The 56820-nt window shown below is 63.9% G+C and carries 51 protein-coding genes and 1 pseudogene (1 of these 52 running past the window's edge); 32 read left to right on the top strand and 20 right to left on the bottom strand.

Annotated elements, in window-relative coordinates; translation table 11 throughout:
* Nucleotide 1 precedes the first annotated feature (1 nt).
* Together RI103_RS23845 and RI103_RS23850 are read right to left on the bottom strand one after the other, a co-directional pair.
* Nucleotides 2-253, bottom strand: a complete 252-nt coding sequence (locus tag RI103_RS23845; RefSeq protein ID WP_310818043.1) for a DUF4148 domain-containing protein — start codon at nucleotides 251-253, stop codon at nucleotides 2-4.
* A gap of 213 nt (nucleotides 254-466) precedes the next feature.
* Entirely contained in the window at nucleotides 467-1027 is a 561-nt protein-coding gene (locus RI103_RS23850; protein ID WP_310818045.1) for a thioredoxin family protein, read from the bottom strand.
* A 210-nt stretch (nucleotides 1028-1237) separates the two neighbouring features.
* On the opposite strand from RI103_RS23850, the gene RI103_RS23855 reads away from it, so the two are divergent.
* The 4 genes from RI103_RS23855 to RI103_RS23870 are packed head-to-tail and all read left to right on the top strand — an operon-like array spanning nucleotide 1238 to nucleotide 3798.
* A complete protein-coding gene (locus RI103_RS23855; protein ID WP_310818046.1) occupies nucleotides 1238-1609 on the top strand; it encodes a GFA family protein in 372 nt (123 codons plus the stop codon).
* Nucleotides 1606-1728, top strand: coding sequence for a hypothetical protein (locus RI103_RS23860; RefSeq protein WP_310818047.1), 123 nt, complete (start codon nucleotides 1606-1608; stop codon nucleotides 1726-1728). Before RI103_RS23855 ends, RI103_RS23860 begins: the two co-directional genes overlap by 4 nt.
* A 7-nt stretch (nucleotides 1729-1735) precedes the next feature.
* Nucleotides 1736-2476: a response regulator gene (locus RI103_RS23865; RefSeq protein WP_310818048.1), complete on the top strand. Its 741-nt coding sequence runs from the start codon at nucleotides 1736-1738 to the stop codon at nucleotides 2474-2476.
* Nucleotides 2473-3798 (top strand): HAMP domain-containing sensor histidine kinase, encoded by a 1326-nt coding sequence (locus tag RI103_RS23870; RefSeq protein WP_310818050.1) that lies wholly within the window; start codon nucleotides 2473-2475, stop codon nucleotides 3796-3798. Before RI103_RS23865 ends, RI103_RS23870 begins: the two co-directional genes overlap by 4 nt.
* 42 nt (nucleotides 3799-3840) lie before the next feature.
* Here RI103_RS23870 and RI103_RS23875 read toward each other — a convergent pair whose 3' ends face one another.
* Complete coding sequence (locus RI103_RS23875) at nucleotides 3841-5514, bottom strand: FAD-dependent oxidoreductase (RefSeq protein ID WP_310818051.1); 1674 nt, start codon at nucleotides 5512-5514, stop codon at nucleotides 3841-3843.
* A 312-nt stretch (nucleotides 5515-5826) separates the two neighbouring features.
* Between RI103_RS23875 and RI103_RS23880 the strand changes: the two genes are divergently transcribed.
* From RI103_RS23880 to RI103_RS23955, 16 genes are all read left to right on the top strand, one after another.
* Complete coding sequence (locus tag RI103_RS23880; RefSeq protein ID WP_310818052.1) at nucleotides 5827-7743, top strand: SMP-30/gluconolactonase/LRE family protein; 1917 nt, start codon at nucleotides 5827-5829, stop codon at nucleotides 7741-7743.
* An 86-nt stretch (nucleotides 7744-7829) separates the two neighbouring features.
* Nucleotides 7830-8162, top strand: coding sequence for a DUF2322 family protein (locus RI103_RS23885; RefSeq protein ID WP_310818053.1), 333 nt, complete (start codon nucleotides 7830-7832; stop codon nucleotides 8160-8162).
* A 1209-nt stretch (nucleotides 8163-9371) separates the two neighbouring features.
* Nucleotides 9372-9554, top strand: coding sequence for a Flp family type IVb pilin (locus RI103_RS23890; RefSeq protein WP_310818054.1), 183 nt, complete (start codon nucleotides 9372-9374; stop codon nucleotides 9552-9554).
* A 132-nt stretch (nucleotides 9555-9686) separates the two neighbouring features.
* The gene (locus RI103_RS23895) at nucleotides 9687-10223 is read left to right on the top strand and encodes a prepilin peptidase (RefSeq protein ID WP_310818055.1); all 537 of its coding nucleotides are present in this window, start codon (nucleotides 9687-9689) and stop codon (nucleotides 10221-10223) included.
* A gap of 37 nt (nucleotides 10224-10260) precedes the next feature.
* Entirely contained in the window at nucleotides 10261-11094 is an 834-nt protein-coding gene (gene cpaB / locus RI103_RS23900) for a Flp pilus assembly protein CpaB (RefSeq protein WP_310818056.1), read from the top strand.
* Nucleotides 11095-11180: 86 nt separating this feature from the next.
* A complete protein-coding gene (locus RI103_RS23905; RefSeq protein ID WP_310818057.1) occupies nucleotides 11181-12971 on the top strand; it encodes a type II and III secretion system protein family protein in 1791 nt (596 codons plus the stop codon).
* A gap of 23 nt (nucleotides 12972-12994) precedes the next feature.
* Nucleotides 12995-13288 (top strand): hypothetical protein, encoded by a 294-nt coding sequence (locus RI103_RS23910; protein ID WP_310818060.1) that lies wholly within the window; start codon nucleotides 12995-12997, stop codon nucleotides 13286-13288.
* Between the two features lie 46 nt (nucleotides 13289-13334).
* The gene (locus RI103_RS23915; RefSeq protein ID WP_310818061.1) at nucleotides 13335-14537 is read left to right on the top strand and encodes an AAA family ATPase; all 1203 of its coding nucleotides are present in this window, start codon (nucleotides 13335-13337) and stop codon (nucleotides 14535-14537) included.
* A gap of 64 nt (nucleotides 14538-14601) precedes the next feature.
* Nucleotides 14602-15984 (top strand): CpaF family protein, encoded by a 1383-nt coding sequence (locus RI103_RS23920; protein ID WP_310818062.1) that lies wholly within the window; start codon nucleotides 14602-14604, stop codon nucleotides 15982-15984.
* A gap of 27 nt (nucleotides 15985-16011) precedes the next feature.
* On the top strand, nucleotides 16012-16989 hold the full coding sequence (locus tag RI103_RS23925) for a type II secretion system F family protein (RefSeq protein WP_310818064.1): 978 nt from the start codon (nucleotides 16012-16014) through the stop codon (nucleotides 16987-16989).
* A 44-nt stretch (nucleotides 16990-17033) separates the two neighbouring features.
* Nucleotides 17034-17990, top strand: coding sequence for a type II secretion system F family protein (locus RI103_RS23930; RefSeq protein WP_310818065.1), 957 nt, complete (start codon nucleotides 17034-17036; stop codon nucleotides 17988-17990).
* Between the two features lie 26 nt (nucleotides 17991-18016).
* Complete coding sequence (locus tag RI103_RS23935) at nucleotides 18017-18883, top strand: sterol desaturase family protein (protein ID WP_310818066.1); 867 nt, start codon at nucleotides 18017-18019, stop codon at nucleotides 18881-18883.
* Nucleotides 18880-19410 carry a TadE/TadG family type IV pilus assembly protein gene (locus RI103_RS23940; protein WP_310818067.1) on the top strand — a complete coding sequence of 177 codons (531 nt, stop codon included), beginning with the start codon at nucleotides 18880-18882 and terminating at the stop codon, nucleotides 19408-19410. The genes RI103_RS23935 and RI103_RS23940 overlap by 4 nt, the downstream gene beginning before the upstream one ends.
* Before the next feature lies 1 nt (nucleotide 19411).
* Nucleotides 19412-20041 (top strand): TadE/TadG family type IV pilus assembly protein, encoded by a 630-nt coding sequence (locus tag RI103_RS23945; RefSeq protein ID WP_310818068.1) that lies wholly within the window; start codon nucleotides 19412-19414, stop codon nucleotides 20039-20041.
* 48 nt (nucleotides 20042-20089) lie between these two features.
* Nucleotides 20090-21442: a VWA domain-containing protein gene (locus RI103_RS23950; protein WP_310818070.1), complete on the top strand. Its 1353-nt coding sequence runs from the start codon at nucleotides 20090-20092 to the stop codon at nucleotides 21440-21442.
* A 7-nt stretch (nucleotides 21443-21449) separates the two neighbouring features.
* On the top strand, nucleotides 21450-22148 hold the full coding sequence (locus RI103_RS23955) for a methyltransferase family protein (protein WP_409077026.1): 699 nt from the start codon (nucleotides 21450-21452) through the stop codon (nucleotides 22146-22148).
* A gap of 6 nt (nucleotides 22149-22154) precedes the next feature.
* On the opposite strand, the gene RI103_RS23960 is transcribed toward RI103_RS23955, so the two are convergent.
* From RI103_RS23960 to RI103_RS23980, 5 genes are all read right to left on the bottom strand, one after another.
* The gene (locus RI103_RS23960) at nucleotides 22155-23321 is read right to left on the bottom strand and encodes an MFS transporter (RefSeq protein WP_310818071.1); all 1167 of its coding nucleotides are present in this window, start codon (nucleotides 23319-23321) and stop codon (nucleotides 22155-22157) included.
* Nucleotides 23318-24112 (bottom strand): DeoR/GlpR family DNA-binding transcription regulator, encoded by a 795-nt coding sequence (locus tag RI103_RS23965; RefSeq protein WP_310818073.1) that lies wholly within the window; start codon nucleotides 24110-24112, stop codon nucleotides 23318-23320. The genes RI103_RS23960 and RI103_RS23965 overlap by 4 nt, the downstream gene beginning before the upstream one ends.
* A gap of 184 nt (nucleotides 24113-24296) precedes the next feature.
* Nucleotides 24297-25856 carry a PepSY domain-containing protein gene (locus tag RI103_RS23970; protein WP_310818075.1) on the bottom strand — a complete coding sequence of 520 codons (1560 nt, stop codon included), beginning with the start codon at nucleotides 25854-25856 and terminating at the stop codon, nucleotides 24297-24299.
* 73 nt (nucleotides 25857-25929) lie between these two features.
* Nucleotides 25930-28308, bottom strand: a complete 2379-nt coding sequence (locus RI103_RS23975; RefSeq protein WP_310818076.1) for a TonB-dependent receptor — start codon at nucleotides 28306-28308, stop codon at nucleotides 25930-25932.
* A gap of 82 nt (nucleotides 28309-28390) precedes the next feature.
* Nucleotides 28391-28801, bottom strand: coding sequence for a DUF2946 domain-containing protein (locus RI103_RS23980; protein ID WP_310818077.1), 411 nt, complete (start codon nucleotides 28799-28801; stop codon nucleotides 28391-28393).
* Nucleotides 28802-29079: 278 nt separating this feature from the next.
* Here RI103_RS23980 and RI103_RS23985 point away from each other — a divergent pair, with 278 nt between their 5' ends.
* Nucleotides 29080-31023: a tetratricopeptide repeat protein gene (locus RI103_RS23985; protein WP_310818079.1), complete on the top strand. Its 1944-nt coding sequence runs from the start codon at nucleotides 29080-29082 to the stop codon at nucleotides 31021-31023.
* 34 nt (nucleotides 31024-31057) lie between these two features.
* Here RI103_RS23985 and RI103_RS23990 read toward each other — a convergent pair whose 3' ends face one another.
* The 5 genes from RI103_RS23990 to catA form a co-directional block, all read right to left on the bottom strand.
* Nucleotides 31058-31846 carry a 1,6-dihydroxycyclohexa-2,4-diene-1-carboxylate dehydrogenase gene (locus tag RI103_RS23990; protein WP_310818081.1) on the bottom strand — a complete coding sequence of 263 codons (789 nt, stop codon included), beginning with the start codon at nucleotides 31844-31846 and terminating at the stop codon, nucleotides 31058-31060.
* A gap of 5 nt (nucleotides 31847-31851) precedes the next feature.
* Entirely contained in the window at nucleotides 31852-32871 is a 1020-nt protein-coding gene (benC, locus tag RI103_RS23995) for a benzoate 1,2-dioxygenase electron transfer component BenC (RefSeq protein WP_310818082.1), read from the bottom strand.
* Between the two features lie 24 nt (nucleotides 32872-32895).
* Nucleotides 32896-33387 carry a benzoate 1,2-dioxygenase small subunit gene (benB, locus tag RI103_RS24000; protein ID WP_310818084.1) on the bottom strand — a complete coding sequence of 164 codons (492 nt, stop codon included), beginning with the start codon at nucleotides 33385-33387 and terminating at the stop codon, nucleotides 32896-32898.
* Nucleotides 33384-34775 carry a benzoate 1,2-dioxygenase large subunit gene (benA, locus tag RI103_RS24005; protein WP_310818085.1) on the bottom strand — a complete coding sequence of 464 codons (1392 nt, stop codon included), beginning with the start codon at nucleotides 34773-34775 and terminating at the stop codon, nucleotides 33384-33386. Before benA ends, benB begins: the two co-directional genes overlap by 4 nt.
* Before the next feature lie 82 nt (nucleotides 34776-34857).
* A complete protein-coding gene (gene catA, locus RI103_RS24010) occupies nucleotides 34858-35778 on the bottom strand; it encodes a catechol 1,2-dioxygenase (RefSeq protein ID WP_310818087.1) in 921 nt (306 codons plus the stop codon).
* 175 nt (nucleotides 35779-35953) lie between these two features.
* Between catA and RI103_RS24015 the strand changes: the two genes are divergently transcribed.
* Complete coding sequence (locus tag RI103_RS24015) at nucleotides 35954-36871, top strand: LysR family transcriptional regulator (RefSeq protein ID WP_310818089.1); 918 nt, start codon at nucleotides 35954-35956, stop codon at nucleotides 36869-36871.
* Between the two features lie 12 nt (nucleotides 36872-36883).
* Here the strand turns inward: RI103_RS24015 and RI103_RS24020 are convergent, their stop codons facing one another.
* The 3 genes from RI103_RS24020 to RI103_RS24030 form a co-directional block, all read right to left on the bottom strand.
* Nucleotides 36884-37480 (bottom strand): molybdopterin-dependent oxidoreductase, encoded by a 597-nt coding sequence (locus tag RI103_RS24020; protein WP_310818091.1) that lies wholly within the window; start codon nucleotides 37478-37480, stop codon nucleotides 36884-36886.
* A gap of 212 nt (nucleotides 37481-37692) precedes the next feature.
* Nucleotides 37693-39000 (bottom strand): LysR family transcriptional regulator, encoded by a 1308-nt coding sequence (locus tag RI103_RS24025; RefSeq protein ID WP_310818093.1) that lies wholly within the window; start codon nucleotides 38998-39000, stop codon nucleotides 37693-37695.
* Entirely contained in the window at nucleotides 38997-39698 is a 702-nt protein-coding gene (locus RI103_RS24030) for a GntR family transcriptional regulator (RefSeq protein WP_310818095.1), read from the bottom strand. The genes RI103_RS24025 and RI103_RS24030 overlap by 4 nt, the downstream gene beginning before the upstream one ends.
* A 472-nt stretch (nucleotides 39699-40170) precedes the next feature.
* Here RI103_RS24030 and RI103_RS24035 point away from each other — a divergent pair, with 472 nt between their 5' ends.
* The 3 genes from RI103_RS24035 (at nucleotide 40171) to RI103_RS24045 (ending at nucleotide 43107) form a co-directional block, all read left to right on the top strand.
* Nucleotides 40171-41391, top strand: coding sequence for a porin (locus RI103_RS24035; RefSeq protein WP_310818096.1), 1221 nt, complete (start codon nucleotides 40171-40173; stop codon nucleotides 41389-41391).
* A gap of 188 nt (nucleotides 41392-41579) precedes the next feature.
* Nucleotides 41580-42128 carry a carboxymuconolactone decarboxylase family protein gene (locus tag RI103_RS24040; protein WP_310818097.1) on the top strand — a complete coding sequence of 183 codons (549 nt, stop codon included), beginning with the start codon at nucleotides 41580-41582 and terminating at the stop codon, nucleotides 42126-42128.
* Nucleotides 42129-42246: 118 nt separating this feature from the next.
* On the top strand, nucleotides 42247-43107 hold the full coding sequence (locus RI103_RS24045) for a helix-turn-helix transcriptional regulator (RefSeq protein WP_310818099.1): 861 nt from the start codon (nucleotides 42247-42249) through the stop codon (nucleotides 43105-43107).
* 99 nt (nucleotides 43108-43206) lie between these two features.
* On the opposite strand, the gene RI103_RS24050 is transcribed toward RI103_RS24045, so the two are convergent.
* Both RI103_RS24050 and RI103_RS24055 read right to left on the bottom strand, forming a co-directional pair.
* Entirely contained in the window at nucleotides 43207-44004 is a 798-nt protein-coding gene (locus tag RI103_RS24050; RefSeq protein WP_310818100.1) for a hypothetical protein, read from the bottom strand.
* Nucleotides 44005-44042: 38 nt separating this feature from the next.
* Nucleotides 44043-46316 carry an alpha/beta hydrolase domain-containing protein gene (locus RI103_RS24055; protein ID WP_310818102.1) on the bottom strand — a complete coding sequence of 758 codons (2274 nt, stop codon included), beginning with the start codon at nucleotides 46314-46316 and terminating at the stop codon, nucleotides 44043-44045.
* A gap of 240 nt (nucleotides 46317-46556) precedes the next feature.
* Here RI103_RS24055 and RI103_RS24060 point away from each other — a divergent pair, with 240 nt between their 5' ends.
* Together RI103_RS24060 and RI103_RS24065 are read left to right on the top strand one after the other, a co-directional pair.
* Nucleotides 46557-47222, top strand: coding sequence for a GntR family transcriptional regulator (locus RI103_RS24060; RefSeq protein ID WP_310818103.1), 666 nt, complete (start codon nucleotides 46557-46559; stop codon nucleotides 47220-47222).
* 115 nt (nucleotides 47223-47337) lie between these two features.
* The gene (locus tag RI103_RS24065; protein WP_310818105.1) at nucleotides 47338-47658 is read left to right on the top strand and encodes a DUF1330 domain-containing protein; all 321 of its coding nucleotides are present in this window, start codon (nucleotides 47338-47340) and stop codon (nucleotides 47656-47658) included.
* On the opposite strand, the pseudogene RI103_RS24070 reads toward RI103_RS24065, so the two are convergent.
* Nucleotides 47651-47872 (bottom strand): annotated as a pseudogene (locus RI103_RS24070) (hypothetical protein); the annotation flags it as partial. The gene RI103_RS24065 and the pseudogene RI103_RS24070 sit on opposite strands and share 8 nt — an antisense overlap.
* A 128-nt stretch (nucleotides 47873-48000) precedes the next feature.
* Between RI103_RS24070 and RI103_RS24075 the strand changes: the two are divergent.
* The 3 genes from RI103_RS24075 (at nucleotide 48001) to RI103_RS24085 (ending at nucleotide 52639) form a co-directional block, all read left to right on the top strand.
* Entirely contained in the window at nucleotides 48001-48903 is a 903-nt protein-coding gene (locus tag RI103_RS24075; RefSeq protein ID WP_310818107.1) for a LysR family transcriptional regulator, read from the top strand.
* 198 nt (nucleotides 48904-49101) lie between these two features.
* Nucleotides 49102-51051, top strand: coding sequence for an aconitase family protein (locus RI103_RS24080; protein WP_310818109.1), 1950 nt, complete (start codon nucleotides 49102-49104; stop codon nucleotides 51049-51051).
* 121 nt (nucleotides 51052-51172) lie between these two features.
* Nucleotides 51173-52639 carry an MFS transporter gene (locus RI103_RS24085; RefSeq protein WP_310818111.1) on the top strand — a complete coding sequence of 489 codons (1467 nt, stop codon included), beginning with the start codon at nucleotides 51173-51175 and terminating at the stop codon, nucleotides 52637-52639.
* 215 nt (nucleotides 52640-52854) lie between these two features.
* Here the strand turns inward: RI103_RS24085 and RI103_RS24090 are convergent, their stop codons facing one another.
* Nucleotides 52855-53538 carry an FCD domain-containing protein gene (locus tag RI103_RS24090; RefSeq protein WP_310818113.1) on the bottom strand — a complete coding sequence of 228 codons (684 nt, stop codon included), beginning with the start codon at nucleotides 53536-53538 and terminating at the stop codon, nucleotides 52855-52857.
* A 227-nt stretch (nucleotides 53539-53765) separates the two neighbouring features.
* Here RI103_RS24090 and RI103_RS24095 point away from each other — a divergent pair, with 227 nt between their 5' ends.
* The gene (locus RI103_RS24095) at nucleotides 53766-55550 is read left to right on the top strand and encodes a gamma-glutamyltransferase family protein (protein ID WP_310818114.1); all 1785 of its coding nucleotides are present in this window, start codon (nucleotides 53766-53768) and stop codon (nucleotides 55548-55550) included.
* 48 nt (nucleotides 55551-55598) lie between these two features.
* Nucleotides 55599-56820, top strand: partial view of an MFS transporter gene (locus RI103_RS24100; RefSeq protein WP_310818116.1) — the 5' portion only. The gene runs 191 nt beyond the window's last position; only the first 1222 of its 1413 coding nucleotides appear in the window; it begins with the start codon at nucleotides 55599-55601; the stop codon falls past the right edge of the window.

Consider the following 56820-nt stretch of genomic DNA (forward strand, 5'->3'; position numbering starts at 1 on the left):
CTCAGCTACCCATATAGAGCGAACGGTTCAAGTTGGCGAGCTGACCATCTTTCTCGGCTTGCACGAGTTCCCGGCGAACCTGTGCGCGCGTTTTCGAGGTGACGCTGGCCGCGCTCGCGGACCATTGCGGCTGCGCGGCCTGTGCGATCTGCGAAGCATCCACGGTGGAGGTCGAGGCCGGAGCAACCGCGGCGTGAGCAACACTTCCGACCACACAGGCAGCAAGAGTCAAAGCAATCATGGAAACTTTCATATCGTTCTCCTTGAACGGTTGGATAAGAGACGTCCGCGAATCGGAAAGCACGAGCAGAGGTCGACCTGGACTTGCTGCGATGCGATTGTTCCCGGAGAAGCGGCGTTGATGTATTGAACCGCGCGGGTGTATCGGGCATGTGTCGAGAAGGCGGCGAATTGCAATGTTGTGTATCGCCGGAAACCGCGGATACATTCCGATACGAAGCCGCGTTTATCCTTGCTGCGCGAGCAGGGCTTGAATCTTCGCTTCCGTCTTCGCATAGTCGCCTTCGCCGAAATGCGTGTAGACGATCCGGCCTTGCTTGTCGAGCAGGTAGAAAGCCGGCCAGTACTGATTGTTGTACGCGTTCCAGGTCGCATAGCGATTGTCCTGCGCGACCGGATAAGTGATGCCGAAGCGCTTGATGGCGGTCTTTACATTGTCGGTGTCGCGCTCGAACGGGTACTCGGGCGTATGCACGCCGATCACCGTCAGCCCCTGATCCTTGTATTTCTGATTCCAGCTTTTCACGTAAGGCAGCGTGTTGATGCAGTTGCCGCAGGTGTAGGTCCAGAAATCGACCAGCACCACCTTGCCGCGCAGTTGCTGCAAGGTCAGCGGATCGCTGTTGAGCCATTGCGAAATGCCGGTGAATTCGGGCGCGGGCGCGTTGGCTGCGAGAACGGGCGCGCCCGGTTCGGGCGACCCCGCGAAGGCGGCAAGGCCGCTCGCGGCTGCGGCGGCGATCACGGTTGCAACGGCGAGCGTTTTGATCTTGGAGGCGGAGAGCATGTCAGGGTCCTTTCAGGATGAGGCTAAAAAACGGCAGTTCGCGTGTCAGCCGCGAATGACCGTATTGAAGCGTCCGCAGGTATCTGGCATGTGTCGTCCAAACCGCGCGGGTGCAATGTTGTGTATCTGGACGAGGTGCAGATACACTGCGACACAATTCGCCGGGCGAGCCAGGCTATAAAGCAGGCATTGCCAATCACGGAGAGCACCATGAGCGCCGACTTGCTGCAGGGATCCTGCCACTGCGGGACCGTCAAATTCGAAGTGCGTACCCCGGTCACCCCGGCCGGGCGCTGCAACTGCAGCCTGTGCCGCCGCAAGGGCGCATTGATGACGCCGCTGTTTCCGGCAAGCGAGTTGAAGATCCTGAGCGGCGAAGATTCGCTGACGCTCTATCAGTTCAATACGCGAGTGGCCCGGCACTATTTTTGCAAACACTGCGGTATCTATCCGTTTCATCAGACGCGCAAGGACCCGCAGCAGTGGCGCGTCAACATCGGTTGCCTTGAGGGCGTCGATCCGTATAGTCTGGAAGCGGGGGTCGCCGATGGCGCGAGCCTCTCCGTGCTGGAGGACGCATGAGACGCCTGCTGGCTATCGTCGTCTTCGTGACGGGCGGCGTTGCCGCCGAACTGGCGCATCCGGTGCAGTGTTCATTGATGGTTGCGGGCCGGGTGCAGTTGAAACGCCAAAAGAGATGATGCGTTGATGGAAACCATCGATCACGTATTGATTGTCGACGACGACCGCGGCATCCGCGAATTGCTCGCAGGTTATCTCGAGAAGAACGGCATGCGCGTGTCGCTCGCGGCGAATGGCCGCCAGATGCGCGCGGCGCTGGAGCAGGGCGCGCCCGATCTGATCGTGCTGGACCTGATGATGCCGGGCGAAGACGGTCTGGTGCTGTGCCGCGAACTGCGCGCCGGCAAATTCCGTGCGGTGCCGGTATTGATGCTGACGGCCCGCAACGAGGAAGCCGATCGCATTGTCGGCCTGGAGATGGGCGCCGACGACTACCTGCCCAAACCCTTTGCCGTGCGTGAATTGCTCGCGCGCATTCGCGCCGTGCTGCGCCGCGCCCGCATGCTGCCGCCCGGCATGCAGGTGACGGAATCGGCGCCGATGCTGGCCTTCGGCGACTGGCGCCTCGACACCACCGCGCGCCATCTGCTCGATGCCGAAGGCACCATGGTGGCGCTAAGCGGCGCCGAGTACCGCCTGCTGCGCGTGTTTCTCGATCACCCGCAACGCGTACTGACGCGCGATCAACTCCTCAATCTCACGCAAGGACGCCAAGCCGATCAGTTCGACCGCTCGATCGATCTGATGGTGAGCCGTCTGCGTCAACGGTTGCGTGATGTCGCGCGCGAACCGCGTTACATCAAGACACTGCGCAGCGAGGGTTATGTGTTTTCCGCGGCGGTGACCGCTATCGAGGACACGCAATGAACCGCTGGTCCTGGCTGCACTGGCCGCGCACGCTGTTCGCGCGGCTCGCGCTGATTCTTTTCGTCGGCCTCGCGCTGGCGCAGACGCTGTCGTTCTGGCTCACGCTGACCGAGCGCGACCAGACCATGACCAACGTGATGATGGGTTATATCGAGCGCGAAGTGAGCAGTTCGGTGGCGCTGCTCGATCATTTGCCGCCTGGCGAACGCGCGCAGTGGCTGCCACGGCTTGCGCGGCGCAGCTACGAGTTCATTCTCGGTCCGGGCATGACCGGCAGCCCGATCGATGCGCATCTGTCCGAGCGCGTGGCGCAGTCCATCGCTGACGGCATCGGCACCCACTATCCGCTGACGGTAAATGCCGTCCCCGGCGACAAGGAGCGCCTGCAGGTTCATCTGCAACTGAGCGACGGCACGCCGCTGACGATCGATATGCGGCCCATGTCGGGCGCGCCGCTGTCGCGCTGGCTGCCGCTCGTACTCGCGTTGCAACTGGCGGTGCTGGTCGCGTGTTGCTGGCTGGCGGTGCGTCTCGCCACGCGTCCGTTGCATCAACTGGCGCTCGCCGCGGATACGCTCGGCCCCGACCTGAAGGCGGCGCGCTTGCCGGAGGACGGGCCATCAGAGGTATCGCGCGCTGCGCGCGCCTTCAACGCGATGCAGGACCGCATCGCCACCTACATGACCGAACGCATGCAGATTCTCGCGGCGATTTCGCACGATCTGCAAACGCCGATCACGCGGATGCGCCTGCGCGTCGACGTGATGGACGACGACGCGCAGGGCGCGAAGCTGCGCCAGGATCTGCAGGAAATGGAAAGCCTGGTGAAGGAAGGCGTGACGTACGCGCGCACGCTGCATGGCGCAACCGAGGTGCCTTGCCGCGTCGATCCCGACGCGCTGCTCGACAGCCTCGTCTGCGACTATGTGGACGCCGGTCAGGCGGTCAGCCTGGAAGGGCGGCTCGGCAATTCGCTGGTGACGCGTCCGCAGGCATTGCGCCGCATACTCGGCAACCTGGTGGACAACGCGCTGAAGTTCAGCGGCGCGGCCGAGATCGCAGCGACCGTGTTGCCCGGCGGAGAGACGCTGATCGCGGTGCTCGACCGCGGCCCCGGCATACCGGCCGAGTCGCTGGAAGCGGTGTTCGAGCCGTTCTACCGGCTCGAAGCCTCGCGCAATCGCGATACGGGTGGCACCGGGCTGGGCCTTGCCATCGCACGGCAACTTGCAATGGCGATGGACGCGACGCTGACACTGCACAGCCGTCCCGGCGGCGGTCTGGAAGCGCGGTTGATGTTGAGGAATCTGCGCAAGGCGTAGTTGCGCTCGTCGCCGGCCGCGAGGCGCTCGCGGCGCCCGGCCTTACCTGTTCAGCGCCAGATATTGATGCAGCGACTGGATCGCGGCCGCGCCCTCGCCGACGGCTGCCGCAACGCGCTTCACCGAGCCGCTGCGCACGTCGCCCACGGCGAAGATGCCGGGCCGGCTCGTCTCCAGATAGTGAGGAGGACGGTCCGACGACCACTGCGGAATCGCGTCGGGACCGGTGAGCACGAAACCGTGTTTGTCGAGCGCGACGCAATCGCCGAGCCAGCCGGTACTCGGCTGTGCGCCGAGAAACAGGAACACATGGCGAATCGGTTTCTCCTCGATGCGGCCTTGAGTGTCCCACTTGATCGATTCGAGTTGGGCCTCGCCATTCAATTCGACGATCTGCGTGCGCACATGAACGCTGATGTTCGCCGCCGCTTCGATGCGCCGGATCAGATAGTTCGACATGCTCGCGCTGAGTCCGTCGCCGCGAATCGCGATATGCACGTGGCGCGCGAATCCCGACAGGAACACCGCAGCCTGCCCGGCCGAATTTCCGCCACCGACGATGACCAGTTCCTGGTTGTTGCAGAACGCGGCTTCCATGTAGGTCGCGCTGTAATAGATGCCGCTTCCTTCGAACTCTTCGAGGCGCGGCAACAACGGTTTGCGATAGCGCGCGCCCGTCGCGATGACGACCGCGCTGGCATACACGTGCTCGTCGTAATTGAGGCGCAGGTGAAAGGGCGGCGCGTTTTCACACTCGATGCCGAGCACTTCGATGGGCACGCCGACTTCCGCGCCGAACTTGCGGCACTGGGACAGTCCGCGGCCGGCCAGCGCTTGCCCCGAGATGCCGGTTGGGAATCCAAAGTAATTTTCAATCTTCGAACTGGTGCCGGCCTGGCCACCGGGCGCCTTGGTGTCGAGAACCGCGACTCTGAGTCCTTCTGAGGCCGCGTACACCGCGGCCGCGAGACCGCCCGGTCCCGCGCCGACCACGACTACGTCGAACCGTTCGCCGTTCAGCCGGTCGGGGCTCAGACCGATCGCATCGGCCACCGCCCGGTTGGTCGGCTGTTTGAGTACGTTGCCTTGCAGGGTGACGATCAGCGGTATATCGGCTTCCGTTGCGTCATAACGTTCGAGCAGTCCCTTGGCTTCCTCGTGTTCGACGATATCGAAGTAGGCGAAAGGCTGCGCATTGCGGCTAAGGAAATGCCGCAGCACGAGCGTGCTCCAGGAAGCCGAACTGCCGATGACCAGAAGCCCGCCGTGCTGATCCTGAATGAACGCGACGCGCCGCAGGATAAAGGCGCGCATGATCGTTTCGCTCAACTCCGCTTCCGCGACGACGAGCGCCCGCAGCGATTCCTCGTCGATCACGATCACTTCGCAATCGGTAACGGCGTGTGCACTCGCTACCGCGCCGCGGCCGGCGAGCGTTCCTACCTCGCCGGTGAAGCAGCCGGGGCCGTGCGTGCCCAGAACGTGGTGCTTGTCGCCGGCGCCTCGCGTCGCCTCGATCATGCCGGAGACGACGGTAAACATGGGGATGTGCCGGTCGCCTTCGGAGAACAGGAGATCGCCCGCTTTCAGCCGGCGCCGCTCGCCGTATCGCTCGAGCACCGCAAACTGACGTTCATCGAGCGTTGGAAAAATCTGGTGGTGACGGCTCCCGCCTGCCACCAGGTCTTCACGTCTGCTTGACGACTTATTGCTCATGGGGCTTTCCGAATGGAGGCGCGCGTGGCGCGCCGTGGTGAGTTTGCCGCCGGATGCCGCGCCGGCGCGAACGGTCTGAATGACCGGAGAAGACGGCGGGCCGTCCTGTTCGCAGAGATTGTGCGCCTGAGATCCGTTCTCGGTAAAGTGCGAAAAAAGAGGGGTGTTCCGCTTGCTTGCGGACGGCCCATTTCCATTTATATGCACTCTGCATGCTTTACTGCCGTGCCACGACTATAACTTCATATCAATCACCGTCTTTTCATATCTGGCGAGTACATTGTCGGGAATTGGCTGTTCGGAGAGCATTACATGGTCAAACACCGCATCCGTGCCACGCTCCTGTGCGCGGCGATCGTCATGTTTTCGCAGGCCTGTTACGCGCAATACACCACCGACTGGCTGGGCAATACGTTCGGCACACTCGCCGCGCATGTGGGCAACACCGCGCGTTCGATGTGGGTCGCGCCGGAAGGCGTGATCTACACGGCTTCGTTGTGGGACGAGAACGAGGGTGGCGTCGCGATCTATCAGAACGGCCAGAGTGTCGGCTCGATCGGCACGCACGCCGACTTTCAGGGCAGCGCCATTACCGGCAACGCCACGTCGATCTTCGCAGCATTGCAATACAACAGGTCGTTCGGCAGTGGCTCGGTGGGACGCTACAACCGCGCCACCCAGACGCGCGACCTGATCATCCCCGTCAGTGTGTGGACGGCGATACCGCATGCCGATGTCATCACCGGCCTCGCGACCGCGGGATCACTGCTGTATGCGAGCGACTTCTACGGCAATCGCGTGCGGGTCTTCACGACCGACGGCGTCTGGCAGCAGGACATCAAGGTATCGGGCCCGGGCGCGCTGGCGCTGGATAGCGTGGGCAATCTGTGGGTCGCGCAGCAGAGCGCGGGCACCGTCGTCGAATTCAGTCCGGGCGGCGCGCTGCTGACCACCATCCAGATGGCGGCGACGTCGCGGCCGTCCGCGCTGTATTTCGATGCCGCGTCCGCGCAACTCATGGTGGGCGACCAGGGGCCGGACATGAACATCAAACGTTACTCGATCACGGGAACGCCGACCCTCGCTGGGACCTTCGGCATTCAGGGCGGTTATCTCGACACCACCAGCGGCATCAAGGGGCAGGTGGGCGACAAGCGCTTCACACGCGTGACCGGCATCGGCAAGGACGCCGCCGGCAACCTGTACGTGCTCAACAATCCGTGGGGCGGCGGCTGGGACCTGGGACGCAACGGCGCGACCGACCTTCACGCGTACGACAGCGCGGGCAACCTCGAGTGGCAGCTGCAGTCGCTCAACTTCGAGGCGGTCGCGGCTCCTGACCCATCGACGGACGGCGCCTACTTTTTCAGCGGCACGCACATTTACACCGGCACGGCTGGCGGCACCTTCGTCGCGAACACGGTCGACCCGTTCACGTATCCGTCCGACCCGCGTCTGAACATGAACGACACGCAGCGCGACGAACACTTCGGCCAGCTCGTCACGGTCGGCGGCAACCGGATACTGGTGGCGTCCGGGCAGAACCCGGGCATCTTCTACTTTTTTCATTTCAACCCAGCGAGCGGCTACATCGCGATTCCGGACGCGTCGATTCCTGGGCCGGCGTTCAATACGGATCGCCAGGTCACGGGCGGGTTTTGCATCGACAGCAGGGGCGACGTGTGGGCCGGTCTGGACCGGACGAATCACATCTACCACTATCCGCTGAGCGGCTTCGACGGCAACGGCAAACCGACCTGGGGCCCGGCCGTCACGATCTCCATTCCGCAGAGCATCCGGCCGCTCACGCGCATCGTCTACCTGCCCGAGAGCGACACCATGATCCTCGCGCAAGGCATTGCCGGAAGCTGGGACTGGACGGCCATGCAGTCGCGCATCGAGGTCTATCACCGCTGGAGCGCGGGCAACACGACGCGGCCCGATCCGGTGATCAATCTCACGAGCGCCAATCCCAAGTCGATCACGGCGGCGGGCAACTATCTGTTCGTCGGCTACGTGCACACGGTGCCCAATATCGACGCCTTCAATCTCACCACCGGCCAGCTCGTCACCACGCTGATCAACTCGAATCCGGGAGCCGTGGATGTCGGCAACGACGTCGATTCGATGTACGGCCTGCGTGCGTATCTCAGAGCCGCGGGCGAGTACGTGATCACGAAGGACAACTACAACGGCTCGAGCATCGTCGTGTATCGCTGGACGCCCTGAAGGCCGTGCGCCCGAATGTACTGCGTCACCCTATCGGATAAGATACGGCCCGCGTTTTAATTTTCCGAACAGAAGGAGTGGTTTCAATGATTCAACCGGGCAGCGTATTCAAGGACAACCTCGCGCAGATGCCGGGCATCGACGGTATCGCGCGTATCGATCTGGTGGACGGCAAGGGCGCCGTGGTGGCCAGCATCGAGAACAAGCCGGGCAAGCAGGGGTCGCTCGCGGTGTACAACTATCTGCGGCAGACGTTCGGCGCGCTCGACGCCAAGGCGGCCGAGCACGGCCTCGTCGTGTTCGCCGAGCACACGGCCGATGCACGCAACCGTCCGGGCGCGCACCCGAACGTCGACATCCTGCTCGCGATCGCGGCGGGTGGGGAAGCTTTGCGGATCGACGTCGTGGCTGCGGGCTGAACTCAGGCGTTTATGGTCGGCGTGGCGGCGGGCGAGTCGATCCGCTCAGTCGCGCAGGCCGGATGGGACGACGACCGCCGCGGGCCGGCGTCGTCCCTCTCACGTTCAGGTCAGCCCGCCCTTGATCGCCTCGCACATCGTGGCAGTCGAAATGCCGCGACGGTCGTGCAGTGTCGGCAGCGGCGAACGCGTCGAGCAGTGTCACTTTATGCGGCCGGCTCGCAGGGCTGAACGAACCCGGACGCGTTGGCCTTTTTCACTATGCAGGTCGATACGGCGCTCGCGTTCCAAGGAATTTTTGTCGTCCGCTCGCAAAACAAGCGATGCCGGGCATGCCCCCCGAATCGCCGTGACAAGCGCCACCAGCAAGGCGCAGCGCTTCGTCCGAGGGCAATCGATGCTTTCCTCGCGTCATCCAAAAAAATCTTCCGCCACGGCATCGATCCCTGGCGTTTCATCGCACGCGAGAGCGATGGGGCGATTCACCGTCAATCGCGCAATGCGCGCTACCCCACATAGCGAAGCGAGCGGATCTCGCTTTTCGCCGCCGTGCCGACGTGCCGCTCTCGGGCAGTCCGTCTCACGTTTGCAACATCGCGGACGCGCACAGTAAAACCTGCTTTTGTCGGCTCAATCGCAGCATATTTGACCGAAGCATTCGTCAAACCATTGCCAGCCAATGGTCCTAGGGGTTTTCCATCCTCCAGGAATTATGCGAGATGCATGGCCAGACGGCTTCGGCCCGGCACTTTCCGGCGTCTCAAATCCGAATCATCGCGTGTTGCGAACTCTCTCCGGCACCCTCCGCTAACTCGCCAATTATTGCCTGGCAAGGCTTTGAGGCCTGCTGGCATACCCGTTGCAAATAGAGAGTCACAAAGCGAAACACGTTGCAGCCGGGACGCAGCGAGCAGTTAGACAAGGCAGCAAAAAAGATCCCGGCAGCAACAACAGTCTTCGTGAATCGCGTTCGGGGAAGTCCACGCGTTTTACGGGGTGCGGCGAGGCCAACGAAAAACGGATGTCCATAAACAACGACACGGGTGATCGATACGGGGTATCGGCCACTCATGATCGTGACGAAGTAGCGCTGACCTCGCCACTTTTTTCCGTCCTCGTGACGGGCTTGAACGCCGCTTCGGCACACCTGTTTTCAGGCGGCTGCAAATGGCACGAACCGAAGTCAACTTTCACTCTACGGGGGTTAGCATGAAGAACACGATCCAACAATTTCTGCGCGAAGAAGACGGCGTTGCAGCGATCGAATACGGCCTGCTGGCCGGCCTGATCGCGGTGGCGATCATTGTGGCGGTTACCGCGCTTGGCGCACGGGTGAGCGCCATTTTCGGCATCATCACGGCCTCGCTGGCGGGCGTGGTCGCTCCGGCCTGACGCGACAACAGGCGCAAATCCGATCGTTTGCCCTGTTTCGACGGTCCTTCGGGACAGGGTAGCGACGGTCTCGCGCTGAACGAATCGACTCCAGTAAAGAAGGGCAATTCGATCCTTGGAACGGAGCAGGCAATGAACGGGGTTCCTTTTCCGGTTGGACCATGCGTGATGACGCTCGTACTCGTCGCCGCTCTGTGGGACATGCAAACGCGCCGGATTCCTAACTGGCTGGTGGCGGCGGGATTGATCGTGGCGATACCGGTGCAGTGGTTCACGCACGGCGGTGTCGACGGAATGACGATGTGGCTGGGCGGCATGCTCGCGGGTGGCGCGATCTTCCTGCCGGGCTACGCAATGCGGCTGCTGGGCGCGGGCGACGTGAAGCTGATGGCGGCGATCGGCGCTTTCTGCGGCGCTTACGGCGCACTCGAAATTGGTCTGGCGACCTGTGTGATCGGTGGAATCGGGTCGCTCGCAATATGGCTTCGGCGCCGCCAGATGCGCGCCGGACTGAGCGAGGTGGCGGCCCTGGTGATCAACTGCGCGACGCCGGGCAACGGCGCGCCGCGAAAGTCGGGCAGTGTGGCTGAAAGCAGTGCGACGGGGACCATGCCATACGGCGTCGCGATAGCAATAGGCAGCGCATGCGTGTTGTTCGCCAGCGTGTGACGCGTGCCGGAGCAGGGCCAAAAATCGGGGGTTGAAAATGAAAAACGCGCGCGCTGTAACGATGCTGCTGATCGCGACGCTGGCGGGCCTCACCGCGGTGGTGTTCGCCTCGCGCTGGATGGTCTCGCAGTCGTCGAATGCCACGACCAGGGTCGTGGTGGCGGCAGCCGACATCAATCTCGGTCAGCGGATCGGCCCGGATTTCCTCAAACTCACCGACTGGCCGTCCAATAGCGTGCCGCCCGGTTCCTTCACGGACATTCAGAAACTCGACGGCCGCGTGCTGAAGGAAAGCCTGCTGCACGGCGAGCCGATTCTCGAGGCGAAACTCACGCCGGTCGGCACGCTCGGCGGCCTCTCGGCGGTGATCGGCGAAGGCAAGCGCGCCATCACCGTGCGCGTGAACGACGTGATCGGCGTGGCGGGCTTCGCGCTGCCGGGCAATTACGTCGACATCATCGTCAACACGCAGAAGGATGGCCGCGATCCAGGCGCCCAGCGCGATCAGAACATCTCGAAGATCGTGCTCGAAAAGATTCTCGTGCTTGCCGTCGCGCAGGAAGTCGGCCGCGACGAGACCAAGCCGAAGGTGGTCGACGCGGTGACACTCGAAGTGTCGCCGGAACAGGCCGAGAAGATCGACCTTGCACGCAGCATCGGCACGCTGTCGCTGGTGCTGCGCAACCAGATCGATCCGAAGGCGATCGACACCGCCGGCGCCACCAAGGCCAGCCTGCTGCAAACGCCGGTCGCCGTGGTGCCCGCACCCGAACCGAAGCCGGCGCGCATCGTGCGCAAAGTCGCGGCGCACGCACCGGCCAACTGTGTGCGGGTACTCGACGGCGCCGACGCAAGACAAGAATGCTTTTGACAGGCTCGAGCCTGCAAGCCGTGACCGATGCGTGACTGACATTCACACCAGCACGTAAAAAATGCGGCACATAACGGGGGTAGGACATGAACGCCAGGACCACTCAGCGCGCTAGCGCGCCGCGGCACCCGCTCGGCCAGCGCGAAGCGAATTCGCGCTCGCCATGGGGCCGCACCCGGATCGCCGAAGCTTGCACCTGTGTGCTGCTGGGCATGTATCTGACGATGCTGCCAGTGGCGCAGGCGGCCGGCCAGAACGCCGCGGCGGCGGGTGCGCCAGGCCTGCCGGAGGTGCCGCTCACGTTGGCGTCGAATGGTTCGGTGCGCCTGACCATCGCGGCCAGCGGCATGGGCCCGGGCGCGTCGTCCGGCGGCGCGCAGCAAGCTGCCCGCGGGCCGAATTGCAGCGGCCCGGTCGCCGAACATAGCTCGGTGACGATCCCGGTCGGCAAATCCGCGATGGTCGATGTGCGCGAACCGGTGAAGAGCCGCACCGTCGGCAATCCGTCGATCGTGCAGGCCATGCTCGTGTCCCCGCAAACGCTTTATCTGCTCGGCTCAGACGTCGGCACCACCAACATGATCGTGCAAGGGCGCAGCGGCTCCTGCACGATCATCGACGTGAGCGTCGGCGCGGACCCGGGCGGGCTGCAACAAACCCTCGCCGCGCTGATGCCCGAGGAAACCGGCATTCAGGTGAAGGCCGCCGCCGATACGCTGGTGCTGACCGGCACGGTCTCCGACGCGGTCAAGGCCGAACGCGTGCTCGAACTGGCGCGCGCCTTCGTGGCCCGTCCGACCACCGCCTTGCAAGGCGCCGCGCCGATGGGCAGCGGCCCGTTGCCGGTCGGCGCCGCACCGCGCGCGATGGGCATGCCGGCGCCGTCGCTCGGTAGCGCGAGCGGCGAACGCGTCATCAACATGATGCATGTGGCCGCGCCGCAGCAGGTCATGCTCGAAGTGAAGGTCGCCGAAGTCTCGAAGACGCTGATCGACCAGCTCGGCGTAGCGGCCAACATCAACGGCGGCATCGGCAGCTGGAGCTTCGGCTTGCTGGCCGATTACCTGTCGGGCGGCCTCAGCGCGTTGACTGCATCCAAAGCGAACAACTCGCCGCTCAAGATGGCCATCGACGCGCAGAAAACCGATCAGCTCGTGAAGATTCTCGCCGAGCCGAACCTGATGGCGATCAGCGGCCAGGAAGCGAGTTTCCTCGCGGGCGGCAAAGTCTATATTCCGGTGCCGCAAAGCAACGGTTCGGGCGGCACGACCATCGTGCTGCAGGAAGAGCAATACGGTGTCGGCCTGACCTTCACGCCGACCGTGCTCGAAGGCGGCCGCATCAACCTGAAGGTGGCGCCGGAGGTGTCCGAACTGTCGTCCACCGGCGTGGTGGTCAGCGCCGGCAACTCGAACACGACCTCGATCCTGCCGCTGATCACGACGCGGCGCGCCTCCACCACGCTGCAGGTGTTCGACGGGCAGAGCTTCGCGATCGGCGGCCTGCTGAAGAGCAACGTGACCGGCACGATCAAGGGCTTGCCCGGCGCCGCGGAATTGCCCGTGCTCGGCGCGCTGTTTCGCAGCACCAGCTACGAACAGGACAAGACTGAACTGGTGTTCGTCGTGACGCCGCGTCTCGCCAAACCGCTGCCGCAGCACTATCCGCTGCCGACCGACCACTTCGGCGACGCCAGCGAAGCGAACGTGTACCTGACCGGCCACATGGAAGGCGAGAAGCGCGCCGCGCCGGCTACGGGGGCTTCGGCACCGGCACCGGCGCCCGTGCCGGTTCCCGCACCCGCTCCGAGCGCGGCTGCGTCCGTGGCCGTGATCCCGGCCGCGCCGGAAACCAGTGACTCACACGCCTCGCGGTAATGCGCGGCCTACCGGAGATCGACATGACAAGCACCAAGACACTGATCCGCGCGGCGCTGGGCGCCGGCTTGAGCGCCGCGCTCGCCGGCTGCCTGAGTTCGACGCCGCATTGGGACGCGACGTTCGGCGACTCGGTCAATCAGATCAAGGAAATGCAGACGCTCAACCCGAACGCCTCGGCCAATACCGATCCGGTCGCGGGTATCGACGGCACGGCGGCCGCCGCGGCGCAGAAGAGCTACGCCAAATCGTTCACGGCGCCGCCCGCGCCGACCAATGCCTTCACGATCGGCATCGGCTCATCGAATGGGTATTGAAGCGACACAACCAGGCGTCAAGATTTAACGCCAGCGGAGACTTACCATGATCGACACCCTTCTGATTTCGTCCAGCGCCGAGCGCGCGCCGCAGATCGCGGCGCGTCTCGAGGCAAGCGGCATCGCGTTTCGTCTGCGTACGCTGCACGGCACGGCGAAGCAGTTGCGCGTGCACGCCGCGGCGATCAAGAGCGCCGATCTGCTGATCGTCGACGACGCCGACCTGACGCCGCGCGATCTGAGCGGCGTCGAGGAGGTGCTGTCGCACGCGCCGAATTTGCACTGCATGCTGGTCACGCCGGCGCCGTCGACCACGCTGCTGATGACGGCGATGCGCGTCGGCGTGCGGCACGTGCTGTCCTGGCCGCTCGACGACAGCGAGATCGCCGACGCGCTCGCCCACGTCTCGGCAAAGAAGCACGCCGGCGTGCGACGCGACGGCCGCGTGGTGTCGTTCACTTCCTGCAAGGGCGGCAGCGGCACCACCCTGATCGCCGTGAATCTCGCTTACGCGCTGGCCGCCTTGCGCGACAAGCGCGCGCTGCTGATCGACCTGAACCAGCAATTCGCCGACGCGAGCCTGCTGGTCGCCGACAAGGCGCCGCCCGCCACGCTCGCGGACCTGTGCTCGCAGATCGAGCGGCTCGACGCCGCTTTCTTCGAATCTTGCGTGATGCACGTGCACGCGAATCTCGACGTGCTGGCCGGCGCGGGCGATCCGGTCAAATCAGGCGAATTGCGCGCCGCGCATCTCGAACGGATTCTCACGCTGGTGCGCGAACAATACGACGCGGTGCTGATCGACGTCGGCCAGAACATCAATCCGCTCGCGATCCACGCGCTCGATCACAGCGACTCGATCTGCATGGTGGTGCGGCAGAACATTCTGTACCTGCATGCGGGCCGCCGCATGCTCGACATCTTCAAGGAGCTGGGCTATCCGGCGAGCAAGGTGAAAGTGATCGTCAACCAGTACGACAAGAGCGCGCGCATCAACCTGGCGACGCTCGAAGAAACGTTCGGCGCGAAGGTCGCTCATCACTTGCCGCGCGACGAGAAGCAGGCCACCGAGGCGTTGAATCACGGCGTGCCGCTCGTCACCGGCGCGAAGGGCGGCGCGCTCGCCCAGGGCATCGCGCAGCTGGCCACGTTGCTGTGGCCGTTGCCGGTTGCGACGCGCAAGAGCGTGCTCGGGCGTCTCTTCCCCGGCCGGCCGAATTCGCCGCCGCAACTGAAGCCGGGACACTGAAGTCTGGACACGCGGCCTGAATCCGTTCAAGCCGGTTGCCATCGAAAAGAATGCGGAGAGCACCATGTCATTGCGCGAACAGTTGATGATCCAGAGCGGCACCCTGCCGTTCGACAGCGCCACTCCCGCGGCGGCGGCGGCCGGCGCAGCCGCCGACAGCCTCGCGGCGCGGCGCGCGTATCAGCAGCTCAAGATGAACATTCATCAGGCGATCATCGACCGGGTCGAGCTCGACAAGCTGCAACGCCTGTCGCCCGAGCAGATCAAGCGCGAACTGGCGCAACTGGTGGAGCGGATCGTCGACGAAGACAAGATTCCGATGAACGAACTGGAGCGCCGCCGTCTCGCTCAGGACGTGCACGACGAAATGGTCGGCCTCGGCCCGCTCGAACCCTTGCTCAACGATCCGACCATCTCCGACATTCTGGTGAACACGTCGCAGCATGTGTATGTGGAACGGCGCGGACGCCTCGAACACACCGACGTGACCTTCTACGACGACGCGCATCTGATGAAGATCATCGAGCGCATCGTCTCGCGCGTGGGCCGCCGGATCGACGAATCCACGCCGATGGTCGATGCGCGCCTGCCCGACGGCTCGCGTGTCAACGCGATCATTCCGCCGTCCGCGATCGACGGACCGCTGGTGTCGATTCGCCGCTTCGCGGTGAATCCGCTCACCGTCACCGACATGGTGAACAACCAGAGCTTCACGCCCTCGATGGCGCAACTGCTCGAAGCGCTGATCAAGTCGAAGCTGAACGTGCTGATTTCGGGCGGCACGGGCAGCGGCAAGACCACGCTGCTCAATCTGCTCTCCGGCTTCATTCCCGAGGACGAGCGAGTCGTGACGATCGAAGACGCGGCCGAATTGCAGATGCGCCAGCAGCACGTGCTGCGGCTCGAAACACGGCCGCCGAACATCGAAGGCAAGGGCGAAATCTCGCAGCGCTCGCTGGTGCGCAACGCGCTGCGGATGCGCCCCGACCGCATCGTGCTCGGCGAAGTGCGCGGCGCCGAAGCGCTCGACATGCTGCACGCCATGAACACCGGCCACGAAGGTTCGATGGCGACGCTGCACGCGAACACGCCACGCGACGCACTCACGCGTCTCGAGAACATGGTCGGCATGGCGGGTCTGACAATGCCGATCAAGGCGATCCGTCAGCAGATCGCTTCGGCGATCACCGTGGTGGTGCAGGCGTCGCGTCTGACCGACGGGCGCCGCAAGCTGATGAGCATTCAGGAAATCACCGGCATGGAAGGCGACATCATCAACATGCAGGAGATCTTCATGTTCAAGCGCACCGGCGTCGACGAAAACGGCATGATCAAAGGCTATTTCTGCGCGAGCGGCGTGCGGCCGAAGTTCTGCGAGCGGCTGGCGGGCTTCGGCATCGTGCTGCCGGACCAGATGTTCGATCCGGCACGGCGTTTCGAAGTATGAACGCGCACCCGGTTTGAGGAGAGGGACATGAACACGTCGTTTATCGGCTTCGCGGTGCTCGCGTTTCTCGCGGTGGTGCTGACCATCGAGGCGGTCTATCTGTTCTGGAGCAGCCACCACGGCAAGGACGTCAAACGCATGGACGAGCGCATTCGCGCGCTGTCCGCGGGCGGCAATGTGAGCAGCCAACAGCTCTCGATTCTCAAGCAGCGCATGCTGAGCGAGTCGCCGTTCGTCACGAACCTGCTGTTACGCATGCCGCGCGTGCATGCGCTCGACCGGCAGTTGCAGCAGTCCGGGCTCAAGTGGTCGGTGGCACGCTTCATCACTTACACGTTGCTGTGCGCGGTCGCCGGCGTTTTTGCCGGCTCAGTGCTGCACGCGCCCGCGCTGGTGTTGGGTGTGTTCGCCGCAGTGGCCAGCCTGCTGCCGACCATGGTTCTGCGCCGCAAGCGCACGAGGCGCGTGCGGCAACTCGAGCGCCAGTTGCCCGACGCAGCCGATCTGGTCGCCCGCGCACTGCGCGCCGGACACTCCTTTCCGGCAGCGCTCGGCATGGTCGGCGAGGAGCTGCCCGAACCGCTCGGCGGCGAATTCGCGCTGGTGTTCGACGAGATCAACTACGGCGTTTCCATGAACGACGCGCTGCTGAACATGGTGAGCCGCGTGCCGGTCGAGGACCTGCGCTACTTCGTGATCGCCGTGCTGATCCAGCGGGAGGCGGGCGGCAATCTGGCGGAGATTCTCGGTAGCATCAGCGGCATCATTCGCGAGCGGCTCAAGCTGCTCGGCAAGGTGCGCGTACTGTCCGCGGAAGGACGCTTGTCGGCGTGGGTGCTCGCCATATTGCCGTTCGCGCTGCTGGGACTGCTGACGTTGCTCAATCCGGGGTACATCAGCGTGTTCTGGAAGGACCCGGCCGGCGTGCAGCTCGCCGGCGTGGCGATCACGATGATGCTGTTCGGCATCTTATGGATGCGCAAAGTCGTGCGCATCCATATCTAGACGACTGCTTTCGACACGAGGAGCGCGGGCGCGGCCCGCAGACCATGAAAATAGAACAGATCGTGTTGCTGGGGGTGATGTTCCTGGTCGTGTTCGGCGCGGCGCTCAAGGCGATGACGCTGCTGCGTCCCGATCCCGTGCAGCGGCGCATCGAGGAACTCGGCCAGCCGGGCGCGCCTGGTGAAGCCGACGCCGGCGCGCAGAAGAGCTGGGTCGAGACCGTCACGAAGGTGTCCGAGCGGGTCGCCAAACTGTCGTTGCCGAAAGAGGACTGGGACAAGTCGGCGCTGCGTCTGCGCTTCGCGAACGCGGGCATCCGCACGCCGTCCGCGCCGGCCATCTTTTTCGCCACCAAGACGGTGCTGGCGCTCACGCTGCCGGCCCTTGCGCTGATCTTTTTCGGCAACGCCTTCGAAGCCGACCAACGCATGTATCTGCTGCTGACGGTGCTGAGCGCCTCGGCGCTCGGCTTCTATCTGCCGAACCTCGTGATGACGCGCCTCGTTGAAAGCCGTCAGCGCAAGCTGTTCGAAGATCTGCCCGACGCGCTCGATCTGATGACCGTGTGCGTGGAAGCGGGCCTCGGCCTCGACGCGGCGATGATGCGCGTGACCCAGGAAATCGGCGTGAAGAGCCACGCGCTCAAAGACGAATTCGACATGGTGCTGCTGGAACTGCGCGCCGGCTCAGGGCGCGACAAGGCCTTGCGCAACCTGTCGCTGCGCACCGGCGTGGAAGATCTCGACACGCTCGCCGCGATGCTGATCCAGGCGGACCGCTTCGGCACGAGCGTGGGCGATTCGCTCCGTGTTTATACCGACAACCTGCGCACCAAACGACGCTTGCGCGCTGAAGAACAGGCTGCCAAGATCGCCTTGAAGCTCCTGTTTCCGCTGATGTTTTTTATCTTTCCGGCGCTGCTGACAGTGCTGATCGGTCCGTCGGCGATCCAGATCGTGCGCCAGCTGTTTCCGGCCATCCACAGCATGACGGGCGGTTGAACGCCAGGCAATCACTGGGGAATCACATGTTCGCATCCGGCCCGTTTCCTGACCTCCTGCAACACGCCGGCCTGTGGCTGCGCATGTATGCGCTCGGACTGGTGATGATGGCCGCGGGCGCGGCGCTGGAACGGCGCTGGCCCGCCGCCATGCTGCAATCGCGCGCCGGGCAGCGTTTCAACGTGGCCTACGCGGGCGTGTATATGGCGATCGTGGAAGCGCTGAAGCCGTTGACGGCGGCGGCGAGTATCGCGATCGTGAATGCGCTCGGCGGCGGCCTGGTGGTTCTGAACTCGCACGGCTTGGGCGCGGTGGCTTCGTTCGTGATCGTGCTGTTGACCATCGACGTGCTCGAGTATGCGTTTCACCGCCTGCAGCACACATGGCCCGTGCTGTGGAAGCTGCATTCGCTGCACCATAGCGCGGTCGAATTCAATATCACGGTCACGTGGCGGCACCACTGGGTCGAATCGCTCATCAAGGGCTGTCTGCTTTATCCGCTCGTCGGCGTGCTGTTCAAGGTCGAACCGTGGATCGTCGCATCGACTTCGATCGTGTTCATGCTCGGCAATTACTTCGCACATATGAACCTGCGCGTGGACCTCGGCCGCTACATCACGTGGGTCAACAATCCGCAATATCACCGCCTGCATCATTCGAGCCGCACCGAGCACTTCGACCATAACTTCACGCAACTGCTGCCGTTGTGGGATCACCTGTTCGACACCCAGTGGGTGCCGGCCAGGGAGGAGTGGCCGCCCACCGGTCTGGACGACGGCGCACAACCTCGTTCGCTGCTGGATGCGTTCTGCTGGCCGCTGCGCGTGCACGCCGAACGCGGCGCGGAGCGCGGCGGCAAGCCCGTGCCGGTGCTGGACAAGGAGACGAAATGAAAGTCGCTCAGCGGAAGTCCACGTTCAGTGCACAGGCGCGCGCAGGCAAGCGCGGACCGACCCGCAAGGAGCGCGGCGTCGCGACGGTCGAGTTCGCGTTGGTCGCGCCGCTGCTGTTTCTGCTGCTGTGCATCGCCATGGATCTCGGCATCGCGCTGTGGGTCAACCTGACCATGCAATACGCGGTGCGGGAAGGCGCGCGTTATGCGGTAACCGGGCAGACCAACCTCGACCCGAACGCGACCAACCAGCAACGTTATCTGGCTGTCGTGCAGGAGATCAAGAACAGCTCGATGGGTCTCTATTCGCTCGTCTCGCCGACTTACGCCATCACCATCAACGGCGCGACGCAAACCTATAACACGCAGACGAATTACAGCACCGGCATGTTCGGCAATCCCGGCGACATCGTCGTGCTGCAGATCAACTGCATCTGGCCGCTTCTCACGCCGCTGGTCAAGCCGTTTTTCGCCAACGGCAACTTCGGCTTCAGCGTCGCGGCGACGATGCGCAACGAGGGCTTCTGACATGCGCACACGTTCCTTGCGAAGCCGCCGCGCGTCCAAAGGCGTCGTCAGTGTGGAAATGGCGCTGTTGCTGCCGATCCTCCTCGCGCTCGCGCTGCCGGCGTACGACATTGCGCGCAACATCCAGGCACAGATGATTCTGATCAACGTGAGCCGCGAAGGCGCGAGTCTGTCCTCGCGCGCGTCGCTCACCTATCCGATGCAGACCATCATGTCTTCGCTCACCGCGACCACGCCGCCGCTGAACATGAACGCGCACGGCATGATCTACATCACCGAGATCATGGGCAACAACAACTGCGACAGCAACGGCAACAACTGCACCGGCGTGGTGGTCGCGCAGTATCGCTGGAACGGCGGCAATTATTATCCCGCGAGCCAGCTGTGGAATTGCGGCAACAGCGGCACACGCTGGGCGACGGACGGCACCGGCAGTTGCGGCGGCATTCCGGCGGCGGGGAAGACGTCGCCCGTGGTGAACCTGCTGCAAGGCAAGCTCGCCGACGGCCAGATCGCCTACGTGGTCGAGGCGTTCTATCAGCAGACGCCGCTGATCGGTTCGGTGAATCTGGGCGGCGGCATCCAGACGCCCGCGCTTTCACCGAATCTCTATTCAATGACAGTGTTCTGACCCGGCGAAAAGCGGGTCAAATAAAAAAACGTAGCACCGGGGGTAGCCATGAAAACAACAGCGGCATTCAGAAGACGGCAGAGGGGATCGGTCAGCATCATCGTGGCGGTGTCGCTGATCGCGTTGCTGGGCATCCTCGGCCTTGCGGTGGATTCCGGTCTCGGCTACATGATCAAGGCGCGCCTGGACGCCGCCACCGACGGCGCGGTGATCGCGGCCGGTGAAGCGGTCACGCGCGGCAGCAACCAGACGGAGCAGACCAATAACGCGCAGCAGGCGGCAACGGCGTTTTTCGCGGCGAACTATCCGGCGGGTTTTCTCGGTTCGAGCGTGACGGCGGGAACGCCGTCGATTGTGTTCAACGCCGGCACCGTGACGATCGGCATGACCGCGCAGGCGAGCGTGCCGGTCAGCTTGATGAAAATACTCGGCTTCAACGTGCTGAACGTGAGCGCGACTTCGCAGGCGATTCGCAAGACGCTGGACATGGCGTTCGTGATCGACAACACGGGTTCGCTGAACGATCCCGGCGTGCCAGCGGCGGTGCGCTCGAACGCGGTGGCTTTCCTCAACAATTTCGATGTGACGAACGATCGTGTCGCGCTGATGCACTTCGCCTACGGGACCGTGATCGATGTGCCGTTCAAGGGTAATGCACGCGGTTTCGATCGCGCCACGATGACCGCCGACATCAACAAATACACGTTCGCCGGCAGCACCAATTCAGCCGAAGCACTGTGGAACGCGCGCAACCAGTTGAACACGGTGATCACACAGCCGTCCAGTCTGCGCGTGATCGTGTTCTTCTCGGACGGCGCGCCGAATAGCTTCTCCTCGTACATAACGACCAATAAGAGCGGCAGTTGCGATGCAAACGCTACAACGATCGCGAGCGACGACAATCTCACCGGCCACGTCTCGGGGCTGTACAGCCTGAGCGCCTTGAACCAGCAGCTGAAATCGCCGTGTTATACGGCTAACAACGATTCGACCAGGCTCATAACGGCCATGCCGCCGTGGTACAACGCGCACGATAAGAACGAACAGATTTTCCCGATCTGGCCCGTGAGCGCGCCACGCGTCGTGTCGACCGGTGACCCCACGTATGTCAACGTCAACCGCGTGTCGCGCAATCTGCTCGAGGCGATGGCCGCGGCGGCGCGTGCCGAAGGCACCTACGTGTTCACGCTTGGGTACGGCGACAAGTTGGTGCAGCCCGCCGGTCCCGACAACGAAATCGGCCAGGACGTGCTCAAGTGCATGGCGAACACGGCAGATTCCCTATCGCGTTGCTACAACCCGAAACAGCCGGTCGGCGTGTATTGCTACGCCGCGACGCCGGCCGATCTGAAGCCGTGCTTCTCGCAACTGGCTTCGCAAATCCTCCGTATTTCCAAGTGAGCGTGCCATGACACCGACGACACCTTTGCAAGACCTGCCACTCGCCGCCAGTACCGAAAATGGCACGACCGCCGTTGCAAGCCGCGGCGTCGGGCTAAGCCACGCACTCGTGGAAGTGGCCGCGCGCGCGGGCGCCGCGACCATGCTGAGCCTGTTCGCCTATGCCGCGATCACGCAATGGCGCGCGGCGCCGTCGCGGATCACGCTGTTGTTGCTGGTGGTAGCGGCGTGCGTCACGGTGGGCTTGTCGTTGTTCACGCGTGTGCCGATGAAACGCGACTGGCGGCCGTTCGCGTTCTTCTGCTCGATGGGCGGCACGTACTACTTCATTGCCGTGCGTCTCGCACCCGGCGCGCAACTCGTGCCGGAGGCCGTCGGCGCGGCGCTGCAACTGCTGGGGATTTTCTGGCAGCTATTCGCCAAGGCCTCGCTGCGCCGCTCGTTCGGCATCTTGCCGGCCAATCGCGGCGTCGTATCGCGTGGTGCCTATCGCTTCGTTCGGCATCCGATGTACCTCGGTTACTTCATCACCGACATCGGCTTTCTGCTGGTGAACTTCGGTCTGCAAAACCTGTTGGTGTACGGTTGCCAGTTCGCGTTGCAGGTGGGACGCATCGTGCGCGAGGAGCAGCTTCTCTCGGCGGACGAAGGCTATCGCACCTACAAGGGCCGGGTACGTTATCGCGTGATTCCGGGCCTGTTCTAGCGTGTTCTAGGCGAGGCGCGCGCCGCGCACCGCCTTGCCGCCGACCAGGCAGACGATCAGCGTCGCCACGACGAGCACGCACAAGGCGAGGCGCAGGCCGAGCAGGCCCGCGCCGAGGCCGATCAACGGCGGCCCGACCAGGAAGCCGGCATAACCGAAGGTCGCGGCCATCGACACGCCGGTCGCCGGCGTGAGCGTCGAGCGGCCCGCTGCACTGAAAATCACCGGAACGATATTCGCGAGGCCGACGCCGACCATCGCGAAGCCCACGCAAGCGGTGAGCACGGTCGGCCAGCTGAGCACGAGCGCAAGCCCGGCGACCGCGATCAGGCCGCCGAGCGCAACGACCTTGCTCGAGCCGAAACGGCGCACGGACACATCGCCGACGATGCGGCACGCCGCCATCGAGAAGGCAAATGCGGAGTAGCCGATCGCGGCGACGCTGGCTTCGCGGTTCAAGGCCGAGCGCAGATACACGGCGCTCCAGTCGGCGACCGCGCCTTCCACCAGCATGCAGAGGAACGCGAGCATCGCGAGCTTCATCACGGCGGAAGAGGGCCACGCCAGGCCGCTCGACGCGGCAGCCGCTCTCGGACCGAGGTCACGCAGCGCAAGCACGGCGGCGGCGCCGATCAGGACGGCGATGAACAGGTCCGGTATCAACAGGCCGCCCGTCACGCCGGCGCCGCCCTTTTGCAACATCGCACCCGTGGCGGCGCCGAGCAGGCCGCCCGCGCTCCAGGCCGCATGAAACGACGACATGATCGGTGCGTGCCATTGCGTTTCGATCGTGCTGGCGTGGCCGTTCATGGAGACGTCGAGCGCGCCGTTCGCGGCGCCGAGCAGAAACAGCACGATGCACAGCGAAGCCATGCCGGGCGCGAAGGCCGGCAGCGGCAGCGCGATCACGAATGCCGCGCCGAGCAGCGCCGTGGCGCGGCCACTGCCGAAGCGCGGCGCCAGTTGTCCCGCCAGCGGCATCGCGACGATCGCGCCGAGCGCGAAGGCGAACAGCGCGATGCCGAGCGAGGCGTCGCCCAGCGCCAGGCTCTCCTTGATGCGCGGAACTTCGACAGCCCACGCACCGATGCCGAAGCCGTTGGCGAGAAACACGCCGAGGGTGGCGGCGCGTTCCTTGACCGGTTTGTTTTGGGGAATGGCGGACGATGTCATGAGCGCGCCACCATCACGTTGTCGCAGACGGCTTCGAGGCTGGCGAGGCGCGCAGCGGACACGTCGGCTTCGACGAACAGGTGGTCGACAGCGGAAGCGGGCGCCACCGAGAACGGCGCCGCCGTCATCAGCTTTTCCGAGGTCATGGCAATGGCGATCTGGCCGCTTGCCTTGACCATCGCGCGTTTGAGTTCGGCATCTTCGGCGTCGAAGGCGGCGACGCCTTCGTCCGGATCGAGCGCGCACGCGCCGAGGAAACAGAGATCGGCACGCATCTGCTGGATCTGCAGCAAGGCGGTCGCGCCGAGCGAGCCCGCCGCGCCGCGCGCGATCCGTCCGCCGACGAGAATCACCTCGAATCCCGGCCGGTTCAGCAGGCGCACGGTGGCTTCGGGCGAGTTCGTCACGATGGTCAGGTCCGCGTTGTCGGGCAGCGCCCCGGCAATCGCGACGTTGGTCGACCCCGCGTCCAGCAGGATGATCTGCTTGGAGCGGACGATCGACACCGCGGCGGCGGCCAGACAGGCCTTGCGATCCACGGCTTCGCCCATGCGCACCGCCGCGGGTTTGTCGGACGGCGAGATCAGCAGGGCGCCGCCGTAGACGCGCTTGCAGTGGCCTTGATCGGCGAGATCGCGCAAATGGCGGCGCACGGTGTGTTCCGAGGTCTGGAGTTCCGCGGCGAGCGCCGACGCCAGCACGCGCCCGTGCGTTCGCAGCCGTTCGAGAATCAACTGTTCGCGCTGCTCGGGCAGCAGCCCGTCGATGGCTTCCTGTCGCGTTCGTTGCATGTGTTCACCTTGCTCGGTCTACGAAACGATCATAATCGAGCAAAATGTATCTTAAACGAGCGAGACTTGCAATCGGTTTCCGAGGACCGTGGTCCAGAGTCACCGCAAGGTTGGCGCCATCTTCGGGATGCCGCTTGGCACGAGGAAGCTGTGCATCCGGCGCGGATTCCCCGGCGGCGTCGGCTCACCGTTGCGCGGACTCCGTCTGGTCGACGCCGACGCCGACGCGCCGCGAAGCGCGCCCGAAAATCGCGCGATCCGCGAGCCACACCGCGAGCAACGTGGCGCCCATCAACGGAAACACGATGCCGAGCAGAAGGAGCCCGGTTTTCCAGCCGCGCATCGGCGGCGCGGCACGTTCGCGCGACGGCGCTCCGAGCGAGCGTTGCGGCCGCCGCTTCCACCACATCACGCAGCCGGTGACGGCCATCGCCGCGAGCCCCAGGGAAATGGCGGCGCACAGAATCTGGTTGGCGACGCCGAAATAACGGCCCATATGCAGTGACGTGCCGTACGACACGGCCTTCGACACCGCGCCGTAGTCGTCATAGCGGATGTCCTTCAGGATCGCGCCGCTGTATTGGTCGATGTATAGCGTGCGCTCATTTTTCGGATCGTCCGGGAAGTACGAGACGGTGTAGACGCCGGTCGCGGAAGCGGGCAACACGATGTTGTAGCCGTCCGTCACGCCGAGCGACGCGGCCAGCGCGACGACGCGTCCGAGCGGCAGCGGATGCGCGGCGCTTGCATCGTCGGAGGAGGAGCGGGAGTTGGAGCTGGGCACGCGTGTGTTGCCGACGGCCCAGGGCGTGAGTGGCAGCGGCAGGTCGTCCATCACCATGCCGGGCATCGAGTCCACGCCGGCTGCTTGAGGGCCGTGGCCGTTGTGCTCGGCGTGCTCATCGTGTGTCGCGTTTTCCGCACGCTTGTCCGCGATAGAGGGCTGTTTGCCGCTCTTTCCGGGCATGACAGATGTCAACGGCAAACCGCCCCACGAACCCGGCGGCGCGCCGAGATTCGCGGCGGTGGCGAGCGCTTTGAACTGCTTGCCCCACGAACCCGTCCACGGCAGTCCCGTCAACACGAATGCGAGCGCGCCGAGCGCCAGCCATATGCCCAACACGGCGTGGACGTTCTTCCACAGCGCGCGGCCCTTCAGCGCGAAGTACGGCAACAGCGCCGCACGCGCGGTGGTTTTCCCGCGCGGCCACCACAATGCGACGCCGGTGCCGATCATCACGAGCGTCCAGCATGCGGCCAGTTCCATCAGCAGCTCGCCGGGCTTGCCGAGCAGCAGCTTGCGATGAAGCATCCGGTCCACCTGCATGAAGCGGCGTTCGACGCTCAGCATCCCAAGCACCGCGCCGGTGTAGGGGTTCACATAGACGCTCTGCTTATCGCCGTCCGCGAGACGGAAGACGAACTCGGCACTGCGCTCGGGTGCGCTCGCCACGACCGCGGTCAGCGCGACCGCGGTCGGCGGCATGGCCGCGCGCGCTCTTGCCAGCAGCGCCTCTTCGGGCAGTCTTGGTACGGCTTGCGGCGCGACGATCAGGCGCTGCGGATACAGCAGCGGCTCGATTTGCGGCTGGAAGCAATACAGCGTGCCGGTGATCGCCAGCACGACCAGAAACGGCATCACGAAGAGGCCGGCATAAAAATGCCAGCGCCAGAGCGTCCGATAGCCTGGGTGGACCGTGGTGGTCGCCGGCGTGACGCGTCGAGCGGCGGTAGTGGTGGACATGAATCCTCCTGAAGCAAAAAATGAATCGCCCGGTTCGAGCAGTGGGGATGCGCATGCGGCTGCTTCTGCGTGCTCAGATCCGCAGCTTCGCTTCCACGTAAAACGTGCGGCCCGGATACGGGTGATAGACGAAGTAGCGGGCATCGAACAGGTTGTCGACGCCGATGCCGACTTCGCTCAGCCTGGTCGGCCTGAAGGTGAATTTCGCGTCGGCCACCGTGTACGAGCTGGTGCCGCCGAACACGTCCGGATTCGTGTCGGTGTTGGTCAGCGTGTTGTACTGACGGCCCGAAAAGCGCGCGGCAAGCGTGAGCGCCGCGCGTTCGTCGAAGTGATACGTCGCGGCAATATCCGCGCGCCACAGCGGAATCCGGTAGAAGTATTTGCCGACCGTGGCCGGGTTCTGCGCGTTGGCGATGATCTTCGACTGCGTGTACGCCACGCTCGCCAGCAGATCCAGGCCGCGTACTACGACATCCTCTCCCGAGTAGCTCGTCTCCACGCCGCGCGAGCGGACCTTGCCGATGTTCTGGAAGTTCGTCACGTTGGGAATCACCGTCGTATCGGTCTGGCTGAAGATCGTGTTCTTCACGTCGTCCTGAAACAGCGAGAAGCGGAACACGCCGTTCCAGTGCGCCCATTCGGCGGTCAATTCCTTCGAGAGATCGTCTTCAGGCTTCAGGTTCGGATTGTTGTTGACGATCGCGGAGCCGTTGATCTGCCCTTGAAACAACTCGCTGACCGTCGGAAAGCGATAGGCGCGGCCGATGGATGCGCGCAAGGTCAGATCGTCGGTGACGTCGAACGACAAAGCGGCTTTCGGCGAGACGTGCTGCTGGCTCGCGTCGCTGTACGGCAGGGTAGTGCCGGCCAGCGACTGCGAGCCGCCATAGGCCCGCCAGTCTTCATACCGTGCGCCGTAGACGAGCTTCCAGCGCGGTAGAAAGCGCCATGCGTCCTGCGCATAGAGCGCCTGCGTCTGCGTCTTGCCGGCAAACGCGTTGGCGAACGACGTGGCCGCGCCGTCGCGCCAGTTCAGCGTGTTGTAGCTCTCGTTGTCGGCGAAGTAGTTGTCGTAGTGATAGCCGAAGCTCAGCGCGTGGTTCGCGAGCCCTGGCTGGTTCGTCGCGGGCGTATAGGTGCCGCGCAGATCGAGCGTTTTCCAGCCGGCGCCGTCGCCGAAGGTCACGGTGCCTGGACCGTTGCCCGGCGCGCCGGAATTCGCGGTGCGCGCCACGCTATTGCCGACGTCGTAGTACGAAGCGATCGCCTCGCCATTCCAGCCGGTGGCATTGCGTGTTTTCAACGACAGGCCATAGAGCCAGTTCTCGCTATGGCCGAGACTCGGCGCGAGCGCGGCGGCGGGAATCGTGTATTCGTAGCCGTCGATCGCGACCTTGCCGCTGTAGACCGGATTGCCGTCCGCATCGCGCAGAAAGCTCGAGGTCTGGCTGTTGTACGTCTGATGCCAGTAGCCGAGCGTGAAGCCCGCCTGCAGCGTGGGCGTGAAGTCGTACTGCATCTTCAGCTTGAACTGGTCCTGCACCGTGTGCTCGATGCCTTCGCCGTTCACGCCGAGTACCGCCGTCGGCGTATTGGTCTGGTTGTTGTAGAAGTACGCGCCGGTGACCGGCGTGTCGCCGGCTTTGGCGGGTGTGCCGGATTTGGCGAGCGTGGCGAATTGCAGCGGCTGGCTGGTGTTTTCCAGATGATTCACGCCGAGCAGATAAGAGAACTTGCCGATGTGGTCGCCGAGCGTCGCGCTGGCTTCGCTGCCGTTGAAATTCTGATTCACGCCAAACAGGCTGAAGTGCTGGGTGAAGGCTTTGACGTCGGCGGTCGCTTCGAATTGTTTCGGCATGCGCGTGCTGATGAGCACGGTCGCGCCGAGCGAATTGCCCGGATAGAGCGCCGAGAACGGCCCGTAGATCACGTCGACTTGCTGGATCTCGTCGGGAAATATCATCGACCAGCGCGGCGGAAACGAGAAGTTGTTGCCGAGCAGATTGCTGAGCAGCAGGCCGTCCGCGTAGACGAGACCTCGCGCGCTTTGCGAGTTGCTGGTGCCGCGCACGGCGATGATCGAATTCAGGTCGCCGATAAAGCGCTTGCGCACGGCGAGGTTCGGCATGTACTTCAGCACGTCCTCGGTATTGACGACGTTCCAGTTGTCGAACTGCTCGCGGGTGACGGATTCGACCGAGGCCGGCAGATTGGGATCGACGGCGCGGGGCGCGGCGAGCGCACTCGCACTGACGCTGACGGCGGGCAGCGTGGCTTCGGCGCTCGCGCTCTGCGCATGAGCCGGCGAGGCGATCAAAGCCGGCACGAACGCGGGAGCGATGGCAGGCAGACAGGCGGATAAAAACGGCCGGGGCAAAGGTCGGCGCGAGAAGCCGCGCGCGCCGCGGCGGGCGCAAAAGGGCAGCCTTCGCAGGGCGAAGTTGAGCATGAACGTTTCCTCGATGCATGGAACAGGCGATCGCGCGCGCCCTCGACGGGTGCGACGAATGCGCGATCAGGACCAGTAACGATCAGGAAACGACGGGTGGGGCTCGGGGACGGCCGGACGGAAAAGCGCCGAGCGGCGTGAAGCGGGTGGAGAGAGCGGGCGGCGCGGTGCCGGCCAGCGCGACGGCGGCCGGCGGCTCGGCCGCGGCGACTGTCGGCATGGCGAGGTGGTGCTGGAGCAGATGACAGTAGCCGCACGCGCCGAACGCGTCGTCATGGCTCAGATGGACCGGCACCGGGGCGGCCTGGGGCGTCGCGCCCGCCGCGCTTGCTACGCTGAAGTCGTGCGGCTGAAGCGCCGAACAGAGGGCGGCGATGGGCTCGTATGCGCGGTTCGACACCAGCATCTGACTCACGATCGGCGCGAACACGATGAGCCACATGGCGAACAGGCCAAGCCATGCGGTCATGCGGTTGCGGGAGCGTGGAATCATGATGGGTGATTGTAAGGGCGCGGCGATTCTAACATTGCCGCGCCGTCTTTTTTCGCGTGATCCTGGGCATAGCGCTGGATTAGAAGGCCGAAAGGCGCTCATTTCTCCGCATTACGGGCGCGCCGATTCACGTAACCTGCGTGGTACATGTTCCGCTTTTCCGTTCGGACCACGGCTTCGACACGCCAGCTCCAGGTCCGGCAGCCTGAGCGCCGGTCAGGGCGCGGCACATGCGATCGACCCGGCCGGATCATCGCCGACCCCAGTTACCGCGACTCATGACCCAGACGCAGCTCGCATCCCCGATCGACGGCATCAACCAGCAGGCCGTGTCGTTATTCTCAGCCGGACAATTCGCCGAGGCTTTGTCGATGGTGACGCCGCTGCTCGACAGCAGTGCGCTGCCGGACGACGCACGCGCCGACGCGTTGAATATCGCCGGCGCCTGTTCGCTGGCGTTGCAGCGGCCTGCGGATGCCGAAAGCCATTGGAGCCGCTGTCTGCAGATCAAACCCGGTTACGCCGAGGTGTACGCCAGCCTCGGCATGCTGCACAAGTCGCTCGGGCGCCTGTCGGCGGCCGAGGCGATCTACCGGCAACTGGTTGCGCTGCGGCCCGGCCACGCCGAAGCGCGTAACAATCTGGGCAATGTGCTGATGGAACTCGGCCGTCTCGCTGAAGCGGACGCCGCGTACCGCGAGGCGCTGACGATCCGGCCGCAGTATCCGGAGGCGCTCAATAGCCTCGGCGGCGTGCTGAAGGCGACGTTGCGCCCCGCCGAAGCCGAACTCGCTTTCCGCCTTGCACTTGCCATTCGTCCGGATTACGCGGAAGCCCATCTGAATCTCGGCGCCGTGCTCACCGATCTCGAACGTTTGCCCGAAGCCGAGACCGCCTACCGCGAAGCCATCGCGCAACGCCCCGACTACGTCGAAGCGCACTACAACCTCGGCGTGGCGCTATGCAAACTGGAGCGTCTGTCCGAGGCCGAATCGGCTTACCGCGAGGCGATTCGCCTGCGGCCGGATTTCGTCCATGCGCACAACAATCTAGGTTGCGTGCTCCGCCGTCTCGATCGTTTGCCGGCGGCTGTCGAGGCTTTCGAGCAGGCGCTCAGCGCGCGTCCCGACCTGGCGGAGGCGCACTACAACCTCGGCGCAGTGCGGGCTCAACTCATGCAATTGCACGAGGCCGAAAACGCGTATCGCCGGGCGCTCGCTTTGCGTGCCGACTACGGCGATGCGAAATTCGGCCTGGCCGTGCTGCTGCTCGGCATGGGCCGTTTCGAAGAGGGGTGGCGCCTGTACGAGTGCCGCTACGGGCTGCCCGGTTTCGTCCATCGCAAGACTCCTGCGATGCTGAGCTGCCCGCAGTGGCAAGGCGATACGCTCGCCGACAAGGCGCTGCTGGTGTGGCAGGAAGACGGCCTTGGCGACATGATTCAGTTCAGCCGCTATTTCGCCTTGCTGAAAGCGCGGGGCGCCTCGCGTATTGCCTTCGCGTGCGCACCGTCGCTGCACAGGCTGATGGCTTGCGTCAACGGCGTCGACGCCGTGCTCGATCACGACACCGCGCGCGAGCAGGCATCCGCGTACGACTGCTGGACGAGTCTGCTGAGCGCGCCGCTGCATCTGCGCACGAGCGTGGATACGATTCCGCGTCCCACGCGTCTGGCGGCCGAGCCGGCGCTGGTGGAGCGGTGGCGTCCCATGCTGGACGCGCTGCCGTCCGGCCGCAAGATCGGTCTGGTGTGGCGGGGCAACGCGAATCATCATAACGACGCGCACCGGTCGATCCCTTCGCTCGCCATGCTGGCGCCGCTCTGGAGCGTGCCCGGCCTGAGCTTCGTGAGTCTGCAAAAAGGGCGCGGCGAGGACGAGGCGGCCAATCCGCCCGCTGCTCAGCCGCTGCTCGATCTCGGCTCGGTCGTCACGGATTTCGCGGACAGCGCCGCGATCATCGAGCAACTCGATCTGGTGATTTGCGTGGACACGTCCACCGCGCATCTGGCCGCGTCGCTCGGCAAGCCGTGCTGGGTGATGCTGCCGGAGAAAGATATCGATTGGCGCTGGCTGCAGGATCGCAGCGATTCGCCGTGGTATCCGCACACGCTGCGCCTGTTCCGCCGCGCGCCGGGCGAGGATTGGTCGATGCCGGTCGAGCGCGTGAGGCAGGCGTGCATCGAACGATTCGGCACGGCGTCAGGCGGACGGGGTTGCTGAGCGGGACCCATCAACCGCTCTGAGCCCGCTTGCGTCAGCCCAGATCGCCGCCGCCGACAGGCAGCACGGTGCCGGTGATGTACGACGCCTCGTCGGAGGCGAGAAACAGAATCGCGTTGACCTGTTCATCGATCGTTCCGTAACGGTGCATCAAACTCGAAGCAATGGTCTGATCGACGATGCCCTGATACCAGCGCGCCTCCTGTTCGGTCTGCGGCGCCGTATTGCGCGGCACCATGCGCGGCGGCGCTTCGGTGCCGCCGGTGGCGACCGCGTTCACGCGAATGCCGTCATCCGCATGTTCGAAGGCGAGACTGGCGGTCAACGCGTTCACGCCGCCTTTGGACGCCGCATACGGCACGCGATAGATACTGCGTGTGGCAATCGACGACACGTTGACGATCGCGCCGCGCCGCTGCGCGATCATCGCGGGCAGCACCGAGCGGCAACTCCACAAGGTGGGGAACAGCGAGCGGCGCACTTCGGCTTCGATCTGCGCCTGCTCATACTCTTCGTACGGTTTGGCCCAGATCGTGCCGCCCACGTTGTTGACCAGCACGTCGATCCTGCCGAAGGCGTCGAGCGTGGCCTGCATCAGTTTGCACGCACCGGCGTAAGTCTCCAGATCGGCGATCACGGCGAGCGTGGGAGTGCCGCGCGCCGCGATCCCGGCCTCGACCTCGTGCACGAGTTCGGAACGGTCGGCGAGCACGACGGTCGCGCCTTCGGCCGCCGCGCGCAGCGCAACACCGCGGCCGATGCCTTGCGCCGCGCCGGTGACGATCACGACTCTTTCATTGAAGCGTTGGCTGGACGAAGTCATGGTCATCACGCAACACTGCTCGCTGAAAATTTCTCGTAGAAGAAATGCGCCGGCGTGATGCCGCTGTTGCGCAACCAGGTCTGCACGGCCTCCACCATCGCGACCGGGCCGCACAGATAGACGTCGACGTCGCCGTCGTTCAGCCATGCGGGGTCCACGTGTTCCGTGACGTAGCCCTTGCGAGCGTGGCCGCTGGCCGCATCGGCGATACAGGTGCGATATTCGAATTGGCCGATCGCGCGTTGCGCTTCGTCGAGTTGCGCAGTGCCGACGAGGTCTCTGTCATGCGTGACGCCATAGACCATGCGCACCGGTTGCGAACTGCCGCTCGCGCTCAGCACGTGCAGCATCGAGAGGAACGGAGCAATGCCGGTGCCGCCGGCGAGAAACAGCACGGGCCGCACCGGATCGCGCAGATAGAAGCTCCCGTAGGGGCCGGAAAACGTGATGCGCTGTCCCGGTTGCGCCTGCTCGCACAGATAGCGGCTCATGCGGCCGTCCGGCACGTTGCGCACCACGAAGGCGGCCTGCGCGGCGCCCGGCGCCGAACTGAACGAGTAGGAGCGGAAGGTGTCGCTGCCCGGAATGTCGACGTTCACATACTGCCCCGGCAGAAAGCCCAATTGCCCGGGTTCGTCCACATCGATTGAAAAGTGAAGCGTCGAATCGGTGAGCTTGTCGATCGCGGCCAGCTTGCCCGCATGCTTCGACACCCCGGTCTTGCACGCCGGCGAGGAAGCCGGCACGCGTATCACGCAGTCCGAGCGCGGCCGCGTCTGACACGCGAGCACGTAGCCCTGGGAGGCTTCGTCTGCGGTGAGCGCGTCTTCGATATAGCTCGACGCGGGCAGATCGTACTGGCCCGACTCGCAGAAGTTGCGGCAGGTGCCGCACGCGCCGTCGCGGCAGTCCAGCGGAATGTTGACCTTCTGGCGATACGCCGCGTCCGACAAGGTTTCGTTGTCGCGACAGGTGATGAAGCGGGTCACGCCATCTTCGAATTGAAGTGCAATGCTGTGTTCCATGTGCTGCTCCCGAACCACGTCTTATCAGATGTGGTAAATGTCGATGACCTGATTGATGTAGTCGTTTTTCAGCACGACATACTTGTTCAGGATCCGGGGCTCATCGCCCGAAAAGTCGATCACGTAACGCGACATGCCGAAGTAGCTGTAATTCGTCCTGTAGCGGTGGCTCAGCGTGTGCCAGTTGAAGCGCACGGTGCACACGCCTTCCTGTTCGCTCTCCAGTTCCACGTTGCTGATGTTGTGGCTGGTACGCGTGTCCGGCATTGTCGCGCTCGAACGCTCGGTCTTGATGCGGAACACGCGATCCTCGAGCCCCTGACGGTTCGGGTAATAGATCAGCGAGATGTCGGTTTGCGGATCGGTGACGAGCTTGTCCTCGTCGTCCCACGAAGGCATCCAGAACACCGCGTCCGGGTGATAGCATTGGAGCCAGTCGTCCCATTGCTCGTCGTCGAGCAGGCGCGCTTCGCGATAGAGAAACGCTTCGAGATCGGTAATGGCAAGCGGCTTCATGCGTCGGCTCCCGCGGTGGGCTGAGCCTGTGCCGTCGCCGGCTTCAAGGCCTGTTTCATCGTCTCCACCCAATAGCGATGCTGTACGGTGTAGAGTCCCTCGTCCTCGGTTTTGACGCCGCTCATCAACGGCTTCAGGCCGATCCGGCTCGCCGCTTCGTCCGGACCTTCGATCCAGTGACGCGCGCCACGGCACATGTCGTTCCATTCGAGCGCGCTGCCGGCATAGCCTTGCTGACAGGCGCGAAACTCTTCGAGGTCGTCGGGCGTCGCCATGCCGCTCACGTTGAAGAAGTCCTCGTACTGACGGATGCGGCGGGCGCGTGCCTCGGCCGATTCACCCTTGGGCGCGATGCAGTAGATCGTCACTTCGGTTTTGTCGACGGACAGAGGCCGCAGCAGGCGGATCTGCGAGCCGAACTGGTCCATCAAATACACGTTCGGATAGAGGCACAGGTTGCGCGAGTTCTGGATCATCCAGTCGGCGGTTTCGCTGCCGCAGCGCGCCGCGAACGCGTCACGCTGGCTGAAATTCGGCCGGTCTTCCGGATTGGCCCAACGCGACCACAGCAACATGTGGCCGTGTTCGAACGCATAGAAGCCGCCGCCTTGGCGGCCCCAGTTGCCGGCGTCCATCGCGCGGACCTGATCGACGCGGGCGTTTTCTTCCTTGCGATGATTGGTCGTCGCCGCGTAGTTCCAGTGAACCGCGGAGACGTGGTATCCGTCGGCGCCGTTTTCGGTTTGCAGTTTCCAGTTGCCTTCGTAGGTATACGTCGACGCGCCGCGCAGCACTTCGAGTCCGTCTTCAGACTGATCGACGATCATGTCGATGATGCGCGCGGCCTCGCCGAGAAATTCCTCCAGCGGCAGCACGTCGGCGTTCAGACTGCCGAACAGAAAGCCGCGGTAGCTCTGAAAGCGCGCGATCTTCTTCAGGTCGTGCGAGCCTTCCTTGTTGAAGCACTCGGGATAGCCCGCGTCTTCCGGGTCTTTGACCTTCAGCAGCTTGCCGCTATTGTTGAAGGTCCAGCCGTGGAACGGGCAGGTGTAGGTGGCTTTGTTGCCGCGCTTGTGACGGCACAGCATCGCGCCGCGGTGCGTGCACGCATTGATGAAGGCGTTCAGTTCGCCTTGCCGGTTGCGCGCGATCACGACCGGCTGGCGTCCCATGTGCGTGGTGTAGTAATCGTTGTTGTTCGGAATCTGGCTTTCGTGCGCCAGATAAATCCAGTTGCCCTCGAAGATATGCCGCATTTCGAGTTCGAAGAGAGCGGGATCGGTAAAGGCGCTGCGATGCAGACGATAGTCGCCGCGCTCGGCGTCTTCGACCAGAAAGTCGTCGATGCGGGTGAGGCGCGGTGCTCGCTCGGGGTAAATCGGAATCATGGTTGTCTCCTGAATCGTAATCGCGGGCAAATCACGTGATGCGTGTCGCCCGGCGGGCTGCAACTGCATGCAGCCGCAGGCACTAAGCAGCGGCGCGAATGTGCTCGACTTCGGTCGCGGACGTGGCCGCGTGCTCCGCGTTCAGGCGGAAGTCGAAGTCGATTGAAACGAAGGCCTGCGTCAGACCGTGCGCGGCGATCCGGTCCGCCGCCGTAATCCGTTCGACAGGCGGCACGAGGCCCTCGCGGCTAGCGAACGCGAAGTCGTCCCACAGGTACTCGTCGCCGTCGATGTTGATTTGCGTCGTGAGCTTGCGGTGACCGGGCGCGGACACGAAGAAGTGGATATGCGCGGGGCGCCGTCCATGACGGCCGAGTTTGTCGAGCAGGCGTTGGGTCGTGCCGTCCGGCGGACAGCCGTAACCCACCGGCACGATGCTACGGAAGCAATAGCGGCCGTTGCTATCGGCAATGATCGTGCGGCGCAGGTTGAAGTCCGGCTGCGTCTTGTCGAAGAAGGAGTAGTTGCCCTTCAGGTTCGCGTGCCAGACCTCGACCTGCGCGCCCGGCAGCGGTTTGCCGTCGATGTCGTACACCGTGCCTTGCATGAAGAGCACGTCGCCGTCGGCGGCTTCGGTCGCGTCGTCGAGCCGCGCGAAGCCTTCGCTTTCCGGCGCGCCGGCCACATACAGCGGACCTTCGATGGTGCGCGGCGTCGCGCCCGTGAGGCCGGCTTCGGCATCCGCTTCATCCATGCGGATATCCAGAAAGCGTTCGAGGCCGAGCCCGGCGGCCAGCAGCCCCAGTTCCTGGGTGGCGCCCGCTTCGGAGAAGTATTCGATGCCTTTCCAGACTTCGCTGGCAGTGAGGTCCAGATCTTCAATGGCTTTGAACAGATCGCTCGTCAGCCGCACGACGACCTGCTGCGTGCGCGCGTCGACGTTGCCTTTGCCGGTGTCCACCAGAAAGCCGCGAACGAGGGACTCGATATCGGAATGTTTCATTGTCTGCTCCAGTACTCTGCTTTTCGAGGGCGCCGCGAAACGCTGCCGCTGTCGCCGTGTAATGCCCGGAAGGTATGATTTGTTTTGTCTTCAGGCGTGAATGCAGGATAATGGGCGCGGGTTTGCGGCGTCCAACACCGTTTCAGTATTAGTTCTATATCTGAAAGGTATAGTCATGGAATTGCGCCATTTACGCTATTTCGTCGCGGTCGCCGAGGAGCGCAATTTCACGCGCGCGGCCGAACGTCTGCACATTGCGCAGCCGCCGCTCAGCCGGCAGATCCAGCAGTTGGAGGAATCGCTCGGCGTGCTGCTGTTCGAGCGCGGCTCGCGGCCACTCAAACTGAGCGACGCGGGGCGCTTCTTCTATTCGCACGCGGTGCAGTTGCTGGCGCAAACCGCCGAGCTGGAATCGATGACCCGGCGCGTCGGCAAGATCGAGCGCAGCCTGTCGATCGGTTTCGTCGGCTCGACTCTGTACGGCATGCTGCCGAAAATCATCCGGCGCTTTCGCAATGAAAACAGCGCGGTGGAGTTGAGCCTCCACGAGCTGTCCACCATGGACCAGATCAAGGCGTTGAAGGAAGGGCGCATCGACGTCGGCTTCGGCCGCATCCGTCACGAGGATCCGAGCGTGCGGCGGGTCGTGTTACGCGAGGAGCGCATGATCGTGGCGCTGCCCGTGGGACATCCGCTCAGTTTGTCGAAGCCCGCGCTCTCGCTGCACGATCTGGTCGGCGAGACGCTGATCATTTTCCCCAAGGCGCCGCGTCCGAGCTTTGCGGACCAGGTGCTCGCGGCGTTCCACGACCGCTCGCTCAAACCGCAGCGCCTCTACGAAACGCGTGAATTGCAGATCGCACTTGGTCTGGTGGCGGCGGGCGAAGGCGTCGCGATCGTGCCCAGCAGCGTGTACGGATTGAAGCGCGATGACGTGAGCTACATGAATCTGGACGACCCGAACCTCGTGTCGCCGGTGATCATGAGTATGCGCATGCTCGACGAATCCGAGGACATCAGCGCGATGCTCAAGTTGATCTACGCGCTGTATGTCGAGGAGCAGATGGAGTTTTTGCCGCCTGGCGAGCGTTGAGTGCTGGCCGCTTTACGCCTCGGTCACCTGCAAATGATAGAGGCCCCAGGGCGATAGCTCGAACCGGTCCTTGAGCGGCTTGCTCGACAACTCGGGGATGTTGTCCGCGTCGTAGGTCGCCCATAGCGGACCGACGCCGCCAAGCGGCAGGGGCTTGCCGTCCATTTGCGTCGCCACGATGAATCGATACGCGCGCACTTTGTCCAGCGTCGTCGCGACAGCGTAGCCGTCCACCGCATGCATGACGATTTGCGTGCTCCCCGCGTTCGGTGCGCCGACATAATCGAGCACGTTCGTGAGCAGTGGGCCGCTCAAGGCGTGCTGGCGCGAATCGTATTCGGTGGTGGGCTTGATCGTCACGGCCGGCATGCCGGCGAGCGAAGCGAAATCGACGCCATATGCTTCGGAGAACTTGACCTGATGCTTGGCGAGCAGCTGATCGAAGGCGGGATCGAGCGCGCCGCGATTGTGACGCTTGATCGCGCCGGTGATCGTCAGAACGACGGGCGATGCCGCACAGGCCTCCTTCCGGACGCGCTGGCTGCCGAATGCGGGCGCAGCCGCCGCGCTCAATAGCGCAGCGCTGGTCAGGAACTGGCGTTTATTCATTGGCGTGGTCTCCGGACGATAAGAGGGGCGACGCGTTCGGCCAGATCGTCGCGGTCCCTATTGTCGGGCAATAGCCGCTGACTGTGTCACGGTCACGCTGTATATATCGCGCTGCTTGCATATGTTCATGGCTCGTCCACGCTATTCGACTGGCGCGCTTTCTTCGGCAGACTGCCGGAATAAGCATCTCGACGGTCGAGCGCGCAGCGCGACTAGTTCGCGGCGATATTGATCGTGCGCGTGACGTCGACCACCGAGAGGCGAATCGCATCGATCAACGCGCGCGCGGCAGGCGAAGGCGTGCCCGCCGCGCGCACGGTGAGGCCGATCTCGCGCCGGGTGTTGTGCAACTGCACGTCGAGCACCGCCAGTTGCCCGGACTGGACCTCATGGTGCAACTGTTGCGCCGACAGCGCGGCCGCCATGTCCGTACCGAGCAGCAGGCCGCGAATGACCGCGAGGTCGGCGGTTTCGACCGTGGGCATGGGCGGCTTCACTTTCATGCGCTTGAATTGCGCCTCGAACAGCGCGCGCGCCGGCGCGTGGCTGCGCGGCAGGATCCACTGCGCGTCGCGCAAGTCCATGATGGTCAGCTTGCGCGCGTGCGTGAGCGGATGCTCGCGGCGCACCAGCACGACCATGTCTTCCGACATCAGGCGCTCGTTTTTCAGGCCGCTGCTGGCGTCGTTGTCGCGCAGCGCGCCGAGAATGAAATCGATGTCGCCGGCACGCAGACCCGCGACGAGCGCTTCGTAATTGCTTTCGTCGGTAACGACCCGCACGCCCGGATGTTCCGAGGTCATTCGTGCGATCGCTTTGGGCAGGATCAGCGTGCGTCCGAGCGGCAGCGCGCCGACCGTCACCGAGCCTTGAATCTTGCCGTGCAATGCGGCGATGTCGTCGGGCACGTGCCGCAGCTCGTTCAACGCGCGGCGCACGTGCAGCAGAAACGTTTCGCCTTCCGTGGTGAGCAGAATGCCGCGCGGGCTTCGATGAAAAAGACTCAGGCCCGAGCCGCTTTCCAGCACGCGAATCGCGGTGCTCACGGCAGGCTGGCTGATGCCGAAGGTCTTCGCGGCGCTAGGCATGTGCCGGTGCCGCGCGAGCGCCACGAACAGTTGAAGTCGCCGCGTGTTGAGCAGATACGCCGGCAATGCGCCTTCCGCGGCGGGCCGGCGGCGCGCTTGCCGCGCGCCGCACCAGTGCGCGAGTTCTTCCAGTTCCGCGAAAATCCGTTCGCAACGCAGCAGCACGGCGCGTCCCACGGGTGTCGGCAACATGCCCGACGGGCCGCGGTCGAACAGGGGCTCGCCGAGCGCGGACTCCAGTTCCTGCACGGAGCGCGTGACGGCCGACTGCGCGCGAAACAGCGCAGCGGCGGCGCGCGTTGCGCTGCCCATATCGGCGACGAGCCGAAACACGCGCAACTGTGCAAGGTTGAGCAATTCCTTGCTGCCAGAGGCCGCCGATATCCTGGCCGACGCCGGGTTGCTCGCGGAGGACGTGGCGGCCCTCGTCATGCCGCGCCCGCGATCAGATGCAGTGTCGGCAGCGACAGGTTCAGGCTTTCCTTCGAGATGTGCGTGTGTTCTTTCATCAACGCTTCCACACGCGCGCCGTCGCCTTTCTTCAGTGCGTCCGCAATCGCGTGATGCTGGCGATGCGCGTACATCAGCATCATGAACTGGCGCTCCCTGGCGGATTCGTCGAAGGCGACCGTGGAGGGCGAGACGAACGGGATCTTGTCGTTCAGGCTCAGCGCCGCGCTCACGGCCGCGTTTTGCGCCGCCTCGACGATGAGCGCATGAAAGCGCCCGTTCATGGCGGCGTAGCGCACGTCGTCGCCCTGGCGCAGATGTCCTTTGCTGAAGATCTCGTCGCCTTCGCGCAGGCACTCGTCGAGCGATGCAGCCAGCGCCGGTCCCACACCGCTCTGCGCGACTGAACGCGCGGCGAGTCCTTCGAGCACGCCGCGCACATCGATGCCGTTCAACACGTCTGTGACGCTGAAACGGCGCACGACATAGCCGCGCCCGCCGGAACGGTCCAGCAGCCCCTCGGAGGACAACACGCTCAGCGCATAGCGCAGCGGCGTGCGCGACACGCCGAGCCATTGCGCGAGCTGTGCTTCCACGAGCCGCTGGCCGGGCGACAGTTCGCCCGCCAGAATCTTCTCGCGTAAGGTCTGGACAATCGCCTGTTGGGTGGTCTCGTTCATTGCTATCGACTCGCTGGACGCCGTCAAGTATAGCCATGCGCGCAGCGGTACACCACGCTTGCCGAGAGGCTTGCGTCTTCGTTTCAGGGCCATCTGTTTTGTTTATTGCGAGTGGCCGGATGCGAGCGCGGGCGAAAACCGGATACGCATGCTCGGGATACCGACGAAACCATGTGCCGCGCGGGTTGCAGCGCCGCTCCGAACGCCGGAAAGCGACACTCTGAGCCATTTCGAGCAATTTCCCCTGAGCCCGCGCGTGGTTTACCCGCACTTTCTTCAAGCCGGCGCGATTCTTATCTTCGTATCCCAAGACGGTTGTTAAGGCTGACTCGCCGGTTGGGGCGGGTTATCCGATCGGTGAAACGGCGGTTGCAGAAACGACGGGCCATCACGCGACGCCGCGGATGAACCACACCCAGGCGCTGGGCAAAAAGTATTTCAACAAGAGACGTAGCAATTGGAGATCTGGAGCATGAAAAAAAATATCAGACGTGTCGATGCCGTGCTGTTCGGCGCAGCAATCGCAGCGGCCGTGCCGGCCTTTGCTCAAAGCAGCGTGACCTTGTACGGTATTGTCGATAATGGCCTGTCGTATACCAACAATCAATCGACGCTCGGTTCGACCAGCGGCGGTAAATCGGCCGTCAAGATGACGCCTGGCGTATGGGCCGGCAGCCGCTTCGGTCTGAAGGGCGGCGAGGACCTGGGCGGCGGCACGAAGGCGATCTTCCAGCTCGAATCCGGTTTCAATTCGGCGACGGGCGGCCAGCAATACACCAACGCGATGTTCGGCCGCCAGGCATGGGTCGGCTTGACCAACCCTGTGTACGGTACCTTCACGGCGGGCCGGCAATACGCATCGTATTACCAGTTGCTCTCGCCCTACAGTCCGACGACCTGGATCACCGGCTACTACGGCGCGCACCCGGGCGATATCGACGGCCTCGACACGATCTACCGTGCGAACAACACGTTGGAGTACACGTCGCCGAAGTTCTATGGTCTGACGGCGAGCGGGTCGTATTCGCTCGGCGGTGTGGCGGGCAGTACGAACCGCGGCTCGACGTGGTCGACGGCAGTGCAGTATGCAATGGGCCCGGTGGGTCTCGCGGTCGGCTTCTCGCGAATCAACAACTCGACCTTGGGCGGCGGTGCGTGGGGCGCGGATTCGACCACCACCAACGGCGGCTCGCAGATCGGCGTCTCCGCGCTGACGAACGGCTATCAGACCGCGCAGGCACAGCAGCGTTTTGCGGTCGGCGGCGGCTACACGTTCAATAGCGCATGGGATGTCACGGCTACGTACTCGAACGTGCAGTACATTCCGGGCACCGGTTCGAAGTTCCATGACACGGAGATCTGGAACACCGGCGGTCTGGTTCTGCACTGGACGCCGGCGATTGCGTGGGATTTCGGCGCGGGCTACAGCTACACGCGGGCGACGCGCGCGAACGGCATCGACGACAATGCGCAATATCACCAGTTCAACCTCTCGCAGTACTACTCGTTGTCCAAGCGCACCGGCTTGTATGCGCTCGAGGCGTATCAGAAAGCGAAGGGCAAGACGCTGGGCACCAACGGCGCCGGGCAGATCATCGACGCTACGGCGACACTCGGCGACGGCTACAACTCCACGCCGTCTTCGTCAGGCAGTCAGGTGGCGGTTGGGGTGGGGATTATTCATCGGTTCTGATCTGAAGTCTTTCGTGGTGAAGCGGGCCGGGTTGCGACACACGCATCCGGCCTTTTTCATCCTCGCGCATGCTCTCGCGTTGCGCCCGTCCTATTACATGCGAGGTAATTGGCACGCCTCACCCTCACGCCTAATCTTCGGTTGTCGCGCAGTTCACCCCGAGCCGCGTTCACTATCGAGGACACATCATGTCGACGTTTCAGGTTCACACCATCGACTCCGCACCGGCGCAATCCAAACCGGTATTGCAGCAACTCCAGCAGACTTTCGGCTTCATCCCCAACATCGCGGGGACCATGGCCGAATCGCCCGTGCTGATCAGCGCCTTCATTCAACTGTTTCAGAAAGTCCATTCGGGCACGTTCACGGAAGCGCAGATCCAGACGCTGCTGTTGACGAATGCCGTCACCAACGCATGTACATGGGCGGTCGCGTTTCACACTGCATTGGCGCTGAACGAAGGGCTCAATTCCGCCGACATCGAAGCGATTCGCGCGGGCCGCCCGCCCGCGGACCGCAAACATGCCGCGCTCTCCATGTTGACGAAGACCGCGATCGAGAAGCGCGGCCATCTCGACGGGCACGACGTGAGCGCATTTCTGGAAGCCGGTTTCCGTCGCGATCAGGTACTCGAGGTGCTCGCGGTGGCGGCGGCCTCGACGATCACGAACTACGTGGGCAGCATCACGCAGCCGCCGCTGGAAGCGCAGTTCCAGGTTCACGCCTGGCAGGCTTGAGTCTCGCGTGGGAAGTTGCGGTCAGCGCAAGCGAGTATGCTGACCGGCGAGGTTCGGTCGAGCGGCGCTGGCCGGTCACCGAACTTTCCATCTTTATCGACTAGCGGACAAGAAAGCGATGACCCCTGCGAATCCAGTCAAAAAAGCCCCGCCAAACGATCTCGGAATGCTGTTGCGTCACTGGCGGGACGTACGCGGCATCAGTCAGCTGGACCTGTCGTTCAATGCCGGCGTTTCGCAGCGTCATATCAGTTTTATCGAAAGCGGACGCAGCGTGCCGAGCCGCCAGATGCTGATGGATATCGCGCAGGCACTCGACATCCCGCTGCGGGAACGCAACACGCTGCTGCTGGCCGCGGGCTACGCGCCCATGTATGCCGACGCCGCGTGGAACGCGCAGGAAATGCAAAGTGTCACGAAAGCGCTCGGACGCATGCTGCGCCAGCATGAGCCATTTCCGGCGCTGGTCATGGACCGCTACTGGAATGTGCTGATGACCAACGACGCCGCGCCGCGCTTTTTCAATTGCTTCATCGACATGGTGGCGCGCAAGGGGCCGCGCAATATGCTGCATCTGGTGTTCGATCCGGACGGCATGCGCCCATTCGTCGCCGACTGGCAGACCGTTGCGGACAGCCTGATTCAGCGTGTCTACCGGGAGTCGGTGGGCCGCGTGATCGACGCTCGGACGCGTGAGTTGCTCGATGCGTTGCGTGCCTACCCGAATGTGCAAACGAGCCTCGAGCCAGGGCATCCGTTGGCTTCGGGTGCGTCGGAAGCGGCGGCCATGCCGGTGATCCCCATCGGCTTCGTCAAGAACGGTCACGTCATGAGGTATTTCTCAGTGGTCGCGAGCGTGGGCACGCCGCAAACGATCGCGGCGCAGGAACTGCGCCTCGAATGCATGTTCCCCGCGGACGACGAAACGGAAGCGCGTCATCTGGAGATGCTCGACGTCGCGCCGCAATCGCAGCGCTAGATCGATCCGCGGCCGCTCCCAAGCCACGGCGCCGCATCACAACGCCGCGCTAATACATCAGAACTAGTGCCGCACGCCGATGCCGACGATCGCCTGCGCTCAACGCGGCAAATAGATCGCGACGAACCCAGGATTCTGATTGGTCGCACCGCTCGCCGGAATGCCCTGTTCGACCAGCACGGTCTGCTGTGCGGCGTTGTGGTAAATCCTCAAGCGGATCGTCTGTGGGTTAGCCGGCTGACTGGTGTCTGGATAGCCAGCATCCGATAACAACGAAGCAGCCTGCGCCGCAGTGAAGCTTTGATTCACCGTCGTGACGGTGGTAGACGGATTGCCGTCGAACACGTTATCGGAGAAGCTGCCGTCGGCATTGACCGTCAAGGTGGACGACGGCGACGGCGCGCCTTCGGCCTTCGCGCCGCAGTTTTCCCAGCCATCGAACACGGCGCCGCTCGCGCCGAGCGTCGTCCAGTTCGCGGACGGTGTGGCCGACACACTCCAGCTATTGTCCAGCAGCGCGGCCACGCTCTTGATGTTGACGCCCGCGTTGACTCCGGTAACCGTGCCGATACTGTTCGTAGGCGCCGACACGCATGCTGTGCCGGCGCCGGCCACGTTAGTTGCCAGATGCGTCGACACGAGCGTATTGTTCCCCACCGCTAGCAGCGGCGCGGCGATGGGGCTGACCAGGATTGCATTGGCAGTCGTCGTCGCCGCGATGAGCGACAACGAAACGGCAGCGACGCTGCCGAGCGTCAAGCTGTTCTGATAGACCGAAGCATTCGAAGACGGCGCGGGCGGCACGGCGGCGTTGCCGCCGCCGCCACCCCCTCCGCATGCGCTCATCAGCGCGGCGGCAACGAACGCGGCGATGGTGCATCCTGCTCTGTGCATCATGATGGCGTTCGTCCCCGGCACGCGGCGTCTCAAGGGTCTCAAGGTTGCGGCAGCAAAGTCGCGGAGACGGCGCTAGCGTTCGCGATGAAGACGTTGGTGGCGTCGTCCTGCAGCAGATAGCCCTGGCTGACCAAGGCGTTCGCCGCGGCCGCGACCGCAGCCTGATACTTCGACCGGCTACCACCGTAGAGCGTGGCCAGCGTGGTGCGCGTATCGGTGCCGCCAGCTTGCGCAGCGGCGCTCACCGCGAACGGAATCGCAGCGCCGTTCGAAATGCAGCCATCGCCGATTGCATGTCCCGCGCTACGGTAATTCCAGCCGGTATAAGTGGCGAGCGGCGCGCTCACGTCAGGCACCAGCACGCCGGACGTCTCGTTGCCGTTGGCATCCACTTTCGGCACCAGAATCGTGTAGGCCTGTGCCGTGTTCACGACCGGAACCGCGTTGCTATAGTCGGTCACAAACAGCTGGTTGTATTCGCCGTTGAACGTCAGTTGCAGCGGCGTGGGCGTCGCGGCGGCTCCGCTCGGCACCGACACGTTGGTTAGCGAGGGGAAGCCCAGCGCGGTCTGGGTCGGCGCGACCAGCGTGCCGGCCGCAACGCTCGGGTATTGCGACGCGGGCGGCGGCGTGCCCTTGCCGACCCAGTTGACGAGCGCCGGAATCAGCGCGCGTTCAACCGGCGTTTCTTCGACCGGCGAGCCCGGCAACTGGCACTGGCTGCCCGCTGCGGGCACCGTGAAGTTGCCGGTCGTCACGCCGCTGCCGCCGCCGTGCTGCGTCCCCGCGACCAGGTAGTAGCGGACATTCGCGGGCAACTGGATGTCGTTGCCGCGTCCGTCGGTGACGACCAGCGACGCCGCGCCGCCCCACCATTCGAACGAGCCGTCGAGCTGCATGATCTTCGGGCAGGTGTTGGTGGCCGTGCACTGCTTGAGAATGCCGTCGGTGGCGCCGCTCACGGGGTCGGTCGTGGTCGCGTAAGTGAACGGGAACTGGAAGCCCGGCATGAAGTGATCTTCATGCTGCTTCGACCAGCGGCCCGGCTGCGCGAACGCGGCATTGGTCCACGTGCGGCGTGCCGCCGAGATGATCGGGAACATGCCGTCGAACACGATCTTGCCGTTCTTGTCGGCGTTGAAGCCCTGATACAGGAAGTCCTTCATGAAGCGGCCCGACTGCGAAATGCCTTCGCCGATCGCGATATCGAAGTTCGTATTGGTCGAGCACGTCGACGCGACGCATCCGGCGTTCTTCAGATCGTTGAGCGGATTGGCGACGCCTTGCGCGTCGGCCGTGTCGTAGCGAAGGAACGACACGAGGTCGCGCAGCGCCGCGAAGCCGATGCCGTCGACGGTCGGCGCGGCGGCCTGATAGACGAAACTGTAAATGGTGCCGGCGTCAGGCGCGACCTGGGTGCCGTTCGGTCCCGGCACGGTCGCGGGCGGCGTAAAGGTCACGGAATAATTGCCTTCGTAGACATTGTTCGGCGTACTGATGTAACTCCATGTCGTCACCGGCTGGGAAGGCGCGGTGTAGGTTTCGAGGCCGCCCGGAATACTGCCGTACGCGCTCAGCCACGACTGGCGCGCGGTGAACGTGACCGAGCTCTTGTCGGACAGATTGGCCGGCGGGTAAGTCAGCGGAATGGTGGTGGGCGGGCCGCCCGCGTAGTCGGGAATGAATTCCTCGCGGCTCAAGCCGGTCATCGGCGTGCCGTCCTTGTTGGTCGCCACCGGGAAGCTGGCGCCGAGCAGGCCCGCGCCGGCGGTGCTGCTGTTGCCGGTGACCGGCACGTCGCCTTGCCAGCCGCTCCACAGGATCGTATAGCCGTTACGCAGCAGCGACGGGAAGCTGGACGAGGGCGCCGCGCCGGTATCGAGCGCGCCGCCGCCCACGAATGACGCCGCGCCGATCTTGCTGCCGCGATTCACCACGTCATAGAACAGCACGCGTTTGGCGGCCGCCGCGCTTTGCGGGCGCAGGATCACCACGTCGGTCGTATAGGCGACGTAGCCGTCGCTGCCGACCGGCGCGTTCTTGATGTTCACGATGCCCGCATTGAGCGGGTTGTTCGGATCGAGTTCGCCGTGCACGACCGCGGTGATCACCTGGTAGGGACCCGCAGCGCCCGCCGGCGTCGCGCCGCCGAACGCCGGTGCGCTCGACAGGACCTGGAAGCTCTGAATGAAGCCAGCGCCTTTCGCCACCGTGGGCGAAGACGACGTCGACACACTGTCGTGTCCGCATCCACCGAGCAACGCGATTCCGACACCGACTCCTAGCGATACAGCTACTGACTGCACCTTCATGGTCAGGCCTCCGAACACGGTCGAGGAAAAAGAGTGCGCGCGTATGGCGGGACGGACCGTGATCGGGCGAACAGTGTCGATATGCCCAAAAGGTTCGTCAATATTTTGTAATGGTCTATCTTTATATTTATAACCGTCATCGGTATTTATAATTCGGCACACACCGTTCTCAACTATCGTTTACGCGTACAGTGGCGGCATGCTCGTCGTGGTCAACTCGATTCCGTGTGGAGTCCAAACATGACAAACAGGCTCACGCTCGCAGACCGGCTGCGGGAATCCATCGAGGAAGCCATCGCGACCGGCGATCTTCCGCCCGGCGCGCGGCTCGACGAGGCGGAATTGATCGCGCGCTTCGAGGTGTCCAGAACGCCTGTGCGGGAAGCGCTGCTCCAGCTAGCGGCGGCCGGCATGGTGGAGATGCGGCCGCGGCACGGCGCCGTGGTCGCGAAGATCAGCCTGCACAGGCTGATCGAGATGTTCGAAGTGATGGCCGAACTGGAGGCGATGTGCAGCCGTCTTGCCGCGCGGCGCATGAGTGCGCAGGAACTGCAGGTGCTGCGCGAGGCTCATGTCGCGTGTCAGAAATCACGAGACGCCGGCAGCCCGGACGAGTATTTCCACCTGAACGAGCGCTTTCACTGTCTGATCTATCACGGCAGCCACAACAGTTTTCTGCATGACCAGGCGAAGGCGTTGCACAAACTGCTGCGCCCGTACCGGCGTTTGCAGTTGCGCGTCAAGGGGCGTGTCGCCGCCTCGTTCGACGAGCATCAGGCTGTGGTGGATGCGCTCGAAGCGGGCGACGGCGAAGCCGCGGCCGCCGCGTTGAGAGGGCACATCCTGGTGCAGGGCGAACGCTTCGGCGACTTGATCGCCGCACTCGCGCAAGTCAGCGCGGAATAGCGGCGGCCTTTGAATTCTTTTACCTCGCAGGTAATCGACGCGCGTCATGCCTGAGGCGACCATGAGTGGTATGCAAGTTTTCGATCCGCATCCACTCATTGCCAGGAGCCGCGCCATGACCGCCTACGCGATTGCCCATCTGCACGACGTCGAACTGTGCGACGACGTGGTCGAATACCTCAACTGCATCGACGGCACGCTCGCGCCGTTCAATGGCCATTTCATCGTGCACGGCGCCCGCCCCGAAATACTCGAAGGCACATGGCACGGCGATCTGATCGCGATTGCATTCCCCGATCTCGCCGCCGCGCGCGCCTGGTATGCATCGCACGCTTATCAGCGCATCCTGCCGTTGCGCACGCGGCATGCGCGCGGCCCGGTGATCCTGATCGACGGCGTGGACGAGCGGCACAAGGCGGGCGACATCCTCAGGTGAAACGCTTCGGCATCAACGCGTGAAACGTCCCGAGTCTTTCCGCGTTGTAGTACTCGAGCGTCACCTGATTGCTCAGGAACGACACCTTGGAAATCGTCCCCGGCGCGGCGTTTTCGTTGGCGAGCGTGAAGGTGAGGGTAAAGGTATCGCCGTCCCAGTGCGAAAGAGGCAGGCGCAAGGGCGTGGCGCCGATCGTCAGGAGAAGTCGAAAGCCGATTGAATGGCAGGCATTCTGGCTTGGAGAAGAGCGTTACACTTGCCCATCTTTTTTGCCAGGTCCCTTCATCCCGATGCCGGGTTCGCTTTCGAGTCCTTCGGCCTCACCGTGTGTGAAGCAGCGCAATGGAAAACCTTCTCAAGAAACTCGACCTCACCTCGCTGCGCCTGTTCGTCGCTGTCTGCCAGGAGCGCAACATCGCGCGCGCGGCGGAGCGCGAGTTCATCGCATCGTCCGCCGTGAGCCGGCGCATTGCCGAGATCGAGGCGGTGATCGGCTTGCCCGTGATCCAGCGCCAGTCGCGCGGCATTACCGTGACGCCGGTCGGCGAGACCGTGCTGCGCTACGCTCTGGCGATCATCGGCAATATCGAACAGATGAGCGCGGAGCTGTCGCGCTTTTCGTCGGGCGCGAAAGGGCGCGTGCGGGTGGTGGCGAACCTGTCTTCGATCGTGCAGTTCCTGCCGGAGGACGTGGCCGCGTTCGGGCGCGCGTTCCCGGAAGTGTCGATCGAACTGGAAGAAGAAAATAGCGCCGACGTGCTGCGGATCGTCGGCGAGCACGCGGCGGACTTCGGCATCTGCAACCCGGTGGCCGGCAGCGAGGCGTTCGAACAGGTGCCGTACCGGCAGGACCGGCTGGCGGTGCTGGTGCCGGGCGGCCATCGTCTCGCCGGCGCGTTGCGCGTGACGTTCGACGAACTGCTCGACGACAGCTTCGTCGGGCTGCGCAGCGAGAGCGCGCTGACGCAACTGCTCGCACAGCAGGCGGCCGGCGCGGGGCGGCAACTCGACGTCAGGATTCGCGTGAGCAGCCTCGACGCGCTGTGCCGGATGGTGCATGCCGGACTCGGTATCGCGGTCGTGCCGGAGCAGGTCGGACTGCTCTACGTGAACGCGCTCGACGTGAGCCTGCTGTCCTTGAGCGATGCGTGGGCGGTGCGCCGCCTCATCATGATCTTCAAGGCGCGCGATCAGTTAAGCGCGAGTGCGGCGGCGCTGGTCGGCTTTCTCGGCAAGGGTGTTTGACGCGAGCAACGGCCGGCGAATCGCCACATGCATTTCTCCGCCGGCTGCCGTATGCCAGCGACGCATTACCGTCTGAACCTTGTCGAGAACGATCGCGGCGCTCGCCGCCGAGCATCGCCGAACGAGAGGGCTGCGTTGCCGTACCGGCACTTCGGCATGGCCCGCGCGCGCCGTATAGTGAGCGCAAGGAGAATGCCTATGAGCGACACGATTCGTCTGGACGGCCGCGTGCTGTACCTGTCACAAGACCCCGCGCTGATCGAGGCGCAACTCACCGGCGACAACCTCACGCGCGCCACAGCCGGCCCGTTGCGCGACAACGTCTCCACCGACGAGATCACGCCGGTCACCGTCATGCTCACCTACGACGAACGCCTTGGCCAGTATCCGTACGTCGGCTTCAAGGCCGGCGAGCGCTTGCCGATCGGCCGCGATGCGGTGAAGAACGGCGGCTTCCAGGTGACGGTGGCGGGCAAGCGCTACGGCAAGGGTTCGTCGCGTGAATCGAGTCCGTTGGCGGAACTCTCGGCGGGTATCCGGCTGATCGTCGCGGAGAGCTTCGAGCGGATCTATCAGCAGAATTGCGACAACATCGGCATTCTCACCACCACAGATTTCTCCGTGCTCGATCGCTTGATCGCCGGAGAAACGGTGCCTATCGACGAGTTCCTCAAAGGCCGCGACGCGCTCACGCAGCAGATCATTCGCAGCGGCGGCCTGCTCGCCTACAGCAAGTTTGCCGATTGGCCCGCGCCGCGCGTGGGCGACGACACTAAAGCGGCGCAGACCGCCGGGCCGAAGACGCTGGTCGAGAAGATCATCGAACGGCATCTGCATCCGGGCAGCGTGGGCGCGCAGCGCGGCGACGGCGTGTTCATCGCAGCGGACTGGCGCTTCAGTCACGATTACTTCACCGGCATGTGCGCGCACCTGATGCATCGCGCGTTCGGCAAGCCTGCGCCGCTGCATGCGCCGGATCACATCATCGCGTTCCAGGATCACCTGGTGCTCGCGTCGCAAAGCATTCCGCACGTGCGCGACGGTCTGCTGCCGGGCGTTGCCAATCTGATGGAAGGGCATACGTCGTTCTCGCGCGACTATCCGGTACGCTCGCACGGCGCGCTCGACAGCATGCCGGGCTCCGAAGGCATCTGTCACGCGTTGATGGCCGAGCAATACGCGTTGCCGGGCCAGGTGGCGTGCGGCACCGATTCGCATACGCCGCATTCGGGCGCGCTCGGCTGCCTCGCATTCGGTGCGGGCGCAACGGAAATCGCCAATAGCTGGGTGACGGGTTACGTGCGCTGCAAGGTGCCGGAGACTTTGCGCATCGAGATCGGCGGTCATTTGCGCGACGGCGTGACCGCGAAAGACGTGGTGCTGCATCTGCTGCAAATGGATGCGATCCGCTCGGGTGGCGCGATCGGCCTCGTGTTCGAATACGGCGGCGCGGCCGTGCGCGCGATGTCGATCGACGAGCGCGCGACCTTGACCAACATGGTCGCGGAACTTGGCGGCTTCACCGGCATCGTTGAGCCGGACGAACGCACGGTGGCGTTTCTGAAAGAGCGGCGCGGCGTCGATTTCGCCCTTGAAAGCTGGATGAAAAGCGATGCGGGCGCCACCTATCGCGACACGATCCGCATCGACGCAAACGCGATCGAACCGATGCTCGCGCGTCCCGGCGATCCCGGCAACGGCGTGCCGGCGCCGCAACTGGAGCAGGACGTGGCCATCGATATCGCTTACGGTGGTTCGTGCACGGCAGGCAAGCGCGAAGACTTCGATTTCTATCACGAGGTGCTACGCTGGGGCGTCGAGCAAGGCATTCGCGTGCCCGAGGGGACGCGTCTTTACCTGCAGTTCGGCACCATGGCGGTGCGCGCGTATTGCGAGGCGCGGGGTTATTTGCCGATCTTCGAACGCGCGGGCGTGACGCTCGTCATGCCGGGCTGCGGGTCGTGCGCGAATTGCGGGCCGGGCCAGTCCGCCGATGCGAACGAGGTGACGATCAGCGCGATCAACCGCAATTTTCCGGGCCGTTCGGGGCCGGGCAACGTGTGGCTCGCGAGTCCGTACACGGTGGCGGCGAGCGCGCTGGCCGGAAAAATCACGACCTTCGAACAATTGAAGCGCGCACGCGGCTAGAATGCTGGCCGGACCTTGGGGCCGGCCTCGCGGTGCGTGTGACGCGCAGAAGTACGAGAGGCCGGCGCCAGACCGGTCCGGCGAGCTTTATTTTCGCCGGCATCACCAGGAGACAGACAACATGGCATCCCCCGATCACGCCGGCTCCGTCGCGAAAGAGAGCGGCGGCGCGACGTATTCCGATAACGCAGCCACGCGTGCCGCCGCGGCCACGCCGCTTAACGCCGGCAGCATTTCCGCGCGCCTCGACCGGCTGCCCGCCACGCGTTCCGTCAGGAAGCTGGTGGTGCTGCTGAGCCTCGGCTTTTTCTTCGAACTCTACGATCTGCTGTACTCCGGCTATGTCGCGCCGGGACTCGTCAAAAGCGGTCTGCTGACGGCGACCACGCACGGCCTGTTCGGCTCGACCGGCGTCGCGAGTTTTATCGCGGCGTTGTTCAGCGGCCTCTTTATCGGCACGATCGCGTGCGGCTTTCTGGCGGATCGCTTCGGACGCCGCGCCGTGTTCACGTATTCGCTGCTTTGGTACACGGCGGCCAACGTCGTGATGGCGTTTCAGGAAACGGCCACCGGTTTGAACTTCTGGCGCTTCGTGGCGGGAATCGGTATCGGCGTCGAACTGGTGACGATCGGCACGTATATCTCCGAACTGGTGCCCAAGCAGATTCGCGGCCGCGCGTTTGCGTGCGAGCAGGCGGTCGGCTTTACCGCGGTGCCCGTGGTGGCGTTTCTCTCGTATCTGCTGGTGCCGCGCACGCTGCTCGGACTCGACGGTTGGCGCTGGGTCGTGCTGATCGGCGCGCATGGTGCGCTGTTCGTGTGGTGGATCCGTCGCGCGTTGCCGGAAAGCCCGCGCTGGCTCGCGCAGCAAGGACGTCTCGACGAAGCCGATCGCGTGATGACCGAGCTCGAAGCGAAAGTGCGCCGCGAATACGGCCGTGAGCTGCCGCCGCCCGCGCCGCCGGCGCCGGTCGCGCCGCGCGGCAGATTCCGCGACATGTGGGTGCCGCCGTACCGCAGCCGCACGCTGATGATGACGATCTTCAATATCTTCCAGACCGTGGGCTTCTATGGCTTCGCGAACTGGGTGCCCACGCTGCTCATCAAGCAGGGCATTACGATCACCACCAGCCTGATGTATTCGAGCGTGATCGCGCTGGCCGCGCCGCTCGGTCCCGTGATCGGACTTTTTATCGGCGACCGCTTCGAGCGCAAGACGGTGATCGTGGTGATGGCGGGTGTGAATATCGTCTGCGGGCTGTGGTTCAGTCAGGCCGCGGGCGCGGTGCTGCTGGTGAGTCTCGGCGTGTGTCTGACGCTCGCGGGCAACATCATTTCGTATAGCTTTCATGCGTATCAGACCGAGCTTTTTCCGACCAGCATTCGGGCGCGCGCGGTGGGTTTTGTGTACTCGTGGAGCCGGTTTTCCGCGATTTTCACGGCGTTTCTGATTGCAGCGGTGTTGAAGCACTTCGGGACGAGCGGCGTGTTCGTGTTCATCGCTGGGGCGATGCTGATCGTGATGCTGGCAATCGGATTGATGGGGCCGCGCACGAAGGGGATCGAGCTGGAGAAGATATCGCAATAGCGCCGGTTTGTATTTGCAAACTCGTGAAGCATTACGCCGCACGCAGCTCTGCTTCATCCTTCAGGGCACGCTTTGGCGATTGAAAAGCGACAATCTACAGAACGTTGAGCTGCGCCCAGGCCGACGCCGGAGACGAATTGGCTGGATTGCAGTCAGGATGAGAAAGCGTGCGGCGCGCAGTTGAGTTTTGATAATCGCGAGCGCGCCGAACAATCTTAAACCTGCTGATCGGTGAGTCCGCCCACTCTGGCCGTAGCGGATGCGCGCCCCTGAACGCTCAGCAGATGCTCGCGCATGCACCGGGCCGCTGTCTGTCCATCACGGGCTTTCATGGCATTGACGATAGCCTGATGCTGCTGGGCGAAGTACTGCCGGGTCTCCTGGGCCACCGTCTTCTCACGCACGTCCGGCTTTACGCGCATGCTGTTGATGACTTCCATCAGCGCGATGAGTGCGGGATTACGGGTGGCCTGGCCGATCAGCAAGTGAAAGCGGTGATCCCATTGTTGCCACTCTTCATCGTTTTTCGCGGCAGCGTTCTTACGTGCGCATTTTTCCAGTTCCAGCAGTTCGTCCCAACTGGCTTTCGTTGCGGCGAGTTCCGCAAGTGCGGGCTCGAACAGCAGTCGCATCTCGGCGATATCCGCCGGACTGGTCCCCGCGCGCAGTCCACGCAGCGTGGGACCGAACTTCAGTGGACGCGCTCCCAGGTAGGTGCCGCGTCCGACACCGCGCCAGACCCGGCCTGACGCCTCCAGTGAAGCCAGCACCGAGCGCAGTTCTCTTCGACTGACTCCAAGTTCTTCCGCCAGCTTTCTTTCGGGCGGCAGCACATCGCCGTCCTTGAGTTGATGGTCGGCGATATAGCCGAGCAAGCCGTCCAACACTGTCTTTTCCATTTTTCCCCAGCCGAACCAATGATTATTGGTGCAAACAGTAGCAGAATTGGCGCGCCCGTGACGCGCGTATTCCAGAAAATTTTTTGACCCGCTATGTTGCTGGAATGTTTCAGGTTAACATCGGGCGAAACGCAGTGGCTTTAGTCGTATCCCCGTCTTTTGTCTAACTCGTACCTATGGTGATTGGTTCAGCCGCCAGTCGCCCGTCATCGCATAAGGAGCAGTGCATGTCGTTCACAACCCGCCCGGAGCTGATCGGCACATTCGGCATGGTGGCCTCCACGCACTGGCTCGCCAGCGCGTCGGCCATGGCCGTTCTTGAGAAAGGCGGCAACGCATTCGATGCCGCCGCCGCCGCCGGTTTTGTTCTGCAGATCGTCGAGCCGCATCTGAACGGTCCGGGCGGCGAACTGCCGGTCGTGTTCTACAGCGCGCGGGAAGACCGCGTGCGTGTGCTTTGCGGGCAGGGCGTGACGCCCGCGACCATGACTATCGAGCGTATGCGGAACTTGGGGCTCGAGGTCGTTCCGGGTACGGGCTTGCTGCCTGCGGTGGTGCCCGGTGCGTTCGGCGGGTGGATGGCCATGCTGCGCGACTATGGCCAGTTACCGCTCGAAGACGTACTGAGCTACGCCATCGGTTATGCGGAAAACGGCTATCCGGTGCTGCCGCGCATGACTTCATCGATTCTCGCCATCAAGGATTTCTTCCGGACCGAATGGCCGACTTCGGCCGAGCAATGGCTGCGCGACGGCGACGCGCCGATGCCAAACCAGCTATTCGCCAATCCGGCGATTGCAGACACGTACAAGCGCATTCTGCGAGAAGCGAATACGCGGCGTGATCGCGCCGAACAGTGCGAACGCGCCCGCGAGGTCTTTTATCGCGGATTCGTGGCTGACGCCATTGACCAGTATTTTGGTTCGACGGCCGTTCTCGACACGTCGGGTCAGCGCAATCGCGGCCTGCTCGACGCCGGCGACCTCGCGCGCTGGGAACCGTCCTATGAAGACCCTGTTTCATACGACTATGGAGATCTCCGCGTCCACAAGACTGGTCCGTGGGGCCAGGGGCCGATGTTCCTGCAGCAGCTGGCGCTGCTCAAGGGATTCGATCTCGCGGCCATGGACCCGCTGGGCCCGGACTTCGTCCATACGGTCATCGAGTGTTCGAAGCTCGCGTTCGCCGACCGCGAGGTGTTTTATGGCGACCCCCGGTTTGCGCGCGTGCCCATGGACGTGCTGCTGAGTGACGCCTACAACGACGAACGCCGTCGGCTGATCGACCCGCGCCGCGCATCATTTGAATTCCGTCCAGGCACGCTCGGCGACAGCGGGCAACGCGCCGCGCGCATCGTGGCGCTGGCTGGAAAGGAACAGTCCGGCGGTTTCGGGCAGGGTGAACCGACGTTTGCCCCGTTGCCTGAACTGCGAGGCGATACGGTTCATCTTGATGTCGTCGACCGGTGGGGCAATATGGTTTCGGCTACACCGTCGGGCGGCTGGCTGCAGGCTTCGCCGGCGGTCCCCGGTCTCGGCTTCAACATCACCACGCGCGCGCAGATGTTCTGGATGGAAGAGGGCTTGCCCTCGTCGCTCGGCCCTGGGCGCCGTCCGCGCACGACGCTGTCGCCAACGCTCGTCACCCGCGCAGGCAAACCCTACGCGGCATTCGGCACACCCGGCGGCGATCAGCAGGATCAATGGTCGCTCCAGCTATTTCTCAAACATGTGCACGCCGGCATGAATTTTCAGGCGGCCGCGGATTCGCCGTCGTTCCAGACTGCTCACTTTCCGGGTTCGTTCTACCCGCGCGCGATGCACCTCGGCAAGATGTCCGCCGAGTCCCGTTTTCCGGAAAGCACCATCGCCGAGTTACGCGCGCGTGGGCACGACCTGACCGTGGCCGAACCGTGGGCGTTGGGGCGGGTCTGCGCGGTGGGGATCAGAAACGGTCTGATGCGTGGCGCCGCGACGCCGCGCCAGATGCAGGCCTACGCGGTCGGGCGCTAACGTCGGCATGACGGAGATCATGTCCATTTTTTCAGGGAGAAAGACACCGTGTCTGCCGTAGCCGCTCGTCTTGAAAGACTTCCGTTATCGGGCTTTCATCGGAAACTCCTGCTCATCGGTGGGTTGGGGTATCTGTTCGATGGACTCGATTCATCGTCACTCGCGTTCCTGCTGCCGGTCGTGAGCAAGCTGTGGCACCTGACGAGCGCCGAGACCGGCCTCGTCGCGAGCAGCACCTATATCGGCTACTTCTTCGGGGCTTTCCTGTCTGGCGTATTCGCCGATCTGATCGGCCGTCGCCGCATCATGATGTCGGCGCTGGCGATTTACTGCGTCGCGTCGCTCGCGAGTGCCGCTGCCACTGACTGGCACACGTTCTTCGCGTTGCGCATCGTCGCGGGTTTTGGTTCTGGCGCGGAGACGGTGGTGATCGCGCCATTCCTGGCGGAATTCGTGCCGCGACGTTACCGGGGCATGTTTTGCGGCGCGCTGGTTGGCTTCATGTCGTTCGGTTACCTGAGTTCATCCATCCTCGGCTTCGTCGTGGTGCGAAATTTTGCCGATGGCTGGCGCTACCTGGCCGTGGTGACTTCGTTGCCCGTCGTCATGTTGCTCTGGTGGCGCAGGACGTTGCCCGAGTCGCCGCGATGGCTCGAGAGTCAGGGCCGAACCGATGAAGCGAACCGTATCGTGAGCACGATCGAGTCATGGTTTGCCGCCCGTGGCATTCATGTTCCCCCGGTCAGTTCCGTCGGCATCATGCCCGCATCGGCGCGTGCAAGTGGTAGCGCGTTGCAGAACGTGCTGACGCTGTGGTCGCCGCGACTCGCGCGCACCACGGCAGTAAGCTGGTTGATGTGGTTTTCGGTTGCGTTCGCCTACTACTCGTTCTTCTCCTGGATTCCAAGCCTGCTCCTCAAAGAGGGGCTCACCATGACGAAGAGCTTCGGCTATTCCATCGCGATCTATGGGGCGCAGATTCCGGGGTATTTCTCGGCCGCATGGCTCAATGAACGGATCGGCCGGAAGGCCGTGGTCGCATCGTACATGCTGCTGGGGGGCATCGCGGCGATCGCGCTTGCGTTCTCTCACACGGGAATCGGCATCATGGCCGCGGGCATATGCCTGTCGTTCTTCATGAACGGCGCGTTCGCAGGCGTGTATGCGTACACCCCGGAAGTGTTTCCGACTGCCGTTCGCACGACCGGCACCGGGTCGTCCTCATCGTTTGGCCGCATTGGCTCGGTGAGCGCCCCCATTCTGGTTGGCC

Origin of the sequence: Paraburkholderia sp. FT54, assembly GCF_031585635.1 — a bacterium.
Lineage (GTDB): Bacteria > Pseudomonadota > Gammaproteobacteria > Burkholderiales > Burkholderiaceae > Paraburkholderia.

Coding starts and splice junctions, on each gene's coding strand:
- RI103_RS23955 (WP_409077026.1), top strand. CDS start 21,450: ATGACACCGACGACACCTTTGCAAGACCTGCCACTCGCCGCCAGTACC.
- RI103_RS23975 (WP_310818076.1), bottom strand. CDS start 28,308: ATGCTCAACTTCGCCCTGCGAAGGCTGCCCTTTTGCGCCCGCCGCGGC.
- RI103_RS23980 (WP_310818077.1), bottom strand. CDS start 28,801: ATGATTCCACGCTCCCGCAACCGCATGACCGCATGGCTTGGCCTGTTC.
- RI103_RS23860 (WP_310818047.1), top strand. CDS start 1,606: ATGAGACGCCTGCTGGCTATCGTCGTCTTCGTGACGGGCGGCGTTGCC.
- RI103_RS23915 (WP_310818061.1), top strand. CDS start 13,335: ATGATCGACACCCTTCTGATTTCGTCCAGCGCCGAGCGCGCGCCGCAG.
- RI103_RS23940 (WP_310818067.1), top strand. CDS start 18,880: ATGAAAGTCGCTCAGCGGAAGTCCACGTTCAGTGCACAGGCGCGCGCA.
- RI103_RS24055 (WP_310818102.1), bottom strand. CDS start 46,316: ATGAAGGTGCAGTCAGTAGCTGTATCGCTAGGAGTCGGTGTCGGAATC.
- cpaB (WP_310818056.1), top strand. CDS start 10,261: ATGAAAAACGCGCGCGCTGTAACGATGCTGCTGATCGCGACGCTGGCG.
- benA (WP_310818085.1), bottom strand. CDS start 34,775: ATGATTCCGATTTACCCCGAGCGAGCACCGCGCCTCACCCGCATCGAC.
- RI103_RS23905 (WP_310818057.1), top strand. CDS start 11,181: ATGAACGCCAGGACCACTCAGCGCGCTAGCGCGCCGCGGCACCCGCTC.
- RI103_RS24040 (WP_310818097.1), top strand. CDS start 41,580: ATGTCGACGTTTCAGGTTCACACCATCGACTCCGCACCGGCGCAATCC.
- RI103_RS23985 (WP_310818079.1), top strand. CDS start 29,080: ATGACCCAGACGCAGCTCGCATCCCCGATCGACGGCATCAACCAGCAG.
- RI103_RS24060 (WP_310818103.1), top strand. CDS start 46,557: ATGACAAACAGGCTCACGCTCGCAGACCGGCTGCGGGAATCCATCGAG.
- RI103_RS24020 (WP_310818091.1), bottom strand. CDS start 37,480: ATGAATAAACGCCAGTTCCTGACCAGCGCTGCGCTATTGAGCGCGGCG.
- RI103_RS23870 (WP_310818050.1), top strand. CDS start 2,473: ATGAACCGCTGGTCCTGGCTGCACTGGCCGCGCACGCTGTTCGCGCGG.
- RI103_RS23965 (WP_310818073.1), bottom strand. CDS start 24,112: ATGCAACGAACGCGACAGGAAGCCATCGACGGGCTGCTGCCCGAGCAG.
- RI103_RS24065 (WP_310818105.1), top strand. CDS start 47,338: ATGACCGCCTACGCGATTGCCCATCTGCACGACGTCGAACTGTGCGAC.
- RI103_RS23865 (WP_310818048.1), top strand. CDS start 1,736: ATGGAAACCATCGATCACGTATTGATTGTCGACGACGACCGCGGCATC.
- RI103_RS23990 (WP_310818081.1), bottom strand. CDS start 31,846: ATGACTTCGTCCAGCCAACGCTTCAATGAAAGAGTCGTGATCGTCACC.
- RI103_RS23945 (WP_310818068.1), top strand. CDS start 19,412: ATGCGCACACGTTCCTTGCGAAGCCGCCGCGCGTCCAAAGGCGTCGTC.
- RI103_RS23970 (WP_310818075.1), bottom strand. CDS start 25,856: ATGTCCACCACTACCGCCGCTCGACGCGTCACGCCGGCGACCACCACG.
- RI103_RS23910 (WP_310818060.1), top strand. CDS start 12,995: ATGACAAGCACCAAGACACTGATCCGCGCGGCGCTGGGCGCCGGCTTG.
- RI103_RS23845 (WP_310818043.1), bottom strand. CDS start 253: ATGAAAGTTTCCATGATTGCTTTGACTCTTGCTGCCTGTGTGGTCGGA.
- benB (WP_310818084.1), bottom strand. CDS start 33,387: ATGAAGCCGCTTGCCATTACCGATCTCGAAGCGTTTCTCTATCGCGAA.
- RI103_RS24050 (WP_310818100.1), bottom strand. CDS start 44,004: ATGATGCACAGAGCAGGATGCACCATCGCCGCGTTCGTTGCCGCCGCG.
- RI103_RS24095 (WP_310818114.1), top strand. CDS start 53,766: ATGTCGTTCACAACCCGCCCGGAGCTGATCGGCACATTCGGCATGGTG.
- RI103_RS23880 (WP_310818052.1), top strand. CDS start 5,827: ATGGTCAAACACCGCATCCGTGCCACGCTCCTGTGCGCGGCGATCGTC.
- RI103_RS23885 (WP_310818053.1), top strand. CDS start 7,830: ATGATTCAACCGGGCAGCGTATTCAAGGACAACCTCGCGCAGATGCCG.
- RI103_RS23855 (WP_310818046.1), top strand. CDS start 1,238: ATGAGCGCCGACTTGCTGCAGGGATCCTGCCACTGCGGGACCGTCAAA.
- RI103_RS24085 (WP_310818111.1), top strand. CDS start 51,173: ATGGCATCCCCCGATCACGCCGGCTCCGTCGCGAAAGAGAGCGGCGGC.
- benC (WP_310818082.1), bottom strand. CDS start 32,871: ATGGAACACAGCATTGCACTTCAATTCGAAGATGGCGTGACCCGCTTC.
- RI103_RS24080 (WP_310818109.1), top strand. CDS start 49,102: ATGAGCGACACGATTCGTCTGGACGGCCGCGTGCTGTACCTGTCACAA.
- RI103_RS23920 (WP_310818062.1), top strand. CDS start 14,602: ATGTCATTGCGCGAACAGTTGATGATCCAGAGCGGCACCCTGCCGTTC.
- RI103_RS23890 (WP_310818054.1), top strand. CDS start 9,372: ATGAAGAACACGATCCAACAATTTCTGCGCGAAGAAGACGGCGTTGCA.
- RI103_RS24035 (WP_310818096.1), top strand. CDS start 40,171: ATGAAAAAAAATATCAGACGTGTCGATGCCGTGCTGTTCGGCGCAGCA.
- RI103_RS24015 (WP_310818089.1), top strand. CDS start 35,954: ATGGAATTGCGCCATTTACGCTATTTCGTCGCGGTCGCCGAGGAGCGC.
- RI103_RS24090 (WP_310818113.1), bottom strand. CDS start 53,538: ATGGAAAAGACAGTGTTGGACGGCTTGCTCGGCTATATCGCCGACCAT.
- RI103_RS23875 (WP_310818051.1), bottom strand. CDS start 5,514: ATGAGCAATAAGTCGTCAAGCAGACGTGAAGACCTGGTGGCAGGCGGG.
- RI103_RS24025 (WP_310818093.1), bottom strand. CDS start 39,000: ATGACGAGGGCCGCCACGTCCTCCGCGAGCAACCCGGCGTCGGCCAGG.
- catA (WP_310818087.1), bottom strand. CDS start 35,778: ATGAAACATTCCGATATCGAGTCCCTCGTTCGCGGCTTTCTGGTGGAC.
- RI103_RS23930 (WP_310818065.1), top strand. CDS start 17,034: ATGAAAATAGAACAGATCGTGTTGCTGGGGGTGATGTTCCTGGTCGTG.
- RI103_RS23950 (WP_310818070.1), top strand. CDS start 20,090: ATGAAAACAACAGCGGCATTCAGAAGACGGCAGAGGGGATCGGTCAGC.
- RI103_RS23850 (WP_310818045.1), bottom strand. CDS start 1,027: ATGCTCTCCGCCTCCAAGATCAAAACGCTCGCCGTTGCAACCGTGATC.
- RI103_RS24045 (WP_310818099.1), top strand. CDS start 42,247: ATGACCCCTGCGAATCCAGTCAAAAAAGCCCCGCCAAACGATCTCGGA.
- RI103_RS23925 (WP_310818064.1), top strand. CDS start 16,012: ATGAACACGTCGTTTATCGGCTTCGCGGTGCTCGCGTTTCTCGCGGTG.
- RI103_RS24030 (WP_310818095.1), bottom strand. CDS start 39,698: ATGAACGAGACCACCCAACAGGCGATTGTCCAGACCTTACGCGAGAAG.
- RI103_RS23935 (WP_310818066.1), top strand. CDS start 18,017: ATGTTCGCATCCGGCCCGTTTCCTGACCTCCTGCAACACGCCGGCCTG.
- RI103_RS23960 (WP_310818071.1), bottom strand. CDS start 23,321: ATGACATCGTCCGCCATTCCCCAAAACAAACCGGTCAAGGAACGCGCC.
- RI103_RS23895 (WP_310818055.1), top strand. CDS start 9,687: ATGAACGGGGTTCCTTTTCCGGTTGGACCATGCGTGATGACGCTCGTA.
- RI103_RS24075 (WP_310818107.1), top strand. CDS start 48,001: ATGGAAAACCTTCTCAAGAAACTCGACCTCACCTCGCTGCGCCTGTTC.